The organism is Shewanella sp. 0m-8 (genome assembly GCF_052977265.1).
Genome location: NZ_JBRIMB010000031.1, coordinates 1 through 52355, shown reverse-complemented (window position 1 = coordinate 52355; position 52355 = coordinate 1). Strand labels below are relative to the sequence as shown.

The following is a 52355-nucleotide window of genomic DNA, read 5'->3' as shown; positions in this document are numbered from 1 at the left end:
CGCAGCCGTATCTACACCGGATAATTGGAGCACTCATTTAAGCCATAGTGGTTTGGTGTCTAACACGGAAATGCCCCAAAACGAGTTTCAGGCGACATGTCGCATAGATAAGTAACAAGCTAATTGAACTACTTTTACTAATCGATAGATGAGAATGACGGATTACTTTAGATTAATCATCAATATCAACGATCAAGGTTCTCTTTTTAAGCTCGTTTATCTTACAACACTCAGGTAGAGCAGCTTGGTGTGCAGAACGAAATTATAAAATGCTTGCTTGGGCATAAGCATAACTCTGAATCATTTGAACCATTTATTATCAGCACCTTTATATTATGCTGTAAATAAAATCGATACACCCGCCACTATGTATGTAAAAGTCACGCCAAAACACTCAAGCAGGTAAGTAACAAAATAATCACACCGTATTAAATTGGAGTGTGTTTTTAACGTAAGGTTACAAAGAAATACAAATGCCACAAAATAAAATGTTTGTTAAATACCTAATGGTATTGTAAATGATTTGTAAGGAATGATTTTATAGTGTAATCAAAAACCGTATATTCCCATGCTATTTCATGTTTGGTATATAATACTTACCTTCTAACCTCGTTCAAAGAATTTAGTGTGGTTCAAATATAAAGTCATCGAGTTAATTTAAAATATAATCTATTGACTTGAAATTTTTTTTATATAAAATTCTTGAAAATTAAATATAGGGATAGGAAGTAATAAACAATGAACGATAATATTCAACAAGCACGTCTACAAAACAATATGAAAAATCCAATTGTAGCCCTTATTCTAGGTTTTTTCATTCCGGGAGCAGGTCAAATGTATGCTGGGAGCGTAATGTGGGGAGTAATCAACCTTATTCTCATCATTATTTGTGCCATTACAATTGTGGCTTCACCAGTATCTTTCATTCTGTGGCTAGTTTCATTGTTCTTGGGATACAAAGGTACAAAACAATTCAATGATCGAGTTTTAGACAACGCAGAAGCAAAAGAAACCACAGTATAAAGTCCAATTTAAGCTTGAATATAGATCGTTCAAGCTTAAACTTGATATCACGTTTTTAGCATTTGTGCGTTGCGCTCTTTGCAGGGCATAAATCGCTTTTTGGACTTGGCCGATGGAATATCCATATTTATAGTTTATGGTATTGTAGTGGATTACTTAAACTGGCCACTAGCTTGTAGGTGAGCCCCGTACTTTGTTATCGCTGAAGTTATCTGAAATATGAAAGCTTTCAGTACTTCGTAAAGCGTTTTTGTCCAAAAAAAGCTTGGGATACTTAATGTAGTCCCCAGTTTTAATTGACCACAATATAGTCGAGAAATATTCACAAGCATGGAATTACATAGTTAGTGACATCCGTACGGTAAAAAATATGTTTAATCGTTCATCGATAAATCTGACCAGATAATTATATCTATTGAATTGACTACTCGTGAGCTTTCATATTTACCTTAGTATTTGTAAGTCATCTAAAGCTTAATAAATGTTCACACTTTCACTCTGAGTCTTCTCTACGGATTTGAATGGCTTAGATTAACTTCGTTGAAATTACAATCAGTATTTAATTTGTATCAGAAAATATATAATTTGAAGAGTAATCACTTGATAATTATGATGTTAGATCACAATATACGTTTTACTTTCTTTACTCTTTTTCTATTAATGCTAATTTACCTCTTTTTGTATATTGACGAGTGGAATTACCGTGTTAGATAGAATATCTTTTTACATCCCTTCTAAAAAATCATTTAAACATGCATTACCAACAGTAAAAGCATTAAATTTTTTATTGGTCTCATTGTTACTTTGTTTTATATTTTCGGGCTATTTACCTTTTGTAGCGATCTTTGGAGTCCCCCAAATTCCTTTCAATGAAAATGGTTCATTTCTTGATTACGCAATTATATTCCCACTAGTGATATTCGTTCTATTAGGGGCACCGATTAAATTAGTCAGATATTTTGCTATTGCGATTCCTGTATTTTTCTTAGTCACTAATTTTGAAACAGTGAAAGAAATATTCAACCTAGTAATAGAGTATGCACCAGAGGTTTTTAATTTTTCTAAAACTGATGCTGGCTCATATTTAGGTTCATTAACGTCATCAATGCTTACGTTGAAGTACGGGTTGTTTGTCTATTTAGCAGGGGTTGTTGGTTATGCGTTAGTTATTATCGGTTTTAGGTACCAAGAGAATGCCAGATTCTGGAGTGTATTATTCTTAAAGGATGACGCAACGCTTGTAAATCGTGCGACATTTGAAGTTGTAGAAGCTTGGTTGAAAGCAACAAGGATTGAAATCACTCTGTTTGTGACGGATCTTAAAAATAGTGATAGAGATGAAGCTAAAGAAAAGGTTAAAAATATATCTCCTAAAAACCTTACTATTTTAGCTCTATTTTTCGTTTCTGTGATTGCGCTGTTTTCTTATCTATTTAACGTTATATTTTTAAGTTCAAATATGGCTGAAGAAGATGTAAGGCAAGCAATTAAAGATGGTTACACTCAAGAGATTTGGGGTGTAAAAACGAGTGTAGACATTGATGCCTTATCTATTTCAAATTGTGAAAAAATCAGTGATAAGCCAATTGGTATTCAGTGTCATATTAAAGCTGAAATAACCGTACGCCTGAATAATGAAACGTTGAATATTGTAAGTGTTAATGAAATGGAATCATTTCAGTTGGAAAACGGTAGATGGGTTTATTACGATTAATTGCATGTTTCGGAGTAATCCGATCACCGATTCCGCGATAAACCGATCACCTGTTTCGGTTTAATCCGATCACTCATTCCGCGATAATCCGGCCATTTTAGGCCTAACTCCGGAATCCATGATCGGTTTATCGCGGATTCATTCTTTTTTCTCTTTTAAATCAATTAGTCGCTACCATTATTGGCATCAAATAATGCTACTGGAAGCGACAATGCCAAAAAAGAGAATAGTTATGACTAAAATCAACGAGGTTTTACGCCTCAAATTCGACTGCCAACTCTCCAATCGCAATATCGCTACCTGTGTCAAAATCGGCTGCTCTACCGTCTCTGAAATTCTCAGTCGCTTTAAGCTCAGCGAGCTAGGTTGGCCACTTCCTGATGGCACATCAGAGCTTCAGCTAACTCAGGCGCTGTATCAAGACAAGGGGCCATCACAGCATAAGGTGATGCCAGATTTCGCATTGTACTTCAAAGAGTTGAAACGAAAAGGCATGACCAAACGCCTACTGTGGGAAGAATACCACACGCAATACCAGGCTTGTGCCTATGGCTACACTCAATTTTGTGAGTACTACACTCGCTGGTTTAAGAAGCAGAAGCGCAGCATGCGTCAGCAACACATCGCGGGCGATAAGCTCTTCATCGATTACAGTGGTCCAACCGTTCCCATCGTTAATCCGGATACGGGGGAAGTGAGAGCAGCGCAGATCTTTGTAGCGACACTGGGAGCGTCTAATTACACCTATGTGGAGGCCAGTAGAAACCAGAAGCTTGAAAGCTGGTTGCAGGCTCACGTAAATGCCTTCGAGTTCTTCGGTGGCGTGCCGCACCTACTCGTACCTGATAATCTCAGATCGGCCGTTACCAAGCCCTGCCGCTACGAACCGACCTTAAACGATAGCTATCGTAAGCTCGCCAATCATTACTGCACGGCGGTGATGCCTGCTAGACCTTACAAACCCAAGGATAAAGCCAAGGCCGAAAATGCGGTGTTGATCGTCGAGCGTTGGATCTTAATGCGACTACGCCATCAGGTATTTCATACTTATGCAGAGTTGAATATCGTCATCGTTAAGTTGATGCATGAGCTTAATCAGCGTGAGATGCGGCAGATAGCCGCGAGCCGTCAGGCCTTATTTGAGATGTTGGATAAACCGGCGTTAAAGCCATTACCACTGCAACCCTATCTTTATACTGAAACCAAACGCGCCAAGGTCGGCCCTGACTATCACATCCAATATAAGAAGCACTATTACTCAGTACCACACCAGCTGGTAGGTGAACATGTTGAGCTGGAAGCATCCTCAAGACTGGTGAAGATCTATCATCAAGGCAACCTGGTTGCTCAGCATTCTAGTAGTGAAAAAGAGCACGGCCAAAGCACTATAGACATGCATATGCCAAGCAACCATCAGCATCAGAAATGGTCACCACAACGACTGCTTAGCTGGGCCAAAAGCATCGGTCCAGCTACCCGTGAGGTGGTTAATGCACAGCTGCAAAGCAAGGCACATCCAGAACAGGCATACCGCAGCTGCTTAGGCTTACTTAGCCTAAGCAGACATCATGGTGACAACCGTTTAGATCAGGCGTGTAAGGATGCGGTACTGGTCGACAAACCTTATCTAAAGTTCATCAAAAACCTGCTCAGTAACCACCGTGAAGGAAGACTCTCGAGCGATAGCACCAGCACGCCCAATATAGAGCACAGCAATGTTCGTGGCCCCAGCAGTTATCACTAGGAGAAAGGTTTATGGATCATCTTAATGAACAACTTAAAACATTACGTTTAGGCCATGCTGCACAGGCTTTAGAGCAACAACGAGAGCAGCTCTCGACTTACGCAGAGCTGAACTTCGAGGAGCGGTTAGGCTTGCTGCTGGAATGCGAGCTGTTAAATCGTGATCAAACCAAGATCCAACGTCTCAAACGACAAGCCAAGCTCCGGCTTAATGGGCAAGCTAGCCAACTGATTTATAAGGAAGGGCGTGGCTTAATGCGGGCTAAGATGAGTGAACTGCTGACAGGCAGCTACTTGCACAAACATCAAAACATCCTTATCACGGGGCCAACGGGAGCGGGAAAGACTTATGTCGCTTGTGCCATCGCAGAGCAAGCCTGCGAGCGACAGTACAGCGTCAGATACTACCGCCTAAGTCGACTCCTTGATGACTTAAGCTCAGGCAAGTTAGATGGTAGTTATCAGAAGCAGCTGCTGGCAATATCGAAGAAAGTGCTGCTGATAATTGATGACTGGGGCATGGAAAAACTGACCCAAGAGCAATCTAGTCATTTACTTGAAGTGCTGGAAGATAGATACCAAGAAAGCAGCACAATAGTGATAAGCCAACTGCCAGTAAAAGAGTGGTACAACATGATAGGTAACGCCACTATCGCCGATGCATTATTAGATCGCTTAATCCATAACGCCCACCGGATAGAGCTGGGTGGTGAATCGATGAGAAAACTGGCGCAATCCGATCACTTAGGGTAGAAATAGGGGTAAGAGAAAAAAGATGATTTAGGTGATCGGATTAAACCGAAATGAGTGATCGCAATAGCCGGAATACGCAGTGAACAGTGGAATAGTCAATTCATGTAGTTACCTGCCAATTATTTACCAACCTTGATAGTTTTCGAGTAGTCTCTTCAGAATGTCTTTCTGTGTATCATCGAGTAGCATGCACATGTCGCCAAACTGAGGGTAGCGAAAATCGCGAGCAAGCTCCTCCCGCTCATACTTGTTAGCAAGGTCTATCTTTGTGATTTCAAGCGACTCACTTTTAGCGGCAAGGCTCAGTGACATCATTAGGTCCGTCGTGTGTCGAGTGTTGTAGCAACTGGCCAAGGCGTAGCTCAAAAGCTTGTCAGCAGAGCCTTTGCTGTTAAATATGAGCTTTCTAATATCAATGTCGATTTCATAAATGTCTTGAACTTGGTTAAGGTTTTTTCGGTGTGGGGCGAGGGTGTAGCCACGCCCTAAATAAATCAGACAGTCTTTGACGGCATTTAAAAATTTAACTTGTATAGGGGAGTCTTCTCTCACTGGTAAGAGTCGATCAACTAGCATGCCTGTCAGGTCTTCTTCCGTATTCTTGATACCTGGGATCGAAACTCTTGCATATTTAGTTGTTCCTGCTTCAACCCACCAAAAGCCAGTGTAACTATCGTCACTAGAGTAAAGACCGAACTCAGTATGTTCAATTCCAAACGTTGACTTTGCAAGCTGCGGCAACGCTTCGTTGAAGCTTTGCACGTTATGGATACCATTACCCCAACAAATGCACTTCATGGCCTCTGTGTGGCTTAGGGATTGTTCCTTTTCAAGCTCACTTGCATTGATCTTTGCTTGCTTAACCGTTAAACCAGTTGGAAAAATGAGTACATTCTCAACTAAAGAAAATTTAGTTAAGTGGTGCGTATCTTCAAGTCGACCCTTAGCATAAGGGGACGTTACTGCAGTATTAATCTTGCTGTTCATAATAGGTTCCTGACACTTGCAATCATCACTTACAAATCGATTTAGGCAAGCGTAAAAGTCACTACCGCATATATAGTGATGACGGCAGAAGAGTTAATAAGTAAAAGTGTTTGTTGTTTTGGCTCAATAGAGCCACGGTCACTAACCGTCGTTATGTATGATTTGCCTTATAAACACCGATGCAAAATGCTATTGATGTCTGTCTATTAACCTAATTTTTATCCGTGTTACTTAACCTAGAGAAAGTCTAAAAAGCCCAAGAAAGCGAGCCTAATGGCTCGCGAGTTGTTGCTATAGACTGTCCTCTAATTTTTGTGCCCAATGTTGTTCAGCGATGTCGAAGTAAATTTCTGGTGGTAATCCAAAAATAGCTTCGAATTCATCATCAAATAAGCCGCAGAAGCTTTGTATTTCTTCTTTGAGCAGCAGTAACACCATGTACATATCCAAATCCTCCAGATACTGACTATCTAGCTCTGGATGTTCTTCTTGTATCGATTTACTGACGCTCATACCTAAAATCCTCCCAGCAGAATCTCTATGTTGATAGATGTATCGACTAAAGCTCAATTCGATATCATCGTCTTGTGTTACTTGGTGGCCTGCCAGTAACAAAATAGTGCTGTGGTCGCTCCAGGGCGACTTGGATTGCCTTTGATACTCTCTGATAAAAGGTGACTTCTTATCGCTCATAGTGGTTCCTAATTGACTAATGATTGGTCCTCATCAGTAGTTAGGATTGCCGCTTGCGAATTATTGAAGTGTTGGCGAAAAAAAGTTATTACCTGTTCTTGTTGTATTAGCGATATTTGCTTTTTGGTTAGATGTTTCCTTAGTGAGAACTCTAAGAAACTCACCTCAGTTTCCAATCTATATTGGTCTCGTTCAGCGTACCGCAACTCTTCTGTAAGGCTGTTCGATACCTCGTTAAGTAACCTAACCAGTGCGTTTAATTGGACTAAAAAACTCGCTTGCATCGCCTTTCTCCTATTGTCTTTGCTATTCAGGAGATAAGTAGGAAGTAGAAATGCGAATTTTAAGTAAGTACTGGATATGCGATGAAGAGCCATGGACTTTAGTCGCCATAGTAAGAGCATGAAGTTTTGGGGTTGTGTGGTATGCCTATTGCCGAATGCATGCCGCATAACTCTGAAGTTTAAATGAATAAGGCTATTACTGAACCGGCTAAGCGTTTTATGGTTGCTAACAATATGAGCTCTTTTATTTTTAGGACTTGTTGTGAATAGTTGTTGATTCGAAGCGGGTTGAAGGCAAAGGTGTTTTAACCACCGATTTAGTTTGGCAAGGAATTGCTCAACCACAGTGCCGCAAAGTTTTTCGCGTGACGGCCAAGCAGTCAAACTAACTAGAAATAGGCTGGGAACATTGGCATCGATATCTTTAAAAGTCTGCTTTAGCATTGAAAACAGCATACTGATGAGTTTCTGTAGCATTTGTCGTCTCTCATTTCTCATTGGATTGAAGTTGATGCGCGAATGGTGGCAGAGAAATTTATAAAAAATAAATCAGGGTTAAGCTGTAATTACGTATTCTTGTTGGAAATAAATAGTGGCGCTCACTTTAAGTGATGTAAAATATAGGCTTATGTCGTTTTTGTGTTTTTTCGCATATTTGAGTAAGAAAAAATAATTTTTCCTTGAAAATATTAAGCAAGCAGCTCTTGGTCCGTTAAGTAACGGTTTAGAATTTCCATTACTCACAACTTAATAGGAAGTAAAAGAGCGGGGGGGGGGGGATGAAATGCAGTGAAAAAGATCTAATATTTTCACTGCAAATAAGGTATCACTACATGTGGTCGATATAAGTGCTCACGAAGTGAATGAGGATGTGACTTTCTAGTGGATCATCAATCTCAGCACAAATTCCTTTTTGAACGTCGAAGTAGAGTTTTTGATACTCCTCATAAAAGTCCAGCTCATCCGAATCCTCTTCGGTCAGTTGTTGCTCGATGATCTTAGAAAGTAATGCTAGTGCGTTATTTAACTTCTTTTTTTTCTGCGCCAGAATTTGGTAGCTTATTTCTAAGCTGATTTCTTCGTTATCCAACTCTTCCATAGTGGGTTTTAGTTTGTTCATTTCAGTCTCCAATATAGTAAATGGTTAAACGTTAATCATATATAGGAGTGCAGGTGGGGAATTTGAAAGCTTTAGATTTTTACTGTTCGCTGAACTATTCGCTTCAACTCTAAGTAGTTGTTATTACTGGACTGTCGTAACTTACTCTGCTTTGTGTACATGGTTGCGTACATTTTTGTTGCTTAGCTGCTTCAGGCCTTTGTTGGCGGGGTGGTTTCATAATCGTGCCAGAAGAGGGTAGGTTGGTTATTTGCAGACATAAATTTAGTGGCTATCACAAACAATAATTGTGGTTATCATAGCACTGCCACACTTTAAATGTCTTCGTTTGCGGAGTCTAATGTACCTTATTAGCTTGAGTTTAAGCCTATTTGCTGACTGGATCGAAAAAGATAAGCGCAGTAGAATAGCGCTCCGTTTTTAGGGGGGGCAAGTTTAAAGCTCTTTTGACTCTGTCATACCCATTGAGCCCTAATGAAAGTTTTAATGTGGATCCTAATGTGAGTATTAGTACAAACTACTCATTTTCGATCGGTTTACTTGAACACGTCGGATTGCTTCGATGCATTCCTGAGATACTAAGGACATGCTTTGGCTCTCATTCGTGGGCTGATAGTGGGCAACTACAATCGGGGCCATGCCAAGTCGCTCTGCTTAACACTCATTTTGTGCGTGCTTTAGGGGGGGGGGGCTAGATAGAGACTGCTTCTTGACGCCGGGTGATCTTCGGTACTTTATACTAACTTGTTTTGGCCATTAGCCATTGAATTGGGCTCTACTTAGTGATGACGCTTTATCTTGCATCTTTATTAACAACTTGTTCAGACAAAACCTTATAGATTTCGCTGGCCTCAGCATTGAGGCCCCCCTTTTTTGGAGATTGATAAATGATTTACCGCTGCCCGTTATGTGAACAGGCTTTATCTAAAGATGATAAAACTTGGTATTGCGCCGCAAACCATAGGTTTGACTGCGCCAAAGAAGGTTATGTAAATCTGCTACCAGTGCAAAAGAAAAAGTCCAATGACCCTGGTGACAATAAAGAGATGATGTTTGCCAGACGTGAATTTCTGAACAAGGGGTATTATCAAGTTCTGAGCGATAAAGTGAACCTGCTCGCTAATGAATACTTAGAAGATGCACGTTTCGGTTTAGATATAGGTTGCGGCGAAGGCTACTACTCCAATCGTTTGGTAGAAAGCTTGCCGAGTGATTTCAGCCTTTATGGTGTCGATATCAGTAAATCAGCGCTTAAGTATGCCGCTAAGCGTTACCCCAATATTTCATTTAGTGTGGCAAGTGCATTTGATATGCCATTTCCTGATGATAGCTTTGACTTTATGCTACGTATTTACGCTCCATCATTGGATGTAGAGCTTAAACGAGTGATTAAATCTGGAGGTATCTTAATTACTGTTTGTGCTGGGCCTAGACACCATTTCGCACTTAAAGAGCTTATATACGATAATCCGAAAGAGCACACCGAGGAATCTTCTCAGATAGAAGGCTTCGAGTTAATCCATCAAGAGAGAATAGAGCAAGTACTAACGCTCGAGGATGCTGCCGATATTGGTCACTTTTTAAAAATGACACCTTATAACTGGAAGTTAACAGAAGAGCAAAAATTAGCGTTAGCTAAATCAGGCTTAAGTTGTGAGCTAGACTTTAAAGTTGAAGTCTTTAGAGCCTTGTAAATCAAAGGGTGTAGCTTGTTGCCTGTTTTTTAAACGGTTATTGGGGGTGGGATTCTAATTTGTTGGATGTGATTTTTTGATACATTTAGCAAGCTATAGAAATATAAGTAAAAACACCTTAAATAACGATGCGAATGAGTGTTGACATATGATGAGAATGGTTTATAGTGGTTGCAGCTTGAAGGTTAGGCTTATTTTTATGTGTTCAATACGACATGTTCGTCCTGTTAACATTAAGTAAACCGGCATTTTCCAGCTCTACTGCCGTTAAGGCTTTAATTTATATTTACAGGATTCAATATTATGTCTCAAGTTACTGGCGTTGTTAAGTGGTTCAACTCTGATAAAGGTTTCGGATTTATCGAGCAAGAGTCTGGTCCAGACGTATTCGTACACTTCCGCGCTATCAACTCTGACGGTTTCAAAACTCTTGACGAAGGTCAAAAAGTTCAGTTTACTGTTACTCAAGGTCAAAAAGGCCCACAAGCTGAGAACGTAACTGTAGTTTAAGTTACCAGCTTGATTAGCACTAGCTAATCACACAGAATTTTGAAGAGCCGTGGTTTACCACGGCTCTTTTTTCGTTTACGACTTTTGAAAATAAAATACTAAATATAAGCGTGATATAAGCCTCTCGTAGTTAACTTCTTGTTAGTAGCAAGCTATTCGCCTGTTCGTTAGTATCCAGCTCTGTGCTTCCCGTTTCTATCTAAACTTGTTAGCTTTGACATTATGCATTTATCCTAATCAGCAATCAGCAATCAGCAATCAGCAATCAGCAATCAAACAAATCAATCATTCTCGTGAAATAATACGCATACCTTGACGTTTACCTATGGCCTTGAATGCTGGTAAAGCTTTTAAGCTTCTAGACATCAGATGTTTGCTGTAAATAAAGTCGTTATAAAAAACTGGCGATAATCTCACTCGAAACATACGGATAGTCAAAAGTGCTTATAAAAAACGGCGCCTAATGGCACCGTTTAATAATAAGGTGAGTGATTGTGTCCACTAGGAGAATAGCTTCTCTTCTAACGTTCGACCTTTCAACAACGCTTTATATTGCCAGTTTCGCTGTTTAAATAGGGTTAACAACGCCATCTCAATTGCATAGGCTTCTTCGCTATTATGTTTGATGAGAAACTGGTTAGACTGACGCTCCTCTATGGAGCTGATATCCGCCAATCCCAATACCGCTTCTATAAGGGAGCTTGCCTCACATTGCTGCATCGTTAGTGTTAAATAATTTTCATGCTGAGACTCATTCATAGACACTGATTGGCTGAGTTGGCCTTGCTCAAGATAAAGTACTTGATCGCATAGTTTTTCAAGCTCATCCAAATTGTGTGAACTAATGACAAAAGTCATTCTATCTGATAGAGATTTAACTAGCTCACGGATTTTCTTCGCATTTGCAGGATCTAAACCCGCCGTAGGTTCGTCTAGTAAAACCAGCTCTGGTGAGCCTATCAGCGCTTGTGCAATAGACACACGCTTTGACATGCCATGGCTTAATGACTTGGGTTTTTGCTGGGCGCTATCGGCTAGATCAACTAAAGACAATACTCGTAGAGCTTCTGCTTTTGCCTGTTTTTTAGCATAACCTTGCAAGGTAGCAAACAACGTTAGCTGACTGATCACATCAAGATTTGGATCAAGCGCAGCATCTTGTGGTAGTGAGGCAATACGTCCAAGTAGCTCAGGACTACCAGGCTTGTGGCCTAATAATGTTACTTCTCCAGATGTTGGTGTGATATAGCCGCACAACAGACTAAATAGCGTGGTTTTACCTGCACCATTAGGGCCAACCAGTGCTATAGGCCTGCCTGCATCGAGTGTAATATCAACTTGCTTTAGCGCTTGTTTATTGCCGTAGGACTTAGATAGACCTTTGCAGTTAATTAAACTCATAGTGCGCTCCTATTGATATACATTTTGCCTAAAAATAACAGCACAACGGCTTGGATTAACGGCACTGGAGCATACATAAAGCTGCTAAGCCCTTGGGTATTTATTATTAACGAAATCTGCGAGCCAGGAAGAAGCCACTTTAATTCACTAATAATAGGTAAGTAGTTGTTGATAATCGCGATGCTAATAGACATAGCTGCCCAGACTAAGATGGCATAGATCGTTGCTTGGCGGGCAGAGCTCGCATAAAGAGACAGAATTGCCATTAATGCGGTGTAGGGCAGCAACACTATAATCAAATTAAGGGTAACGATGAGTCCTGAAAATAGCGCCGGTATGAGTAAACTCGGATCTCTGCTAATTGCGAATAAGATCGTCGCGATAACGGTTAAGGCTAGCAGCAAGCTTTGCAGTGCCATATGACCGAGAAAGCGGCCAAAGAATAGGCTGTCTCGACCCACCCTAAGGGTTAAAAATCGAAAGGTTCCTCGGGATTTATCTGTTGCAAACTGATCCGCGGATACAAAAATACTGAAAAGAGGGAAGATATAAAGCGCAGCAATCCAGTAGACGGCCATTTCGGCAACAGGCCATTTAAAGAGTTCACTGACTGCTTGTTGGCCAAAAATGCCTTCTATTAATCCTCTAAAATCTGGATTGATCAAAAAGCTTGATGCGCCACTAATGGGGTAGAGCAAGATCAGTAGCCAAACGAGGGCGAATGCGACAAGAGCGATTAATCCTCTAGGATTGAATAGCATCTTTTTGACTTCGAATTGTGCAAGTAAAAGCGTATTTCGAAGCATACTATTTTTTTGGGGGGCGTTTTGCAAACTAATCCCTTAATGTGAAGAGCGGTAGAAAGGGTCAGGTTAACACCTATTGATTAAATGGGTTAACCTTAACCTGGTAAATTAACATGATAGATAGTTAAGCTTTATCATTTATCCAGCAGTTGCTTGAGCTGTGCTTTTAACTCAATGACTTCTTGTTCAAGTATGTTAACTCTCGTTTCAAGCCCACTATTTTGTTGAATGATTGCATGATCTGCATTTTGAGATGGTTGAGAGTGTAATTCACTGTCATTGGCCTCAGTAAACAGTTGGCGGTAGCGAGCTTCACGCTTACCAGGCTCTTTAGCTAATAACATCACAAGAGGGGACTCTCGCCTTTGGAGTTCATTTAGCGTCGCTTCAACTTCGCTGACATCATGAAATTCGTGTAATCGATTACTTCGGGTTCTTAGTTCGCCTGGTGTTTGTGGCCCTCTGAGTAATAGAAGGCAGATAACTGCTAATTCAGAAGATTTAAGTTGTAGATCGCTAAACTCAGTATTACAAAAACGATGCTTGTATTTTACCACTCGACTGCCAAAACCTGATTGTTCTGAGATCAGCCTTTTTTTGGTGAGATTATCTAAGGTATTTTGTACTTCTGATTCACTGAGATCCAGAACCGGATCACGGCTGGTTTTTTGATTACAGCCAGAGGTTAAACTGTTGAGAGAAAGTGGGTATTGTTCTGGCGTGGTGATCTCTTTTTCGAGTAATACACCAATAATGCGCGCTTCGTGTGGAGTCAGCTCCATATTCACCTCTTAATAAAAAAGCATGACTTTGTTATAACAGAGCCATGCTTTAATGCAAAGAAGCTTTAATCGAGTTAACTACGCAATTGCTTTGTTTATAAGCAATATAGCGATTTAATTTATTCTTCTAGACGGATGCCATCTGGAGAAATAGTGATCTGTTTGTTTTTATATAGGCCACCGATACTCTTTTTAAAGGCTTTTTTACTCATCGATAGCTGAGAGTAAATAACTTCTGCGTCGGTCTTATCATTAAGTGGTAAGAAGCCGCCAGCTTGCTTGAGCTTGATCATGATAGTCACTGAATGCTTATCTAGCTCTTCTTTTGCTCCTTTTTGTAAAATCAGGTCGATTTTACCGTCGCTTCTCATGCGCTTAATGAAGCCTTTAAGCTTTTGGCCAAAGCTTAAGCGAGTATAAACCTCGTTCTTATACAGTACGCCCCAATGGGTGTTATTGATAATCGCTTTGTAGCCAAGATCGGTGCTGCCACCAATAATAAGGTTAACTTCTTCATCTTCGCGGAATGTTGGCTGAGTGAGGTCAAGAAATTTATCTACTTTTGCAGACGCAACAATTCGGTCATCAACATGGCTAGTATAGATATAAACGAGGTACGACTTTCCAACTTCAATCTCTCGATGTTGCTCACCAAAAGGTAATAATAAGTCTTTTTCTAAGCCCCAATCCAAAAACGTACCGTATGGGCCGTTTTCTTTTGCTTCCAAATAAGCAAATTGACCCACTTGAGCGTATGGGCGGCTCGTGGTCGCAATGATCATGTCTTCTGAGTCTAGATAGAGAAATACATTAACCATATCTCCGACTCGGCAATCCTTCGGCACAGCCTTACGAGGAAGCAGTACCTGGCCCATCTCTTTCGCGTCTAAATAGACACCAAAATCAACTTGTTTGACGACTTCGAGCTTACAGGTTTTACCTATCTGGATCATGATGTTCTCTACTTTAAAAACAGTAACGATTAATTTCAGCTGCGATTATAGTGGAAATTGTTTCAATATGCTTTAGCCCGTTGAAACTAATGCTCAATAGCTCGTATTTCACTGTAATGACAAAAGGGCATTTATCACGAATTAGGGAGGAAATGCTACGTAATGTTATCACCCTATTATAAGCTAATGATAATTTGGGGATTAATTACCACTAAATGCGCTTATGAGTCTTGCATTATCATGAGTCTCAAGGTTTAATTGCGCCGCAAAAATCAGTGGGAAAAGCGCTTCGTTCGTATTCTCATTAAAAAAGTGCCTTGCAATGGTTAGGCGATACTTGAAGTAACAAATAGATTTTTATGGATTAAGTTTTACATGCTAGTTTTAAAGGCATACATTTATTACTTCATAAGAATTTGAAGTGATCTCTACTTTTGAGAGATGGCTTGTTGTTAAGTAAGTTAATGCTCTTGCAGCTACGCGTTGTGTGGTCGTAGAGAGTTTACTTAAACAGTTTATACTTTATAGGTCGATCAGAATTTTACTGATTAAAATATTCGCAAGTTGATTGCAACCTTAGTATTCAGTCAACTTAATTGAGTTAAATACACAGGTTAGGACAAATATGAGCAATTGGTCTATTGATGATGCACGCGCAAGTTACAACGTAAATCACTGGAGCCAAGGATTATACGGCATTAGCGATGAGGGCGAGGTGACCGTTTCACCGGATCCAAGTCGTCCAGACTGTAAGATTGGTTTAAATGAAATGGCAAAAGATATGGTTAAGTCGGGCGTGGCTTTACCTGTTTTGGTGCGTTTCCCACAAATTTTACATCATAGAGTTAATAGTCTGTGTCAGGCATTTAATCAGGCTATTCAAAAGTATCAATATGAAAATGATTACTTGCTTGTTTATCCGATCAAAGTAAACCAACAGCAAACTGTTGTGGAAGAGATCCTGGCTAGCCAAGTGGCAAAAGAAGTGCCGCAGCTTGGCCTAGAGGCGGGCAGTAAGCCAGAGCTAATGGCTGTTTTGGCAATGGCACAAAAGGCAAGCTCTGTTATTATCTGTAACGGCTACAAAGATAAAGAGTACATTCGACTTGCGCTAATTGGCGAGAAGCTTGGCCACAAGGTGTACATTGTCCTTGAGAAGATGTCAGAGCTTAAAGTCGTACTTGAGCAAGCGAAAGAGTTAGGTGTAAGACCTCGCTTAGGCTTACGTGTACGTCTTGCATTCCAAGGCAAGGGCAAGTGGCAGGCCAGTGGCGGTGAGAAGTCTAAGTTTGGCCTAAGTGCTGCACAGGTATTGCAAGTGATCAATTCGCTTAAGCATGAAAATATGCTTGAGTCATTAGAGTTACTGCACTTCCACCTAGGTTCTCAAATTGCCAATATCCGTGATATTAGACAAGGCGTAAGTGAAGCGGGTCGTTTCTACTGCGAGTTGATGAAGCTTGGCGCTAGCGTTAAGTGTTTCGACGTCGGTGGCGGTCTTGCTGTTGATTATGATGGTACTCGAAGCCAAAGTAGTCATTCAATGAACTACGGCTTAACCGAGTACGCTAACAATATCGTTAGTGTGTTGACCGATATGTGTAAAGAGTACGAACAGCCAATGCCGAGAATTATCTCTGAGTCTGGTCGTTACTTAACTGCACACCATGCGGTATTGCTAACTGATGTGATCGGTACTGAAGCATATAAGCCTGAAGATATTCAACCGCCAGCGGAAGATGCACCTCAGTTATTGCACAACATGTGGCAGTCGTGGGTTGAAGTCAGTGGTAAAGCAGACCAGCGTGCTTTGATTGAAATTTTCCATGATTGCCAAAGCGATCTGACCGAAGTTCACTCTCTGTTTGCTGTTGGTCAGTTGGGATTAGCCGAGCGAGCATGGGCTGAGCAGGTTAATTTACGTGTTTGTTACGAACTTCAGGGCAGCATGAGCGCTAAGTATCGTTTCCATAGACCGATTATAGATGAGTTAAACGAAAAGCTAGCTGACAAGTTCTTTGTAAACTTCTCTTTGTTCCAGTCGCTTCCTGATGCATGGGGTATCGATCAGGTATTTCCTGTGATGCCTCTGTCTGGTTTAGATAAAAAGCCAGAAAGTCGCGCTGTTATGCTAGATATTACTTGTGACTCTGACGGGACCGTAGATCAGTACGTAGACGGTCAAGGTATTGAAACCACGCTACCCGTGCCTGCATGGACACAAGAGAGCCCATATTTAATCGGCTTCTTCTTGGTAGGCGCATATCAAGAGATTTTAGGTGATATGCATAACCTATTTGGTGATACAAACTCGGCGGTTGTTCGTTTGGACGAAGATGCCCGCACTAACGTTGAGTCGGTATTAGCTGGTGATACGGTTGCTGACGTACTGAGGTATGTGAACTTGGATGCGGTTTCATTTATGAGAACCTATGAAGAGTTAGTGAACAAGCATATTGCTGAAGATGAACGTGCCAATATTCTTGAAGAGCTGCAGTTAGGTCTTAAAGGTTACACTTACCTAGAAGATTTCTCTTAACCCAGAGATGAGCTGCGCGTAAGCTATGCCACAATGGTATAAATAGCTTGTTTGCTATAACCAGCTTTAAGTTCGCTTGAAGCTGGTTTTGTTTTTACGTCAGCATGCAAGGCGGCTGCTAGCCTTTATAAGTACGTTCATGACGTAGATGTAAGGTGTGTTCAGCGTTAAAAAATCGATATGGTTAGGAGCCCCGATAGGATGTTTTTTGAAGGTTCAGAAAAGAAAATAGAGCTACAAGTCAAGAGTAGTTCTGTGTCACTACGCTTTTTACCTCATTCATTTTGGCAGCAAGTATTAAGTTTTGCAGATGCCGAGATCCTGTCGAGCCTTTCAAATTCGCACTGCGATGCTTATGTATTAAGTGAGTCGAGCTTATTTGTTTGGGAGCAAAAATTGCTGCTAATCACCTGTGGTAATACACGCCTTATCGATGCCGTGATGTGTGTTATTGATAGGGTTGGGACCGAGCACATATCCGGATTAAGCTACCAACGTAAAAGTGAGTTTTTATCCCACTTACAAGCGACGCGCTTTGAAGACGACGTTGAACAGCTTAACGCAAAAATGGCAGGCACAGCTTATCGAGTTGGACATTTAGATAACCATCACCACTACCTGTATTGCAGCGAGAACGCGCAAAAAAGTGATGCGAGTTCGTGCTTGTTGATGTATCACATCAAGGGGGCGGTGGCTCAGTATCTACGTGGGGAAAGGCAGTCGGCGACAGAGATCCGCACCTTATTGGATCTTGAACGTTTGTTACCTCATTTTGAGTTTGACGATCACTTGTTTCAACCGTGTGGCTATTCAATCAATGGACTGTTTGAAGACAAGTTTCTGACCATACATATCACGCCTCAGGAGCGAAGCTCTTACGTGAGTATTGAAACTAACTTGAATTTTTTACACTATCCGTTCAATATTTTTGTTGAGATGTTAAATATATTGAACCCCAGCAGTTGGGACATCATTGGGATGAATATGCAGATAGACAACCTAGGCTTTCCTTCACATCGAAGGCTAGCGAGTTGTGATCTACAGTTAAATCAACTCAATGACTTTAATTATAATCACTATATTCAGTCTGATTGTGAGACGCTATTAGCTGAAGTATTGTGACTCTAGACACTTTATGGAGTATGTATGACCACTATTGCAGATAAGCCTGATTATTCGCTTTACTCAAATGCATTTGGTTACTTAAGACAGCCGTTAGACTTTAAACCGCTTGAAGGTGACGCAGATGTCGTAGTACTAGGCTTACCATTTGATATGGCGACTACTGGCCGCTCTGGCGGCCGTATGGGCCCTGGCGCTATTCGTAACGCTTCAGTGAACTTGGCGTGGGAAGAGACCCGTTGGCCTTATCAGTTTAAATTAAGTGACCACGTGAAAATCGTTGATGCCGGTGACTTAGTTTATAACTGTGGTGATTCAGCTGACTTTACCCAGCGTGTAGAAGATTTCGCGACCAAGATCCTAGAGGCAGATAAGGCGATGCTTAGCTTTGGTGGCGATCACTTTGTGACTCTGCCTCTACTACGTGCTCACTATAAGAAGCACGGTAAGATGGCACTATTGCATTTTGATGCGCATACCGACACATATAGTCAAGGTAGTAAGTATGATCACGGTACCATGTTCTATCATGCTCCAATTGAAGGCCTAATTGCTGCTGAAAACTCAATTCAAGTGGGTATTCGTACCGAGTACGATACGGCAAACCATCTTTTCAAGGTGATCGATGCTGCCGCCGCCAACGAAATGAGCGCAGATGAGATTGTTGCGCAAATTCGTGAGCGTGTTGGTGATATGCCGCTTTACGTGACTTTCGATATCGACTGTTTAGATCCTGCTTTTGCACCAGGCACTGGTACGCCGGTATGTGGAGGCCTGACAAGTGACAAAGCGATGAAGATTATTCGTGGTCTAAAAGGCATGAAGATTGTAGGTATGGATGTTGTAGAAGTGGCTCCTGCTTACGATAGCGCTGAAATCACCGCATTAGCGGGTGCTACTCTTGGTTTAGAGATGCTGCATGTTTGGGCTGAGTCTAACGGTAAAGTGAAGTAATTTTATCTAAGTCGCCTGTTACTAGGTGAGCACATTTCGCTAGAGTCTTTATCAAAAGGCTCCCGTAGAATGCTTAAGATTGTTATCATTAAAGAAGCGCTAAATTGAGCGCTTCTTTTTTTAGGTTCGATGAAAGGATTGATAAATGTCAGAACTTAGCGATATCAGACGCGAATACACATTAGGCGAGTTACATAGTGAAAATGTACCCAATGATCCTATGGACCTGTTTAACGCCTGGCTTGAAGTGGTTCGAGATTCACAAATTCAAGATCCTACAGCTATGTCTGTTGCCACTGTGGATGAGCATGGTCAGCCTTTTCAACGAATCGTATTACTCAAGCGTTTTGGTGATGATGGATTTGTTTTTTTCACTAATTTAGAGAGCCGTAAAGCGCAGCATATTGCCAATAATGCTCAAGTTAGTATCTTATTTCCGTGGCACAGTTTAGATAAGCAAGTTGCTATTACTGGCGTTGCAGAACCTCTGTCTACCACTGAGGTGCTTAAATACTTTATCAGCCGTCCTAAAGAGAGTCAGATAGCCGCTTGGGTTTCAAAGCAATCTAGCCCGATTAGCGCGAGAAAAGCACTAGAGACTAAATTCGCCGAGATGAAAGCAAAGTTCTCTAATGGTGATGTGCCTTTACCTAAATTTTGGGGAGGCTATCTCGTTCGCCCTAAAAGTATTGAATTCTGGCAGGGCGGAGAGCACCGGCTACATGACCGATTTATTTATACTAAAGTTGGTAATGACTGGGAACGAAGTCGTTTAGCGCCATAATTAAAAACATAAAAGCCGCATACTCTGCGGCTTTTGTATTTTTCGCTGTCGACTTCCGCATTAAACGACGTCGCAAGGCCATCGTCAATCCCTCATTTATTCGCCTTGAATTAGTTCGTCAAAAACACTCTTATATCGATTGGAATAGCACATCCTTTGGCTTTCAATGCGTTTGCCAAGAAGTACTCTTAGTTGATGATGTTCTTAATACTGAGTAGGGGCAGGAGTCAGGGCAGCACAGCTCGTTTTACATTGGTTACTCGTTTTTAGTCGTTAAGAAATTACGCTAGATAGGTGAACTTGCCCTAATATAAAGAGTGAAAATTAGCCAGTGTTGCAAAAAGTACTTTTTGTTTACCTTGAGCGTGCTAAATTAGCTGTAACTTAATATGGATGTAAATACCAATAATCATCTTAACGAGAGGGAAGGAATATGAAGAGTATTATCACTGGTTTACTATTATTGCCGTTATCATTTATTGCTTCAGCAGCGACATGGAATGTTGACAATGATGCTTCAAATGTGAATTTTATATCGATTAAAAAAGGCGATATAGGCGAGATCCATTATTTCGAGTCGATGGCCGGTACGCTCAATGATAAGGGAAAGTTCAGTTTATCGATTTCGTTAGCGAGTGTCGTGACCAATGTTGAGATCCGCGATGAGCGTATGGAGTCATTGTTATTTGAAGTGGATAAATATCCTAAGTTAACACTCTCTGCAAACATTGAGCCTAAACTTGTCAATGACATTCCAGTTGGTTCAATATTAATTACTAGCATAGATGCTGAAGTTGCATTACACGGTAAAAAGCAAACTATGGCGTTTACAGTGAGTATCGCTAAGTTATCAGACTCTAAGATCCTCGTGGCTAGCGTGATGCCGACTATAGTCAATGCTGAGAGCTTTGGCTTATCTTCAGGGGTTGATAAATTGCGAGAAATTGCAGGTTTATCAGCGATAAGTAAGGCTGTTCCAGTCTCCTTTATGCTTAGTCTTAGCAAGTAGTTGTAACGTCCTGATTGATTGCTTGGACACCTGATGATCCTGTGATAAATGAGTTCTATATAGCCTATCCTAATGTTAAAGCTATATTCGATTAAGCAAAATGTAAGGCCTGCATGCAATGCTACACTATTGCATGCAGGCCTTTTTATTTGCATGATTTTAGGTTTTCAGGGCTTGTCTAAAGGAGTTACAGCATTAACGTATTCAAAAACGTGTGCCGAGTCTTTATTAATTATATTCAGATGATTTTCAATTAGGTAAAAACTCAGATAATATTCTTACATAATTTAATAATAGGCTTGTTAAACGCTTTTCGTCATTGAAGCGTATAAGCAATGAACACATTTGATGTGTTTTAGGTTGAGTATGGTTACCGATAAAGACGGCTATATCCACTTGGTTCAGTATCTGACTGAACATTTAGGTATTTTTGAAAACTCGCAGCAACAAAGTGTTACCGAAGACACGGTAATGGAGCTTTTTGAAGAGCAACTGGCTGCACAAATTATTATGGTTTGTGGCCAAAATCCTTCTTTGACCTTTAGTCAAAGGAACATAGTGATCCGTGAGGTCGACTCAATTGTGTATGATCTTGAAGAAATATTAGCGAGGGTTTCTACTCATAAAGCAACTGCAGAGCAATCTGTGTTTATTACTGAATTCTCATGTCTTATTAAGAATTTATTTGATCAAGAAATAGCAAGTTTGATAGTGGCTTAACGCCAAAAATATTATATTTAGTTACAGTATTTTCGCTGTTCCAGCTTGTTGGCTTTTGCCTAAAGGCATAATGTAGCTGCAATGGTATAGGAGAGCGATATGCTGACCAAAGTTAAAAAGTCTATGAATAGGCAGTATTTGTTTGTTTATGCGTGTTTGTTCATATTCTGGCTTTTTCTAAGACTGTTCAGTGAGAATGCGTTTGATCTTGGTTGGGGATTTTTTCCTTTGGTGATCTCTTTGCCATTTGTGCCTTTTATTCTAGTGTGGTTAGCGGTGCAGTTTTATCGACACTTTAAGCTATTAAGAACACATATAAATCAAAAATGGCATTTTTGCCACTGTACCTGTACAACCGCATTGTTTAGTTTGTTTGTATTTAACGTTTTTTATTAAATGCTGGTAGTTTTTTATCAACTGATAGCGGCCTTTTAGTCGCCCAGTTGTAAGCGTTCATGCAGCTTAGCTATGTCATACAATTGCTATAGATAGTCTCAACCTCTTTATTCACTTCTAAATCTTGCTATCATAAACGCAAGATCATTTATGTTGTTTTTTTAACGAATTAAGGAATCACGATGCTTAAAAACGTAGGGTTGTGCTTATTGATCCTGACGTCATCATTGTCGGCGACAGCAAGCGAGAAAGCGGTGATAGGTTCAACCGCAAAGATGTCAGTTGCTTCTGGCCTTTCATATGTTGCCCGTATCGATACTGGGGCAGTTAACACGTCGCTACATGCCTACGATTTAAAGGTTGAGGGCGGTAGTGCTAAGAATATGAAAGATAACATTGGCAAAATGGTGTCTTTTACGACTGAAAATAATGCTGGCGAGAAGCAGCGTTTAAAAGCCAAAATCGTAAAAACCTCAACGGTGAGCAATTCTCAAGGTACAGAAACTCGTTATATGGTCGATTTAGATGTTGGCTATAAGGGCAAAGAGCGTAAGGTTAGGGTGAATTTAAGGGATCGTAGTCACATGGACTATAAGCTCTTAATCGGTCGTAACTGGCTTAAAGGTCGTTATGTTGTCGATGTATCAGAGAAAAAGCTGATAGGCCCAACGGCGGCGATTAGTGTTGTTGAGTCGGGATTAATGTTTAAGACACGCATAGACACAGGCGCGGTTGAGAATTCGCTGCATGCCTATGATATGAAAATTGATAATGAAGATCCTGACATGGAAAAAAATGTCGGCAAAGTCATTCACTTCATGACTGAAAATGAAAAGGGTGAGTCTCATTTAGTAAAGTCTCGCATTGTTGAAACTTCGCTGATCCGAAATGCTCAAGGCAGTGAGATCCGTTATATGGTTGAGCTCAAGATTGGCGAGCCGGGTCAAGAGTATAAAGTGAAGGTGAATTTAAGAGATAGAAGTAAGATGTCTTATAAGCTCTTAATCGGTCGTAACTGGCTACAAGGACATTATATCGTGGATGTATCGCGTTAAAAATACACTTTTTGATATAAAGAACTGAGCCGCACATTTTTGTGCGGCTTTTTTGATTTAGCTTAAAGACGCCACCGTTAACTGATAGGTTAATAACGTTTTGTAGTGCGGATCTTGCTCTAAACGCGTGACGTCAAGTTGGCCTCTAAACTCACTTTTCAGCCAAACTGATAGTGCTGATAGCGTGCCTTTGACTTCGTTATTCTTCAGTACTTGCTGTAAAGCGGCTAATTTAGTGTCATCGAAACCTTTACCATTATCATAAATACGCATTAGGACTTGATGCTGCTTTTTGCTTAGTTCTATCTTTATATGCTGCGTTTCTTTTCTTTGGGTAAACGCATCGATAATGGTATTGCTAATTGCGCGGTAAAAAATCAGAAGAAAATGCCAATGAACACCATCAACAATAAGTCGACTGTCGCTATCTACAGTGAGTTCAATATTGTTGGAAGCGAGTTTTGGTTGTAATAGGGCAACGATGTGCTCAAGCAGTAGGACTAAATCGATAGGCTTAGCGACATAGTCCTGGGCCGAAAACAGGTACTCCAAGTGCCTTAAGCGCACGGTTTGCTCTGCTAATTCTGAGTTAAAGTCTACGATAGGCAATTCGCCTTTCGCTAACTTGTAGGCATTTGCAGCTAAATCATCTTGCTTTCTAAAGATGGGTTTCACGATTGCGGCAACAAGAGAGGGGTATAATGCTTGATTCTCAATTTTAACCTTCTCAAAGCTAGCACTACGATTTGTTTCAAGTTTTACTTGTTCACTTTCACTGAGTAGCCGCTTATTAGTTAGCTCAAGCTGCTCAATAAAGCGGATATTATCGGTTGTTTCCCTTGTCAGTATTTCAAACTGCGCTTTTTTCTTAAGTTCAATCTCTTTAGTTGCACTGATATCGAAAGCGATGGTTCCGACCGAACTCACTTGTTGCTGTGCGTCCAGAATTGGAAACTTAGTCACAAGGTAAGTGTGCTGTTTTCCCTCCCTTGGGAACGTTTGCTCATAACTGAGTTCAAGTTTACTCTCGATAACCTTAAGATCGTTCTCATGGTTTATCTGCGCTATCTCTCTTGGCATGATAAGACGGTCTCTTACCCCAATGATATCTTCACGCTTACGTGACAATGTGCGGCAGAATTGATCATTGACTAGAGTAAATTCACCTTTGATATTGATAATGAAAATTAAGTTATGAGCGGAGTTAAGTACAGAGTTCAGTTGCTCTTTACTTTGTTTAAGTTCTGTTTGTGCTTGCTGCTGTACATCCAGTTGAAGCTCTAGAGCGAGGTTTGTTGCATCTAAGCTGGCTAACGCTATTTCTAACTGCCGAGTACGCGAGCTAAAGGCTTTGGCTAGCATACCTATTTCATCACTACGTGTACTTGCTTCAAGCTCAATTTTAGCGGCATTGCTGTCATTTAACGCTCGAACCATACGGCTAATTGGAGTGATAAAGAGTTTATTTTGCATGATGAAAAGTAGCATCAAGGCAATAATCTGTATGCTAACAAGATAAATACCAACAGAGCTTGCTAATGATTGGTTATTGTAGGCAATACTTGATATAGGGGTAACGAGCACTATTTTCCAATACGTACCAGGCATAAGGAAGATGGTCACTATGACCGGCTCTTTGAGCCTAGGATCACTATCTAAGCGCAGGCTGGCGACAAGTTTAACTTGCATGAGCTTGTTATTTGCATTTTGATTGATTAGCGCGATCAGCTTAGCACGCTCATGGCTAGGCACATTCGTGATATCTTTTTCAAGTAATTTGTCTTCGTAAGCTTTTGTTGCACTAGCGGTTTCAATGAAGTCGGCATCAATTGTTGCAATGATATTCTGTAATGAGGCAAATTCGGTGTAGGTTTTAGAAAATGTTGCAAAAGGCTGAAATAGTTCAGGATTCTTTATTGGAGTTCTATCATCGATATCGATATCTGGATAAGACAGTAAGCGGTTTTGTTGATCAAGAGCAAACACATAACCACCTTGGCTGGATATTGCCGTGGTGAAAAAATTATCAATGCTCGATAACGCGACATCAACAGTGGAGACGCCGATAAACTTATGCTCTGACCACATAGGTACCGAGGCCGTTATCATTGGGATTTCAGTGAAAGGGTCAATATAAGATTTTGACCAATAAGTCGTATCTGTCGGGTAATACTTAGCTGGAATATACCAGTTTTCGTTGTAATAGTGAGGGGGGGCATCGGCGTTATAGTCATTTACTTTAATCAGTTCATCAGCCAAATTACGTGCCCAAAAATAACTATTTTTTCGCTTATCTGTGTCAAAGGCGAATGGTTCAGGCCAAATGCCGCCCCCTAATATTACCTCTTGTTGTCCAGGTTGATTGAGCAGTGCGGGAATGGCCAGATCCAATTGATTAGGTTGCTGTTGATACAATTCACCAAGTGTTCCTATCGATACGGCAAGGTTTTCAATTCTGTTGGTTTTTTGCTGCAGTTTAGCCGCAATAGTTTTACCCAGATTAATACTCAGTGATTGTTGGTTGTCGATTAAACGGGCAGTTTCAATGGATTTTAGAAACCCTACGCTAGCGATAATAATCACGGCTGCAACAATGAGTTGAACCAACATTAATTTCATTGGCAAGCTTGAACGCCAATTGGTCAGTTTTATGGAGCTTGCACTCGTTTTGGCCATGTTTGTTATGTGCTCAGGTTAAGAGTATCCCCTTATTTAGTATCCGTACTGAAAAAGGAATGAAGCGTGGAAGTCCTATTGAACGTATTATATAAGCCTTGTTGTTTTATTGTAAAACAAACACGTTGTTCTATGTTTTTATTTTATTGCAAAAAATAAAAAAACAGCCTATTGGCTGCTTTTTATAACGTTAATACAGGCGCTATACTTTTAGACCAACGAGCAGTTTATCTAATTGCTCGGCTGTCGCATGCAGTTCATCACAGCCTGAAACGGATTGATTGGCTGATTGCTCCACATCATGAGACTGATTGCGAATATCCATTAGATTGGTTGCGATTTCATTAGCGACCGCTGATTGCTCTTCAGCAGATGTCGCAATTAAAACGCTCATCTCATAAACTTTAGCGCTGTGATGAGCAATCCCTTGTAGATCTTTGCCTGTGTCAAGTACGTGCTTCTTGCCGTCCTCAGCCTTCTCTACGGTACGACTCATTACCTGTTTTAAGTCGCGGGCACCTGACTGAAGCGCTTCAATCATGGTTTTAATTTCAACCGTTGCAGCCTGAGTTCGACCAGCCAGAGTTCTGACTTCATCGGCAACGACAGCAAAGCCACGCCCTTGCTCTCCGGCTCGGGCAGCCTCAATGGCTGCGTTCAATGCGAGTAAATTAGTTTGCTCGGAAATGGCATTAATGGTGGTGACGACCTCGTCAATTTTAGCTGCGTTTTCATTGAGGTTATTAACAGCATCAGAGGCATCTGCAATTTCATTTGATAAGCTGCCTATCGCGTCAACAGTGATGGCTATATCACGAGAACCTGCATCAACTTGCACATTGGCTTCTTGGGTTTCACTTGATGAAAGCTCAGCATTACGTGAAACTTCTATGACGGCTGCGGTCATCTGCTCCATTGCCGTTGCTAAGGAGTCAATATGCTGGCGTTGATTCATGGCTAGGGATTGCCCTTGTTCAGCCGTGTTTCTAAAGGCTTGCACGACATTACGGATCTGTGAGCTTGCACTTGTCATCTCATTAACAAGCTTATGTTGACGCTCAACTAAAGTATCAATGCTAATTGCAAGGATACTAAATTCATCTTTTACTTCAAAAAAGTTTAGTCGGCCGGTTAAATCCCCGTCAGCTGCTTTTTTAAGCGCCATAACATTGGTAAAAAGTGCCCCTCCAACGAAGCTGGAAATATAGTAACTGGTCAATAATATAATCGAAATTAATACCGCTACAGCGGCATAGGCGATATATTCATTATGGATGTTGTTACTTTGTTGGCTATACAAGGTGGTAATAAGGCCATTTGCGCTGACTGGGCTCACGCTTTCAATTCTATTGCCATCCACTCGCGTGTCACCACCACTTTCTGCGGTTGTTGCCAGTTGCGTTGGAGAGGTTTGCTGGAGACTAAGAGTGATATCACCAGTTATTGCATTTACAAAGTGGACTCGGTTTTCCTCTGGAATATATTGATAAGCCGCATCCAGTGCATTATTGAGTTTTTGGTTAAACTCTTGGGTTTGTGAAATTTGGCTATCGATTAGATTCTGTTTGTATTCACTATTAAGAAAAATAGCCAAGCCTACAAGCGTGATGATGGGAATGATTGCCAATAATGCGAATTTTGTTTTTAGTGTCATGTGGATAAGGTATTTATCAACCCAACGGAACTTAACTTCTTTCATAATGCTCTCTTTTTATTAATCGCCGACCTAGCTATTTATCGGAAGGTAAGGCCATTTCTTAACCCTTTTTTTTAGAATTGATAGTCTGTTGGCTGAATTTTGTTCGTTAGTGTTTTTAAACCGTTGAATACTAATGTTTCTAGTTTGTAGTCATTCTTACTAAAATTGTGTGCTAGTCATTAGCTTTATTGCAGGTGTTGTGACTTTTGGTGTGCATTTGGAGTTTGGCAGAGTTACTGGTGGATAAATGCTTGATGCATTTTAAGCTCATTTAGCAAATCCTTGTATAAGGACTAAACAAAATAGGCAGTTAGCACAGTAAAAGGTGAATTAGTCCTAGCCAAATGTGCCTGTCTAACGTAAAATTTTAGTCTTTTTCTATTTTCACTAAGAAAATACGTTTGCCCAAAAGTCGTAGGTCTAGCACTTACTTGCACTGGAAGAGATGATGTCACAGTTAACAGAGATCGTAGAACAGGCTTTAGCCGCCATCGAAGGAGCTACAGATTTAAAAGCTCTCGATGACCTCCGTGTCGATTACCTTGGTAAAAAAGGTCAAATCACCGACATGATGAAAATGATGGGGAAACTTCCTCCAGAAGAGAAGCCTGCTTTTGGTCAAGCAGTGAACCAAGCTAAGCAAGCGGTTCAGCAGCAGCTTTCTATTCGCATTGAAGGCCTTAAAGCGGCTGAACTTGAAGCGCAATTAAAAGCTGAAAGCATTGATGTCAGCCTTCCTGGTCGTCGCATTGAGAACGGTGGGCTGCACCCTGTAACTCGCACGATTGAGCGTATTGAAGCTTTCTTTGGTGAGCTAGGCTTTACGGTTAAAGACGGCCCAGAAATCGAAGATGACTTCCATAACTTCGATGCATTAAACATCTCTGAGCATCATCCTGCTCGTGCTGATCATGACACGTTCTACTTTAACCCTAAAGTGATGCTACGTACGCAAACTTCAGGCGTGCAGATCCGTACTATGGAGCATGAGAAGCCTCCTTTACGTATTATCTCTCCAGGACGAGTATATCGTAACGACTACGACCAAACTCATACTCCTATGTTCCATCAGGTTGAAGGTTTATTGGTTGCTGAGAACGTAAACTTCGCAGAACTGAAAGGAATTTTGCACGACTTCTTACGTAATTTCTTCGAAGAAGATTTAGAAGTGCGTTTCCGTCCATCTTACTTTCCGTTCACTGAGCCTTCTGCTGAAGTTGACGTAATGGGTAAGAATGGTAAGTGGTTAGAAGTATTAGGTTGCGGCATGGTACATCCAAACGTACTGCGCAGCGTTGGTATCGATCCTGAGAAATACTCGGGCTTTGCATTCGGTATGGGCGTTGAACGTCTTTCAATGTTGCGTTATGGCGTTAATGACTTACGTTCATTTTTTGAAAACGACCTACGCTTCCTGAAGCAATTTAAATAAACGGAGCTGTAATAGCATGAAATTTAGCGAATCTTGGCTTCGTGAGTGGGTTAACCCAAGTGTTAACCGCGACGAATTATCACACCAAATTACCATGGCCGGTCTTGAAGTGGACGGCATTGAGCCTGTAGCGGCAGATTTTAGCGGTGTTGTTGTTGGTGAAGTGGTTGAGTGCGGTCAGCACCCAGATGCTGACAAACTACGTGTAACTAAAATCAATGTTGGCGGCGAAGAGCTAATCGACATCGTGTGCGGTGCATCAAACTGCCGTTTAGGGCTTAAAGTTGCAGTTGCTATGGTTGGCGCTGTGCTACCTGGCGATTTCAAAATCAAAAAAGCTAAGCTACGTGGCCAACCATCATTTGGTATGTTGTGCTCATTTGGCGAGCTTGGCGTTGATATCGAAAGCGATGGCATCATTGAGTTGCCACTAGATGCACCTGTTGGCCAAGACGTACGTGAATACTTAGATCTAAACGATGCTGTCATCGATGTAGACTTAACGGCTAACCGCGCAGACTGTTTAGGTATGGCTGGTCTTGCTCGTGAAGTTGGCGTGTTAAACCGTCAATCGGTTACAGAACCGACTTGGGATGCGGTTGAAGCGACAGTTGCTGATGAAGTGAGCATTGACGTACAAGAGCCACAAGAGTGTGGACGTTACCTAGGCCGCGTTATCAAAAACGTTAACGTTAAAGCTGAAACGCCACTATGGATGCAAGAAAAGCTGCGTCGTAGTGGTATTCGCTCTATCGACCCGATCGTTGATATCACTAACTATGTATTAGTTGAGTTCGGTCAGCCAATGCACGCATTTGACTTAGCTAAGTTAGATGGCGGCATTCAAGTTCGTAAGCCTAAAGGCGAAGAGAAGCTGACACTACTTGATGGCAATGAAATTACTATTCCTGAAGGTATGTTGATTATTGCTGACCAGGCTAAGCCATTAGCACTTGCTGGTGTATTTGGTGGTGAGCAATCAGGTGTTACCACTGAAACTACCGACATTCTTTTAGAATGCGCATTCTTTGCTCCTTTAGCTATTTTAGGTAAAGCCCGTAAGATTGGTTTGCATACTGATGCATCGCACCGTTTTGAGCGTGGTGTTGACCCACAGCTGCAACAAAAAGTCATGGACCGTGCTAGCCGTCTAGTGCTAGACATCTGTGGTGGCGAAGCAGGCCCAGTTGTTGAAGCTAAGTCTGAAGAGAATCTGCCAAAACCTGCACATATCGTATTGCGTCGAAGCAAACTAGATAAGACTTTAGGTCATCATATTGAAGATGCTGAAGTCAAAGAAATTCTAGAGCGCTTAGGCTTTAATGTTGAAGTGAGTGAAGGGCAGTGGAATGTAATCACAGCCACTTACCGTTTCGATATGGCGATTGAAGAAGACTTGATTGAAGAAGTTGCCCGTATTTACGGTTACAACAATATTCCAAATATTGCGCCTGTTGCGCAATTAAGCATGTCTGATCATAAAGAGTCTGATATCAGTCTTAAGCGTGTTCGTAGCATGTTGGTTGCCCGTGGTTTTCAAGAAGCGGTAACATACAGCTTCGTCGACCCTAAGCAGCAAGAGTTGCTCCACCCTGGTGCAGAGGCGATGATTTTACCGAACCCAATTTCGGTTGAAATGTCAGCAATGCGTCTGTCTATGTTCACCGGTCTTTTGACTGCGGTTGGTTACAACCAAAGCCGTCAACAAAACCGTGTAAGACTGTTCGAAACAGGTTTGCGTTTTGTACCAAATGAAACTGCAGAGTCAGGTGTGTCACAACAACCTATGCTTGCAGCGGTTATTGCCGGCAACCAAAATGACGAACATTGGACAATGGAGTCAAAAACGGTTGATTTCTTTGACCTTAAAGGCGATCTAGAAGCTGTCATCGGTTTGACTGTTGCAGACACTGAATTTAGTTTCAGATCTGCAAGCCATCCAGCGCTTCACCCAGGGCAATGTGCTGAAATCTTAAGAGATGATCGCGTAATTGGCATTATAGGCACGGTTCACCCAAGCCTAGAAAAGCCATTTGGCCTTAACGGAAAGACAATTATTTTCGAACTAGAATTAGACGCGTTATTGCATGCTAATTTGCCGCTAGCCCAGACTGTATCTAAGTTTCCAGCTAACCGCCGTGATATCGCTATCGTCCTCGATGACGCTATTGCAGCCGATGATGTTGTAAAATTGATAAGAAAAGTTGGCGAAAATCAGTTGGTTGGCATAAACTTGTTCGATGTATACCGAGGTAAAGGTGTAGAGGAAGGCAAAAAGAGCCTTGCAATAGCACTCTTATTACAAGACAACACTCGTACACTTGAAGAAAAAGAAATCGCAGAGATGGTTGACGTCGTGGTTTCTGCTCTGAAAGACGAGTTCAACGCATCGTTGAGGGACTAAAAGTATGGCACTTACCAAAGCCGAAATGGCAGAACATCTTTTTGAAACGCTAGGTATCAACAAGAGAGTAGCGAAAGAGATGGTAGAGACGTTTTTCGAAGAAATTCGTCAAGCTCTTGAAAGTGGTGAGCAGGTCAAGCTATCTGGCTTTGGCAACTTTGACCTGAGGGACAAGAATCAAAGACCGGGAAGGAACCCAAAAACGGGAGAAGATATCCCAATTTCGGCACGTCGCGTAGTGACGTTCCGTCCAGGACAGAAGCTTAAAAGCCGCGTCGAAGAGGCTAACGCGAAGAAGTAATTGCTTTAGCGTTATAATGAAGAGGCCACTCAATCGAGTGGCTTTTTCTGTTATTCATTTGCAGTAGAGGTTTAATTCCTTGTCTAGAAAGCCAAAATATTTTGATCGACGTTTTAGCTTTAGCCTGTTACACCCTAAATATTGGCTAACCTGGGTCGCGATTTTAGTGTTGTTAATATTTGGTCTTATGCCTGCCTGGCTCAGAGATCCCATTGCACGCACACTTGCCAGACTAGTGATGAAAATTGCTAAGAAGCCGATTAATGTGGCAAGGGCGAATCTAACGACCTGCTTTCCTGAAAAATCCCATGATGAGATTGAAGCGTTAATAAAAGATAACGTGGAAAATTTTGTGATGATTTTACTTGCGCAATCCGAGTTGTTAGCGAAATCTCGCGCGAATATGAGACGCCGTGTACAACTTCATGGATTTGAACATGTAGAAAAAGCACGTGCTGCAGGTCAGCCTGTGATTTTTATCATGCCGCATGTGTGGGGTATTGAGTATGCAGGACTTAGGCTCAATCTTGAACTGCCTATGGTTTCGATGGCAAAAGCCCATAAAAATGGATTATTTAACTGGTTCAATAATCGTATGAGAAGCTCCCAAGGCGGCAATATCTACATGCGTGAAGCAGGGATCAGAGCTTTGCTGACAGAGCTAAAGCGAGACAATAGTTTTTTTTATCTACCCGATGAAGATCTTGGTCGTGAGAAGAGTGTCTTTGCGCCATTTTTGGGGACGACTAAAGCAACCTTGCCAGTAGTGGGGCGTTTAGCTCAGGCGGGGAACGCTCAAGTCATGCCGGTAAAGATTGGTTATGATCAACACAAGCGTCATTTTGATCTAACGGTTATGCCTGCCATTGATCCCGATACCATGCAAGGTAAAGAAAATGAGGCGATCGCCTTAAATAAGGCGGTTGAGCAAGTTATTTTAGCGTACCCTGAGCAATATATGTGGTTCCTTAAGGTGCTAAAAACCCGCCCCGAAGGCGAAGCATCGATCTATAATTAATCTGGTTGCTAAAAATAGCGCTGCAATTGTTATTAACCATGGCTACACAAAAAAGCCGCAATGGATATTGCGGCTTTCTATATCTAGCGCTTAGCTTTATAGCTAGCGTTTAAGGGCAGTGTTTGATTGGCTGAGCTACTTATTCATTACGCGCTTGCATACATCTACCCATTTTTGCGCTAAATAAAGCAATTAACCAGCACTTAACCAGCACTATAGCAGAGCGGATAACTAAACGATTAGCTGATATTCATCGCGTAAAATATCAATGATCTCTTGTTTAGGTGTGTCGCTGATATGTAGCTTCTTACCAATCACTTTCTCAGCAATTCCAACATAAGTGTTAGAGATATCCATCATGACAGATTCTGGTAGTTTATTATCTTTCGCTAGCGCAAAGCGCTCTTCCATGCGGTTCTTGTTGAGTAAGATATCAGCGTCTGGGAAGTGGTTAAGTAGCCACTGTCTGAAACCTTCTTTTGATTGCTCGATAATTTTGCCATCACGGTGAGCTGCACCATCCCAAATACGCGAGCTATCAGGCGTGCCGACCTCATCCATATAGATAAGTTTTTCATTACCAGCAGCATCGTTTACGTAGCCAAATTCAAATTTGGTATCAACAAAGATCTGATCATGCTCAGCGAGTGCGTCACTGATGACATCAAAGCCTTCTTTAAGCAGCTTCTCGTAAAGATCAACGTCTGCAAGCTTACTAAAGTTGAAACCTTGAACATGACGTTCAATATCGCTACGAGATACATTCACGTCATCAGCTTCAGGTACGCCTTCTAGGCCCGTTAATACACCTTTTGTCGACGGGGTGATTAATAGCTCAGGTAGCTTTTGATCTTTCTCTAAGCCTTCAGGGATAGTGATGCCACAAAACTCGCGCTCACCTTTAGTGTATGAACGCCACATAGAACCCGTAATGTATTGGCGTGCAATCGCTTCAATCATCACCGGACGTGCTTTTTGCACAATCCACACCAATGGGTGAGGGATGTCTAAGATGTGACTATCAGCAAGGCCTTTATCTTTAAAAAGTTTAAACCAATGATTTGAGATAGCATTTAGTGCCGTTCCTTTTCCTGGAACGCCATCTAAACCGTTCTCACCTTGCCATACGCAATCAAATGCTGAGATGCGATCGCTAATGACCATAATGGCTAGTGGTGCATCGGCAGGTACATCGTAACCTTTATCTTTAATTAACCGTGCGCTATCTTCCTCGGTTAACCAGTAAACACTGCGGACCTTACCTGAGTGAACAGGTTTGTTGGTACGAATTGGGAGGTTGTCATTTACGACTAAAACTTTATCTGCAAGATTCATAGGGCACACTTTTATTATTGAGAAGCTTAATTTTAGTGGCGCAGATTGTATCAGAAGTTACCTATTGCAACACCCTAGCAATAACGGATTTACTCTTTGTAAAAACAGTGTTTTCTATTGCGCAAAATCAGCAAGAATAAGATTGCAAAATTGAAGCAATGCGCTACTTTTGGTTTTAAATACCGATTGATTATCTTTTAAGTCGTCAATCCTTTTTATGATAATGCTTGCCCGTCAATTAAGCGTTTCATTGTTTCAGAGTGCAGTTATAAGCTCGTTTCATCTTTGCTGAAGAGTAAATTTATCAGCAGGAATAGCCGTGGCTAAACAGGAAATAAAATGGCCGCAGAGACTGCGACCATTTCCTACTCGTTAAGGCGGAGGTTATTTTTCTACTTTGCCTTATTGTGACGTTTCATCAAATTGAGATTGATGTCTTGCATGCTTAACTCTTGATCTTCAAGTAGCACTAACAAGTGATAGATCAGATCAGAGGCTTCATCAATCAATTCCGGTTTGTCATGGGTTGCAGCGGCTAATGCCGTTTCTAACCCCTCTTCTCCGACTTTTTGCGCGATACGTTTAGTGCCACGCTCAAACAGGTGAGCGGTGTAGCTTGACTCTGGGTCTTGGCCTTTACGTGATGCGATTAAGCCTGACAAGTTGTCGATAAAACTGTGGGCGTTACCGTCTTTCCAGCAACTCTCTGTGCCCTTATGGCAGGTCGGTCCGTTGGGAATAACTTGCACGAGTAAACTGTCATCGTCACAGTCTTTATCAATCGATACTAAGTCGAGGGTGTTGCCTGAGGTTTCGCCCTTAGTCCAGAGTCTTTGTTTACTGCGGCTGAAAAAGGTGACTTTTCCTGTCGATAAGGTTTGATCTAATGCAGCCTTATCCATATAACCGAGCATTAAGACTTTGGCTGTGAGGTGATTTTGCACTATCGCCGGAATTAAGCCGTCGGTTTTCTCCCAGTCCAATTGACTCAGTAAGTCGCTACCCAGTGGGTTTTGGTTAAAATTAGTCATGTTACATCCTTAATGTGAGTCAACGTCTAACTTATCTAAATGCGTACAGCAATTTGCTGGCTGTTGAGATAACGTTTTAGGGCCTGTATATCTATGATCCCTTTATGGAACACACTTGCGGCTAATGCCGCATCCACGTTTGCCTGGCTAAACACCTCTTTAAAATGCGCCATAGTGCCAGCGCCACCCGATGCAATTAACGGTACATCGCAGATAGCGCGGATCATCGACAATTGCTTAATGTCATAACCTTGTCTGACGCCATCTTGATTCATGACATTGAGTACGATTTCGCCGCAGCCCTGATTTTGCACTTCTTCAACCCAATCTTGTGTAAACCACTGAGTGTCTTTAGTTGCCGCTTCATCGCCAGTAAATTGCTTAACCATGTAGCTGTCGCTATTGGCGTCATAATAGGAATCGATACCTATCACGATACACTGACGTCCAAACTCATCTTGCAGTCTGGCAATCAAGCTTGGGTCTGTTAATGCTGGTGAGTTAATTGAAATTTTGTCGGCGCCAAAGGCCAGCTTTTCTCGTGCTTGCTCTATGGTTCTTATCCCACCGGCAACACAAAAAGGAATATCAATTTTTTCGGCGACTCGACTTATCCATGACTTATCAATGACTCTATCGTGAGCGCTGGCCGCGATGTCATAGAAGACTAATTCATCAGCACCTTCTTCAGCGTAGCGCTTAGCGAGCGGCACAATATCGCCTACAATTTCATGGTTTCTAAATTGAACCCCTTTAACCACTTTGCCCTCTTTGACATCAAGGCAGGGGACTATGCGTTTGGCCAACATGCAATCGCCTCCTGGACGGTGAATTGGTTGATAAGTAGGGCTTTACCAATAATAATGCCATTGGCACCGCTGTCTTTTACTGCATTGACATCGGCTAATGTCGCGATGCCTCCAGAAGCTTGCCATTGGATCCCTGGGTAAGTAGCGGCAATCTCACGGTAAAGCTCGGTATTAGCGCCTTGCAGTGTGCCATCACGGCTAATGTCAGTGACTAATGCATGCTTAAGGCCAACAGCTTTAAACTCTTCTACCAGCGACTCCAAGCTCTTACCACCGCCACTTTGCCATCCCGATACGGCCACTATTTTTTCGCCTTGCTCATTGATATTGACATCGAGTGCGAGACAAATGGCTTCATTACCATATTTTTCAAACCAGCTTTTTACAAGCTCAGGCTCTTTTACGGCCAATGAACCGATAACCACACGGCTTACACCAATTTCCAGTAGTTCATTTAGCTGGGCTTCAGTGCGAATACCACCGCCAACCTGGATCGGAGTGTCTAGGTGATTAACTAATTCTGAAATTAATGGCGTTTGACGCTTAGTTGGCTCTTTTGCTCCGGTTAAATCGACGATATGCAGTAAGTTAGCCCCTTGAGCCTGATAAGATTTAAGTTGATCTAATGGACTTAAATTAAAGGTTGTTTGCTGCTCGTAATCACCTTGATAGAGGCGAACAACTTGGCCGTCGATAAGATCGATTGCTGGAATAATCATTACAGTGCCTCCGGTTCATTATTTAGGTTAATCGTTAGCTTATTAGCGGGTTCATTGCCAGCTTGGCAAAAGGTATCTCTATTCATGTTGAGGAAGTTTGCCAGTATCTTAGCGCCGACCTCTGCACTTTTTTCTGGATGAAATTGCAGTCCAATAAAATTATCTTTTGCAATGGCAGCGCTAAAGTACTCACCATGCTGGGCAGTTGCAATGGTGAAGTCGCTAACGGGGGCGCGGTAGCTGTGGACGAAATATACGAAGCTACCGGCAGTCACTCCCTCGAAAATAGGGTGGTTTGAAGGCGTAATTTGATTCCAGCCCATATGCGGTAGCGGTAAGCCTTGAGTATTAAGCAGGTCGATATCGGTTGGAATGATATTAAGACATTGGCAGTCATCGCTTTGTGTGCCGCGCTCTTTTGAAGCACGTGTCAGCATCTGCATACCTAAGCACACGCCGAGTAATGGCTGGGTGAGCGAGGGGATAACCTCGAGTAAACCTTTGTCATTTAGCGCCGTCATTGCAGCCCTTGCAGTACCTACACCGGGTAAAATAACGCGTTCAGCCGAGTTAATCAGCTCAATATCATCGCTTACAAACAGGCACTCTCGCTCTGTATCAGTCATTAAACGCTCAAAAGCGTAGCGGACCGAGCTTAAATTGGCGCAACCGGTATCGATAATAACGGTATTACCTTTGATGCCGTTTTTGTTATCTAGATTGACTTGGCTCATAACACACCTTTACTTGAGGGCAGCGTGTCTCCTTCAACTGCCACAGCTTGTCTTAGGGTACGACCTAACACCTTGTATAAGCTTTCAACTTTGTGGTGGTCGTTATTGCCCTGGGTACTGATGTGTAAAGTACAGCGCAGACCATCGGCAAAGGAGCGGAAGAAGTGCGGCACCATCTCAGTTGACATTTGGCCAACAAGTTCACGGTCAAAGTCGCCGCGATACTTGATAAATGGACGCCCCGATAGATCTAACAAACACTCAGCACTGGCTTCATCCATAGGAATCGCTTGCTCAAAAACGCTACTGATTTGTGCATTGCCAAAGCGGGCTATGCCGCGTTTGTCACCTAGAGCTTGACGCAGGGCATCACCGATTGCCAGTGCGGTATCTTCAATGCTGTGGTGATCATCTATCTCCAAATCACCATCAACCTTGACATCCATTTTAAAGTTGCCGTGGGTTGAGATCTGCTCAAGCATATGGTCGAAAAAGCCAATACCTGTGTTAATTTCGCTTTTATCATTTGAATCTAAATCGACAGTGACGCGAATATCGGTTTCTTTAGTGGTACGAGTGACTGTGGCGCTACGGTTCTTATTTAAAAGCTTATCGGCAATGGCGTTCCAGTTAAGATTTTCTGGGTGATATTGCAAACCTAATATGCCCATCGAGTCGGCAAGACCTAAGTCAGTTTCACGATCTCCTATGACAGCGGACTGGGTAAAATCAATTTTCCCAGAGGTGAGATAGTCTTTAACTAAGCCAAGCTTAGGTTTACGACAGCTACAGTTCTCATCATTAAAGTGAGGGCAGATAAGTACATCATCAAACAGCACGCCTTGGCTGTTTAAGATCTGCATCATCATATTTTGCGGTGCATCGAAATCATCTCTTGGGAACGAAGGCGTGCCCAGACCATCTTGGTTACTGACCATAACTAATCGATAACCGGCGTTTTGCAGTTTCAGTAGAGCAGGGATCACATTAGGCTCAAAAACGAGTTTGGCTAAGCTATCGACTTGCTTATCTGTAACTGGTTCTTCGATGAGCGTACCATCACGGTCGATAAATAAAATTTTCTGCTTCATAGCGGTTATACCTTTCAGATTCTGGCTTTACTGAGTTTAAACAAATCGGAACGCATTGAACATTCATTCAAATCTCAGCCAAGCTATTGTTATTCTTTTTAAATATCAGCGCACTGTATATTTTTATTGTTGAAATAGTTGGATCAGATAGTCCGTTTGTTCCTGGTTTGTAAAGCTAAAACGAATCGCCTTACTAAGGCGGGGATCGTTGTAACTTCTGGCAATCACGCCAGCAGATATTAACTTTTGCTGCACTAGCGCTTTGTCCTCAAACTCTGCGAGTACATAGTTACCATGTGCTTTGATAACCTTAGCGCCATAGCCGCTCAATGCGTCCGCCAGTCTTAACCCTTGTTGCTTCATCAGACCCACTTGCTGCTGCATTGTTTCAAGGCCTTTTGTGTTGAGGGCTTTGATGGCAAGTTCGCTTACGGGAAGCGGCACGGGATAAGGGGCGATTACACGCATGCAGATTTCGATAATGTCAGGGTTTGCCAACAAAAAACCACAGCGTGCGCCAGCTAAGGCAAAGGCTTTTGATAAGGTGCGAAGCACCACTAGGTTTGCACAGCTATCGACTAAATCGGCGACACTGTATTCGGGACTAAATTCAATGTATGCCTCATCGATAACCACTATGGCTTCAGGGTAAGCGTTAATGATCTCAATGATTTTGTTTCTTGCGATGACACTGCCAGTGGGGTTATTGGGATTACAGATAAACACCAATTTTGCGCCACTGACACTGGAGATAGAGTCACTTGGCAGCTGAAAATCATCAGTTAAAGACAGCGCTTTTACCCCAACATTAAAGGTCTTGGCACTGATGGCATACATTCCATACGTAGGGCCAAAGGTTGCGATACTATCTAGACCTGGTACACAAAAGGCTCGAATTAACAGCTCAATCGCTTCGTCGGCGCCGCGACTAGTGATAATACTGTTCTCATTGACACCACTATATTGGCTATATGCGCTGATTAATGCAGGTGGCTGGCATTCTGGGTAACGGTTAAGGCCCATAAGCTCACTATTGTTAAAGGGGGACTCATTGGCATTGATCCAGATATCCCCTTGGCCGCCAATACGCCTTGCTGACTGATAAACCTGTAACGCTAACAGTTCTGGTCGAGCGAGGCGCTCGGCTAAATTTAGCTTGCTTGATGTTGTCATAAGGCCTCCGTAACTGAGCTATTGCTAGCTAACGCTTCATTACCTGCGTTAGCATCAAGGCTGGCCATTCGAACTGCAATTGCATTTTTGTGTGCATCAAGCTGCTCAGCTTCGGCAAGGATCATTACGCTATTGCTTAAGGCTCTAAGTCCTATTGCTGATAACTCTTGCACAGTGAATCGACGGCTAAAATCTGCAAGTGATAAGCTCGACACCGTTTTACTGTAACCGTAGGTCGGCAAGACGTGATTCGTGCCGCTGGCATAATCACCCACAGATTCAGGCGTATACGCCCCTAAAAATACAGAGCCCGCTGCTCGAATATTGGCTAGCACTTCTCGTGGCTGCTGAGTTTGAATGATTAAGTGCTCAGGTCCGTATTGATTAGAAACTGCCGCTGCGATGGTCATATCGTTAACGATAATAGTGCGGCTGCTTTTAAGGGCTTGATTGGCAATATCAGCACGTGGCAGCTGCGCCAGTTGCTTTGCTAAGGCTTGATTAACCTGCTTAGCTAACACGTTGCAATCGGTGACTAACATAACTTGTGAGTCAGCGCCGTGCTCGGCTTGTGATAACAGGTCTGCGGCAACAAACTCTGGATTAGCCTCAGTATCGGCAATGATGAGCACTTCTGATGGGCCGGCAGGCATATCGATGCTCACTGTGCAGCGGTTATCTTGACTAACGGAGCGTTTAGCTTCAGTCACAAATCGGTTACCTGGGCCAAAAATCTTATCGACTTGAGGTACAGAACCAGTGCCAAATGCAAGTGCAGCAATAGCTTGGGCGCCGCCAACTTGATAGATCTCTTCAATACCACATTCTTTTGCCGCATAAATGATGGCATCATTAATTGGTGGAGGGCTTACGAGAACCCGCTTATTACAACCGGCAATTTTAGCGGGTAGGGCTAACATCAGTACGGTTGAAATAAGTGGCGCCGTGCCTCCTGGAATATACAGGCCAACGCGCTCTATCGGCTCAGAGCGGAGTTCGCAGCGGATCCCTGCTTGAGTTTCTAGATCGATGTGTGGCTGGAGCTGTGCCTTGTGAAAAGTCTCAATGTTGGCCTTTGCTTGAGCAATTGCTTGCTTTACCTCACTAGAAACCTTGGCGCAGCTCTGCTCAACTTGGGCGCTCGACAACCTTAAGTTATCGATATTGACCCCATCAAATTTTTGATTAAATTCAAATAACGCCTTATCGCCATCAGCGACGACGGCATTAATGATATCTGCCACACTTTGCTCAAGACTGTTATCACCTATTAGTGGTGAGCGCTCAAGCGTGTTAGCTTGAGCTTGAGAGTCGAGAGATTGCCAATTGAGGATCTGCATGACTCTACCCCATCATTTTTTCAATAGGCATAACAAGAATTGAGCTGGCGCCCAGCTGCGTTAATTGCTCCATAGTGTCCCAGAACAAGTCTTCAGTGCTAACGGCGTGGATAGCCACTCGGTTAGTATCGTCGTTGAGTGGCAAAACAGTCGGGTTTTCTGCGCCAGGAAGCAGTGCAACAATCTGCTCTAACGTTTCCGTTGGTGCGTGTAGTAAGATGTATTTACTCTCTTTGGCACGTACAACGCCATTAATTCGAGACAGTATTTTGTTTATTAGTGCTTGTTTATCATCAGGTTGCGATTGGGTTGATTGAATGATGCAGGCCATAGAACGGTAGATGACTTCCGTTTCATATAATCCATTTGCTTCAAGTGTTGCCCCTGTTGACACTAAGTCACAAATACCGTCTGATAAACCTGCACGTGGTGCAACTTCAACAGAACCCTTCAACATGCAGTCACGATAATTAATGCCTTTCTTTTGCATGTAGCGGCGTAGCAAGTTGGGGTAAGAGGTCGCAATGCGAAGCCCTTCTAATGAGCTTGCATCTTGGTAACTAAATTCAGTTGGCACGGCCAATGATAGGCGGCAAGCACCAAAGTCAAGTTCACGTAATTTGATGCATTCAGCTGGTTTGCCTAGGCTTTGGCGTTCGATCTGTTCTTCTTCCAGCACATTTTCGCCAATAATACCTAAGTCCACCACACCGTCCATGACAAGGCCTGGAATATCGTCATCACGTACACGTAATAGGTCGATTGGCATGTTGTCTGAGTGGGCGATTAGACGTTGTTCGTTGACATTAAATTTAACGCCACAGCTTTTAAGTAACTTCTGTGACTCTTTTGATAAGCGGCCAGATTTCTGGATGGCGATACGTAATCTTGTTGACTCTGACATGAGATACTTCCTATTAGTTAATTTAAAAATCTTATAAAACAATCTGTTAAGAAAAAAACAAAAAACCCTTGGAATTCCTTCCAAGGGTTTTGATATTTTTAAATCAACCGCCGGAAGGAAAATAGTCCATCGGCAGTGAGCTTCCGAAGGCTACCGCATATGGTGATGATGATGCATAGTGTTCAAAAGCTGTGTCATATTCGTTTCTCTCAATCTGTTTCTGTGGGCCAAGTGGCCTGTCATGATCCAACGCTTGCTGCTGTGCTAAGCCATTGATGAATCATTTCGTGTTGTTGGTATTTAAATTAATCAGTTTTTAAAATGATTGCAACCTCTTATTTAAGCAGTTGAGTAAACTTCATCTAAATGTCATTATTTTTCATTTTTGGTTGCCTAAAGTCGATTTATACCGACATTTGAGAGTCTTGTGTTCTCAACTGAGAACAATTAACCGCACATGCGGGAGTGGCTTTTGTTAAGGCCGCTAGAGCGCATTTGTCCTGAACTTGCTCTCAGTCCGCCAACAAAAGCTAATCTTGTATATTTATTTAAGATAAACTGCCATGCATTTTTATATGCCCGTATCACATATTGAAGCTAATAACTGAATCTGGTAACCGAAGTCGATCACTGAGTCTTTCTCTGCACTCGCTTAAAAGGGAGTAACTATTCCTAATCTAAGCGCCTAGAATAGAGCTCACACAAGGCCTGTGAAACGCGCATTTCAAGTCACTTGGGTATATGCATCATCAACATTTTTATTAAAGGTTTAATGACTCTTGAGCAGTAAACTCATACAGCAAGTCGCTGCTGCATTTTCAAATGATGGCGTACTGGCACATTCAATTAAGGGTTTTAGCTGCCGTGATGTGCAGGTGACTATGGCCAAGGCGGTGACTGAATCTATCAGTAGTTGCAATAACTTGGTGGTGGAAGCTGGGACGGGGGTGGGGAAGACTTTTGCTTACCTAATTCCTGCTTTATTGAGTGGCAAGCAAGTTATTGTCAGTACAGGCAGTAAAAATTTACAAGAGCAGCTATTTTACAAAGACCTTCCTGCATTATTATCCATGCTTAAGCTCACGCCTAAGGTTGCGCTGCTAAAGGGGCGTAATAACTACCTGTGCCAACACCTAATGGAAAAAGAGCTATCGGGAGCCAGCTCGATGGACACACAAGTATTAGATGACTTGCTGCGTATAAATCAGTGGGCAGGGCAGACTACTGACGGCGATATTGGAGGGTTAACCTCGGTTACGGAGAATTCTCAGGCTTTACCGCTGATCGTTAGCGCAAAAGAGACCTGTATTGGTCAACGCTGTGATCACTATGATGACTGTTTCACTCGCAAAGCCCGTAATAGAGCCATGGATGCACGGATCATTGTGGTTAATCATCACCTTTTTCTAGCCGACAGAATTTTAAAAGAGACTGGTTTTGCCGAATTACTGCCAGATTCTGATGTGGTTATTTTTGATGAAGCGCACCTATTGCCTGATATTGCTGTCACTTATTTTGGTCAGCAATGCTCTACACGACAGCTCATAGCGCTATTTGATAACTTGATTGAGATTTATAGACTCGAACTAAGAGATGCTAAACAGATAGAGTTGTTAAGTGCACGATGTTCATCAATGTTAAATGAGTGGCATCAAATACTGTTTAATATTGGCGAGTCTGACTGGCGTCGACTATTGGCCAATAAAGACTTATCAGTCCTTTCATGGGGGCTGCTCAAAGAGATTAAGGTATTACAACAGCTATTATTAGGCCATGTTGGTCGCAGCAATAATCTAGATGATCAAATAGAAAAGCTTGAGGTTTTAGCCAATAAACTAGAGCTGTTTTTCTTATGTGAGAACAATCAAGCCGCTTATAGTATCGACTTCGGCCATCGTTATTTGGTACTGCGCATTGCGCCAATAGACGTTGCTAAAGAGTGTCGTAAACTGTTTGATTCTAATGTGGCGTGGATATTTACCTCGGCAACATTACAAATCAACCGTGATTTAAGCTTGTTCACCCGACAACTAGGCTTACGTCAATGCCAAGAGATGTTACTGGAAAGCCCATTTGATTATCAAAATAATGCGCTTTTTTGTGTGCCAAGACATTTAGCGAGTGTCAATAATCATCAAGTGGCATTAAATCAATTTGTTGATGTTTGCGTAAAAGCGGTGAATGCTGCTAAAGGGCGCACCTTTATTTTATTTACCAGTCATAGAATGCTTAATTTGGTGGCACCTGCACTTCAACGGCGCGTCGCTTATCCACTTCTTGTGCAAGGGCAGGCGAATAAGCAAAGCCTGCTTAAAAAATACCGCCAACTTGGTAATGCTGTATTACTCGGTACTGGCGCTTTTTGGGAAGGGGTCGATGTTCGTGGTCGACTGTTAAGTTGCGTCATCATCGATAAATTGCCATTTGTGTCACCCGATGACAATCTGTTTCGCGCGCGTAGCGAAAGTGTTGAGCGTGAGGGAAAAGATGCGTTTAGCGAGATCTCACTGCCGCAAGCGGTGATCAGCCTAAATCAAGGGGTAGGTCGGTTAATTCGAGATGAAAAAGATAAAGGCGTACTCATTTTATGCGACAACCGTATCGTCAATAAACCCTACGGACAGGCATTTTTAAATTCGTTACCGCCAATGTCTCGAACTCGTGATTTAGACAAGGCGACAGACTTCTTAGCGAAGATTAAGTAGCGTAAATTAAGTGATAAGTAAAATAACAAAATAAATACTGGTGAGTAAGATAAGGGCTAATAAGCAGCGGCGCCTGTAAAGTAAACCTTCAGAGTTCAGTAAGCTTGGAAACAATAAAAAGTTTAATGGGTTAAACAGGGTCTTATAGCTGATGATTGCGACGCCTGGGTTTCGTCCTCGATACAACATTTTGGAAAAGTAATAGAGGAAGCGAAAAAGTAGCACTGGAAAGCTAATATAGATGAGCAGGGTGAGTGTTAGCTCTGTAGTCATTTCAAGTTCTGCTAACGTCAACATTAAACCTTTTTGCCAAGCTTCCTCTAAACTGTTTGAAAACCATAGCAACATGAAAACTGTCATTAGCATAGAGAACACGATAAATAGCAAGGAGTAACGAAGTAGCCTAAACCAATCGATTCTGATTTGTTGCATCCTCCCCCCTTGATTAGGACTTCAAAGCAAGCTTAAATTGAGTGCTTTAGAGTGAGTATAGTCACTGATATGTACTAAATTTATGTATAGTCACTTAATTTATAGCCACTTATAAATTTAGGACAAACCACGATTTTTGTATCTATTTAACCTCATTTTATTGGGCTATGACTTGAGTGTGTCTGGATTACATCACACTCAGTAGTTCCGATCGTAAGTTGACGCTATTACTTAAGTCGCTATTTGCCTGTGGATCACTCATGAGGCCTGCAAAAGGCAAGTATTTTAACTATAAGACTTAATGCCATAGCGTGACTTAGGGTATAATCATAAAAACAGTCTATTTACTCGGTTAAGTACTGAAAGTCTAATCGGTTAAGCATTAAACTCCCGGCTTTTAAGGTGCACGTGGCCGATATTACCGCTTAAATAGTCTCCTAACATATACTGTCGTCGCCCAGTTTTTAATCGGCGGTAGTTGATTTAAATAACAAGTTTGGTAAGTAATTAATGACAGATAAATCTAACGATGCGACGCCGTTGAGCATTTTAGCACTCGATACTTGTACTGAGTCGTGTTCAGCAGCAGTTAGCCATAAAGGTGCAACGTACAGCGAGCAAGCCGATGCACCACGTGAACATAGTCAACGTTTGTTGCCTATGGTTAAGGCTGTTTTGTCTGAGGCAAACTTAGCACTGAAAGATGTCGACCTGATTGCTTATGGCAGAGGTCCAGGTAGCTTTACTGGCATTCGTATTTGTACCAGCATTACTCAAGGTTTGGCTCTTGGCCAAGAGTTGCCTGTTATCGGTATTTCTACATTAGCGGCTATGGCTCAATCAGCTATTGAGCAAGGCGCGAGTCAAGTTCTCGCTGCAATAGATGCTCGTATGGGAGAGGTTTACTGGGGCCAATATATTGCAGTCGATGGGTTAGCGACGTTAGTAAACGAAGAAGTGGTTAGTGCACCAGAAGCTATAGTGCTAAGTTTAGATTTAACTTTGCCTGTTATTGCTTGTGGTACTGGTTTTGACGCTTATCCGCAAATACTTGAATTGACTACGAATATGAGAATTTGTGAAAAGGCTAAGTTTCCTGAAGCTAAGTATATGCTAGCACTTGCTCAAGATGGAGTGAGTAAGGGCCATAGCACTTCGGTCGATGAGTTAACGCCGGTTTATCTTCGTGATACAGTAACCTGGCAAAAACTGCCGGGTAGAGAGTAATTTAAGACCGTACTCCAGCATTTTTTACGGACTGTAATCGCGGACTAGATATTTGTGAACTGGATATTTGCAGGCTAATATTCGCGAAAGGTATTAGTGCTCTGATATTAAGGTCTACGATAAAGCGAATGTATTAAGGACGATTTGATGCAGATTAATTCAAGCCCGCTTGCAACAACTCAAGCTGCAATTAATACAACAAGTAGGGGGGAAGTTAACAAGTCTGTTGCTTCAAACCTAACCAGTGCTTCAAATCATATTAGTGCTTTGGTTTCTGGCGGCGTTGAGCCGTCTCAGACAACCAAAGCGCCGCAATCGTTCGTGACTCATGATTACCAAGAAGATGAGTTTGCGTTACAGTCAAGGTTAGGTGCTCATGTTGAGTATGAGGATCATACGGGTGGACATCGCGGCGCGGTGGCTGAGTATTTAGTTAATCAACATGCTGCTAAGCGAGAAGAGATTAAGCAGATGGTGGGTATAGATACCTATGCATAAACCTCAATCCAATTCTCAACCTGGTGCTCAACACAATACGGCATCAGCCTCGCAATACAGTAATCACATATCATCTTCAGGAGTTCCGGGGCGGACCCGATTCTTAATTGAACTCTTCATTGCTTTTATGGTAACGAGATTGCCTTTTGTAAGCGTACCTTTCAAATGGTTAGAAAGTTATTTTCATGAACTCTCACATGGGTTAGCAACCATCGTTTCTGGTGGTGTTGTTAGCCATATCGAACTCTTTCCCAATGGTGCAGGTTTGTGTTTTAGCCAGGGAGGGTGGCCAATCCTAATCGGCTTTTCTGGTTACTTTGGTGCGGCTCTTTGGGGCTACTTGATCTTTATGTTTGCCACCTGGGCAAAAGGGATCCGCTTGAGTTTCGCACTACTTGGCGGCGTAGTGGTATTAACGATTATACTCTGGGCTCGGGATCTATTGACCGTGGCGATTTTAGCAAGCTTAGCAGTGCTATTTTTGTTGCCTTTAAAGCTTAAACAAAATCGTTTCTTAGCCAGTGGTCTGCGCGTGATGGCATTGATGATTATCTTAAATGCATTGGCGAGCCCGATGGTGTTGTTAGGGCTTGACGGCCAAGGCGATGCAAATATGCTCGCGGGAGAAAGTTGGTTGCCAGCTTGGTTTTGGGTATTCGGTTGGTTAGCAACGAGTGCCTTCATGCTATATTTATGTTGGCGTAGAGTCGATGCTGCGGCCTCGCGTTTGACTAAGATAACGTGATCGTTAAACTCGCCAGTTAACGCCATATTTGGCACCTTATTTTGTTTTAGTTAAATTATAAAATGTAAATCTCTGTTTATATGGGTTGGTTTTTTGTTAACCGACTGCTAGGTTGATGCCTGTCATCTTAGGGAGAATTACAATGAAAAAGAAAATCTTAGCAGCAAGCGTTTTGCTTGCAAGCACATGTAGCTTATCATTATTTAGCACAGCTGCAATTGCCCTTGAACACGAAAATAATGGGCTAGAAGCTGCCGTTAACAGTGATTTTAGGCCTGCTCAAAACACCGCTCGCGATGAGTATCGTCACCCAGAGCAAACCCTTTCTTTCTTTGATATCAAATCATCCGACACGGTTATTGAACTTTGGCCCGGTGGTGGTTGGTATGCTGAAATTCTCGCGCCATATTTAGCCAATGAAGGCCAATATATAGCGGGGAATTTTGATACACACCCTGAAGATGAGAAGGCGCGTAACGGCTATCGTCCTAAAGCGGGTAAGAGATTTGAGCAGTGGCTCGAAGATAATAGCGCCAAGCTAGGTAGTGCCAGTATCGTCACCTTTGATCCACCTGCTTACTATAAAATGGGGGCTGACAATAGCGTCGATGTGGTGCTCACTTTCAGAAACTTGCATAACTGGGCGATGAAAGGTTATCTCGAACCTGTATTTGACTCCGCTTATAAAGTGCTAAAACCAGGTGGAATATTTGGTATTGTTGAGCATAGAGCTAATCCTGGAATGGATGTGAAAACGGGCTATATGGAACAAGCTGAGGTGATTAAACTTGCTGAAAAAGCGGGGTTCACTTTTGTCGCAAGCTCAGAGGTCAATGCCAATGCAAAAGATACTAAGGATTACCCTAAAGGCGTTTGGACACTTCCTCCAAGACTTGCCCTTGATGAGCAAGACAAAGAAAAGTATCTCGCTATTGGTGAAAGCGATAGAATGACGCTGAAATTTATCAAAAAGTAAGAGTCTACATGCGCTTGGCCTGCGAACCCGATAATGAAATAACCTTGGTGCTACCCCATATCACGCTAGCTGGACGATTGTGGGGAGTACCAGATAAGCCCGTTATTTTAGCGTTACATGGCTGGTTAGATAATGCCAATAGCTTTGAGCCCTTGAGTCAATATTTAACGGATTATCAAATCTTAGCCATTGATTGGCCTGGGCACGGCGCATCGCAGCATCGACCTGGTCGCTATCCTCTGCATTGGGTCGATTACCTCTATGATTTAGATGTCTTGCTTGAAACACTCCCTTTAACGTTGAAACCACATGCTATTTTAGGCCATTCTTTAGGCGGTATTATTGCGTCGGCTTATACTGCAGCATTTCCTGATGAAGTCAGTAATTTGCTGTTAATTGAAGCGCTCTCACCGTTATACGAAGGGGAGGGGAAATCAAAAAAACGCTTACAAAATAGCTTTGCAGATCATCGACGCTATCTTGCTAATTTGGCTAAACCTGCAAAGAGTCATCGAGATATCGCACTTGCTGCACATGCACGGCACAAATTTACGGCACTAGACCTGCAATGGTGCGAATTATTGACTCAGCGCAATATGCAAAACCTTGATTCTGGGGTATGCTGGCGCAGTGATCCTCGCTTAAAATTAGATTCCCCTTTAAGACTGACTTATCCTCAAGTCGATGCCTTAATGCAAGCCCATAAAGTCAATACGCTATTAATTTCAGGTAACCGAGGTTTCCCTCAGTTACGAGAAGCGATCCCAATGGCGAATCGCTGGTTTAATCAATTACAAACCATAGAGCTGGAGGGTGATCATCACCTTCATATGGGCAATGCTGAAAAGGTGTCAACAGCGATTAGTGCTTTCTTAAATAGATAAGCAAAAAAAGGGGCTAGGTTTTTTGTTTCGTTTATGTGATGATAATCAAAATTTAAACGCTCGTATGATTTACGGGCGTGCCCAATAAATATAAAGAATAGACAGTGTTTTAGCTTGCTTATTGGCAAGCTGCTAACGACCATAGCGGTATAGTTCTTACCGCTGGTGGAGATATTAGGAGATTTTTGTGGACCAACTTTGGATTAATAATCTACCAGATGACGTACCTTCTGAAATTGATATAGAACAATATGCATCGCTTGTCGATCTGTTCGAAACTTCAGTGGCTAAATATGCGGATCAACCAGCGTTTGTGAATATGGGCGCGACCCTGACTTACCGTAAACTGGAAGAGCGAAGCCGAGCTTTTGCTGCCTATCTCCAAAACGAGTTAAAGCTGAATAAAGGCGACCGTGTCGCAATTATGATGCCTAACCTTTTACAATATCCTATCGCATTGTTTGGTATTTTACGTGCGGGCATGGTGGTGGTGAACGTTAACCCACTGTATACCCCACGTGAACTTAAGCATCAACTGACAGACTCTGGCGCTAAAGCCATCGTTGTGGTGTCAAACTTTGCACATACTTTAGAAAAAGTGGTTGATGATACACCTGTAGAGAGCGTTATTTTAACGGGTCTTGGCGATCTATTAAGTGCTCCTAAGCGTACCGTGGTTAACTTTGTCGTTAAGTACATTAAGAAAATGGTACCTAAGTATCATTTACCACATGCAATTTCTATGCGTAAGGCTTTGTCTAAAGGTCGACGTATGCAGTACGTGAAGCCTGTTGTTAAAAGAGAAGATTTAGCCTTTTTACAGTATACCGGTGGAACGACCGGGGTATCTAAAGGTGCTATGTTGAGCCACAGCAATGTCGTCAGTAACCTTTTGCAAGCTGATGCAGCTTATGGGCCTATGCTTGATCAAGGTAAAGAGTTCGTCGTTACTGCATTGCCGCTGTATCATATTTTTGCGTTAACAGTTAACTGTTTACTGTTTATCCATAAAGGCGCTAATAATTTACTTATCACTAATCCTAGAGATCTTCCTGCTTTCATAGCAGAGTTACAGAAGCATCCGTTTACGGTGTTAACTGGGGTTAATACGCTGTTTAATGCGTTAGTTAATAACGAAGATTTCGGTAAGTTGAATTTCTCAGATCTTAAGTTGTCGATTGGTGGCGGAATGGCTGTTCAGCGTGCTGTTGCCGATAAATGGCAGGGTTTAACTAAAACCCGCTTGCTAGAAGGCTATGGTTTGACTGAGGCGGCGCCACTTGTGACATGTTGTCCGTATAACCTTGATGGTTATAACGGCTCTATTGGCTTTCCTGTGGCTAATACCGATGTGCAAGTTCGTGATGATGACGGTAAGGTACTTGCTCAAGGCGAGACTGGCGAGTTGTTTGCTAAAGGACCACAGGTGATGGTGGGTTATTGGCTGCGCCCTGAAGAAACGAGTCAAGTTATCGATAAAGATGGCTATTTAGCGACTGGTGATATTGGCTATATGGATGAACAAGGTTACTTCTTTATTGTCGACCGTAAGAAAGACATGATCTTGGTCTCTGGCTTCAACGTTTTCCCAAATGAAGTTGAAGAAGTGGTAGCCTTACATCCTAAAGTGATTGAAGTTGCAGCCGTTGGTGTCCCTCATGAGGTATCTGGCGAGTTGGTTAAGGTATTTGTTGTCGCAAATGACAAATCTTTGACCAAAGAAGCAGTAATCAAGCACTGTCGTGTGCATTTGACGGGCTATAAAATTCCTAAGCTGGTAGAATTTAGAGATGAACTGCCTAAAACCAACGTAGGTAAAATCTTACGTAGGGAATTGAGAGATGAGGTTAAGCAAGCTTAACTTTATTAGTCATTAAGTGGTGATTGCCACTTTTGATTAAATTTAAAGCCGGCGATTGCCGGCTTTTGCATATTTATGGAGTAGACAACTTTGTTAGCGTTTCAATATATTGAAGATGATGCCAGTTTAGCGGCCCTTGTAGAGCAATACCAAGAAGCTGATTTATTGGTGCTAGACACAGAATTTGTTCGTACTCGCACCTACTATGCAAGACTAGGTCTGATCCAGGCTTATGACGGTAAGACGCTTGCATTGATTGATCCATTAGCCATCAGCAATCTTGACTTGTTTTGGCAATTGCTTAATAAAGAAAGTAGCGTAAAACTACTGCATTCTTGCAGTGAAGACTTAGAAGTCTTCGCGCGTTATGGTCAATGCCAGCCAACAAACTTGTTTGATAGTCAAATCGCCGCCGGTTTAGCGGGGATGGGGCATGGATTAGGGTATGCCAAGCTTGTTGAGCAAACCTTAGACGTGAGTCTAGATAAAGGTGAGTCACGCACCGATTGGTTAAAGCGACCGCTGACAGAAGCTCAGTTAAACTATGCTGCTAACGACGTGTATTACCTGTATAAACTGTATGCTCAATTAGTTGATAAGCTTGAAGAGCAAGGCAGGCTTGACTGGGTGTACGAAGAGGGCATTCGTATGACTCTGGGGCGTTTGGATATGCCGGACCCTGAACTTGCTTATTTAAAAGTTAAAAATGCCTTCCAGCTGACATCGAATCAACTTGCCATTTTACGAGATCTAGCCAAGTGGCGCCTACAGCGTGCTTTGCAAAAAGATCTGGCACTGGGTTTTGTTGTCAAAGATCACGCATTAATCGCATTGGCAAAGAAACAGCCTAAAACGAGTAATGACCTCTATAAGCTGACAGAGCTGACCGAGCAAGAGAAGCGTATTCATGGTAGAGAGCTTATTAAGCTGATTGCCAATGTAAACTATGATAACCCACCTAAGCCTTTAGATGTGATTGCACTTAAAACGGGTTACAAAGTGGCATTTAAGAGCATCAAAAACTGTATTACAGAGCAGGCAGAAGCGAACGCTATTCCGATTGAACTGCTTGGCTCTAAAAAGTATATCCATGAATATTTGGAGTGGATATGGGCTAATAAGAAAGGTGATAAACCGCTTATTCTTACTGGTTGGAGAGAAGCGATTGTTGCAGAGGCTTTAGCCGCGCTGAAATTGTAGCTGCTCAGGTTTTAAATACCAATAAAAATGCCCGCATATGCGGTAATGCCGATCATTTAGCAGTTTATTGATCGGTTGACCGATCTTTATAAGATGGCAAAATCCGAGTGTTTTTAAAC

The 52355-nt window shown here is 42.2% G+C and carries 44 protein-coding genes; 25 read left to right on the top strand and 19 right to left on the bottom strand.

The annotated features are described in order from the left end of the window. Window positions 1-738: 738 nt before the first annotated feature. From ACVBIO_RS14495 to istB, 4 genes are all read left to right on the top strand, one after another. Complete coding sequence (locus ACVBIO_RS14495) at window positions 739-1023, top strand: hypothetical protein (protein WP_447172890.1); 285 nt, start codon at window positions 739-741, stop codon at window positions 1021-1023. 703 nt (window positions 1024-1726) lie between these two features. Next, window positions 1727-2737, top strand: a complete 1011-nt coding sequence (locus tag ACVBIO_RS14490) for a hypothetical protein (RefSeq protein ID WP_447172889.1) — start codon at window positions 1727-1729, stop codon at window positions 2735-2737. 211 nt (window positions 2738-2948) lie between these two features. Further along, window positions 2949-4481, top strand: coding sequence for an IS21 family transposase (gene istA, locus ACVBIO_RS14485; RefSeq protein ID WP_447172888.1), 1533 nt, complete (start codon window positions 2949-2951; stop codon window positions 4479-4481). Window positions 4482-4492: 11 nt separating this feature from the next. Next, a complete protein-coding gene (gene istB, locus ACVBIO_RS14480; protein WP_447172887.1) occupies window positions 4493-5233 on the top strand; it encodes an IS21-like element helper ATPase IstB in 741 nt (246 codons plus the stop codon). 123 nt (window positions 5234-5356) lie between these two features. Here the strand turns inward: istB and ACVBIO_RS14475 are convergent, their stop codons facing one another. The 3 genes from ACVBIO_RS14475 to ACVBIO_RS14465 form a co-directional block, all read right to left on the bottom strand. Then, window positions 5357-6220, bottom strand: coding sequence for a hypothetical protein (locus ACVBIO_RS14475; RefSeq protein ID WP_447172886.1), 864 nt, complete (start codon window positions 6218-6220; stop codon window positions 5357-5359). A 291-nt stretch (window positions 6221-6511) separates the two neighbouring features. Then, window positions 6512-6913: a hypothetical protein gene (locus tag ACVBIO_RS14470; RefSeq protein WP_447172885.1), complete on the bottom strand. Its 402-nt coding sequence runs from the start codon at window positions 6911-6913 to the stop codon at window positions 6512-6514. A gap of 1113 nt (window positions 6914-8026) precedes the next feature. Then, the gene (locus ACVBIO_RS14465) at window positions 8027-8317 is read right to left on the bottom strand and encodes a hypothetical protein (protein WP_447172884.1); all 291 of its coding nucleotides are present in this window, start codon (window positions 8315-8317) and stop codon (window positions 8027-8029) included. 887 nt (window positions 8318-9204) lie between these two features. Here ACVBIO_RS14465 and rlmA point away from each other — a divergent pair. Both rlmA and ACVBIO_RS14455 read left to right on the top strand, forming a co-directional pair. Further along, window positions 9205-10011 carry a 23S rRNA (guanine(745)-N(1))-methyltransferase gene (gene rlmA / locus ACVBIO_RS14460; protein WP_447159944.1) on the top strand — a complete coding sequence of 269 codons (807 nt, stop codon included), beginning with the start codon at window positions 9205-9207 and terminating at the stop codon, window positions 10009-10011. A 303-nt stretch (window positions 10012-10314) separates the two neighbouring features. Further along, window positions 10315-10521, top strand: a complete 207-nt coding sequence (locus ACVBIO_RS14455) for a cold-shock protein (protein WP_012155714.1) — start codon at window positions 10315-10317, stop codon at window positions 10519-10521. 501 nt (window positions 10522-11022) lie between these two features. On the opposite strand, the gene ACVBIO_RS14450 is transcribed toward ACVBIO_RS14455, so the two are convergent. From ACVBIO_RS14450 to ACVBIO_RS14435, 4 genes are all read right to left on the bottom strand, one after another. Beyond that, complete coding sequence (locus tag ACVBIO_RS14450; protein WP_447170371.1) at window positions 11023-11922, bottom strand: ABC transporter ATP-binding protein; 900 nt, start codon at window positions 11920-11922, stop codon at window positions 11023-11025. Beyond that, window positions 11919-12728 carry an ABC transporter permease gene (locus tag ACVBIO_RS14445; protein ID WP_447172891.1) on the bottom strand — a complete coding sequence of 270 codons (810 nt, stop codon included), beginning with the start codon at window positions 12726-12728 and terminating at the stop codon, window positions 11919-11921. Before ACVBIO_RS14445 ends, ACVBIO_RS14450 begins: the two co-directional genes overlap by 4 nt. Before the next feature lie 134 nt (window positions 12729-12862). Continuing rightward, a complete protein-coding gene (locus tag ACVBIO_RS14440; protein ID WP_447159942.1) occupies window positions 12863-13510 on the bottom strand; it encodes a YceH family protein in 648 nt (215 codons plus the stop codon). A gap of 119 nt (window positions 13511-13629) precedes the next feature. Next, on the bottom strand, window positions 13630-14463 hold the full coding sequence (locus tag ACVBIO_RS14435) for a CvfB family protein (RefSeq protein ID WP_447159941.1): 834 nt from the start codon (window positions 14461-14463) through the stop codon (window positions 13630-13632). 625 nt (window positions 14464-15088) lie between these two features. On the opposite strand from ACVBIO_RS14435, the gene speA reads away from it, so the two are divergent. The 7 genes from speA to ACVBIO_RS14400 all read left to right on the top strand — a co-directional run bounded on the left by speA (window position 15089) and on the right by ACVBIO_RS14400 (window position 23042). Further along, window positions 15089-17002, top strand: a complete 1914-nt coding sequence (gene speA, locus ACVBIO_RS14430) for a biosynthetic arginine decarboxylase (RefSeq protein ID WP_447159940.1) — start codon at window positions 15089-15091, stop codon at window positions 17000-17002. A gap of 201 nt (window positions 17003-17203) precedes the next feature. Next, window positions 17204-18124, top strand: coding sequence for an adenosylmethionine decarboxylase (locus ACVBIO_RS14425; RefSeq protein WP_447164053.1), 921 nt, complete (start codon window positions 17204-17206; stop codon window positions 18122-18124). 24 nt (window positions 18125-18148) lie between these two features. Beyond that, entirely contained in the window at window positions 18149-19078 is a 930-nt protein-coding gene (gene speB, locus ACVBIO_RS14420) for an agmatinase (protein WP_447159938.1), read from the top strand. Between the two features lie 145 nt (window positions 19079-19223). Continuing rightward, on the top strand, window positions 19224-19862 hold the full coding sequence (gene pdxH, locus ACVBIO_RS14415; protein ID WP_447159937.1) for a pyridoxamine 5'-phosphate oxidase: 639 nt from the start codon (window positions 19224-19226) through the stop codon (window positions 19860-19862). A 433-nt stretch (window positions 19863-20295) separates the two neighbouring features. After that, complete coding sequence (locus ACVBIO_RS14410; RefSeq protein WP_447159936.1) at window positions 20296-20871, top strand: YceI family protein; 576 nt, start codon at window positions 20296-20298, stop codon at window positions 20869-20871. Between the two features lie 366 nt (window positions 20872-21237). Then, entirely contained in the window at window positions 21238-21591 is a 354-nt protein-coding gene (locus ACVBIO_RS14405) for a DUF3802 family protein (RefSeq protein ID WP_447159935.1), read from the top strand. Window positions 21592-22169: 578 nt separating this feature from the next. Continuing rightward, window positions 22170-23042, top strand: a complete 873-nt coding sequence (locus ACVBIO_RS14400; protein WP_447159934.1) for a putative ATP-dependent zinc protease — start codon at window positions 22170-22172, stop codon at window positions 23040-23042. A 57-nt stretch (window positions 23043-23099) separates the two neighbouring features. Here the strand turns inward: ACVBIO_RS14400 and ACVBIO_RS14395 are convergent, their stop codons facing one another. Continuing rightward, window positions 23100-25661 (bottom strand): PDC sensor domain-containing protein, encoded by a 2562-nt coding sequence (locus ACVBIO_RS14395; RefSeq protein WP_447164054.1) that lies wholly within the window; start codon window positions 25659-25661, stop codon window positions 23100-23102. A 259-nt stretch (window positions 25662-25920) separates the two neighbouring features. Beyond that, window positions 25921-27417 carry a methyl-accepting chemotaxis protein gene (locus ACVBIO_RS14390; protein ID WP_447172883.1) on the bottom strand — a complete coding sequence of 499 codons (1497 nt, stop codon included), beginning with the start codon at window positions 27415-27417 and terminating at the stop codon, window positions 25921-25923. A gap of 448 nt (window positions 27418-27865) precedes the next feature. Here ACVBIO_RS14390 and pheS point away from each other — a divergent pair, with 448 nt between their 5' ends. From pheS to lpxM, 4 genes are all read left to right on the top strand, one after another. Continuing rightward, entirely contained in the window at window positions 27866-28849 is a 984-nt protein-coding gene (pheS, locus tag ACVBIO_RS14385) for a phenylalanine--tRNA ligase subunit alpha (protein WP_447172882.1), read from the top strand. Between the two features lie 16 nt (window positions 28850-28865). Then, the gene (pheT, locus tag ACVBIO_RS14380) at window positions 28866-31253 is read left to right on the top strand and encodes a phenylalanine--tRNA ligase subunit beta (protein WP_447172881.1); all 2388 of its coding nucleotides are present in this window, start codon (window positions 28866-28868) and stop codon (window positions 31251-31253) included. A gap of 4 nt (window positions 31254-31257) precedes the next feature. Beyond that, window positions 31258-31554: an integration host factor subunit alpha gene (gene ihfA / locus ACVBIO_RS14375; RefSeq protein ID WP_012142935.1), complete on the top strand. Its 297-nt coding sequence runs from the start codon at window positions 31258-31260 to the stop codon at window positions 31552-31554. A gap of 79 nt (window positions 31555-31633) precedes the next feature. Beyond that, the gene (gene lpxM, locus ACVBIO_RS14370) at window positions 31634-32572 is read left to right on the top strand and encodes a lauroyl-Kdo(2)-lipid IV(A) myristoyltransferase (protein WP_447159929.1); all 939 of its coding nucleotides are present in this window, start codon (window positions 31634-31636) and stop codon (window positions 32570-32572) included. A 231-nt stretch (window positions 32573-32803) separates the two neighbouring features. Here the strand turns inward: lpxM and ACVBIO_RS14365 are convergent, their stop codons facing one another. From ACVBIO_RS14365 to hisG, 9 genes are all read right to left on the bottom strand, one after another. Beyond that, on the bottom strand, window positions 32804-33907 hold the full coding sequence (locus ACVBIO_RS14365) for a phosphoribosylaminoimidazolesuccinocarboxamide synthase (RefSeq protein ID WP_447159928.1): 1104 nt from the start codon (window positions 33905-33907) through the stop codon (window positions 32804-32806). A 392-nt stretch (window positions 33908-34299) separates the two neighbouring features. Next, window positions 34300-34938: a bifunctional phosphoribosyl-AMP cyclohydrolase/phosphoribosyl-ATP diphosphatase HisIE gene (hisIE, locus tag ACVBIO_RS14360; RefSeq protein ID WP_447164057.1), complete on the bottom strand. Its 639-nt coding sequence runs from the start codon at window positions 34936-34938 to the stop codon at window positions 34300-34302. Between the two features lie 35 nt (window positions 34939-34973). Continuing rightward, window positions 34974-35747 carry an imidazole glycerol phosphate synthase subunit HisF gene (gene hisF / locus ACVBIO_RS14355; RefSeq protein ID WP_447172880.1) on the bottom strand — a complete coding sequence of 258 codons (774 nt, stop codon included), beginning with the start codon at window positions 35745-35747 and terminating at the stop codon, window positions 34974-34976. Beyond that, complete coding sequence (gene hisA, locus ACVBIO_RS14350) at window positions 35729-36466, bottom strand: 1-(5-phosphoribosyl)-5-[(5-phosphoribosylamino)methylideneamino]imidazole-4-carboxamide isomerase (RefSeq protein ID WP_447172879.1); 738 nt, start codon at window positions 36464-36466, stop codon at window positions 35729-35731. Before hisA ends, hisF begins: the two co-directional genes overlap by 19 nt. After that, window positions 36466-37200, bottom strand: a complete 735-nt coding sequence (gene hisH, locus ACVBIO_RS14345; RefSeq protein ID WP_447172878.1) for an imidazole glycerol phosphate synthase subunit HisH — start codon at window positions 37198-37200, stop codon at window positions 36466-36468. The genes hisA and hisH overlap by 1 nt, the downstream gene beginning before the upstream one ends. Beyond that, complete coding sequence (gene hisB / locus ACVBIO_RS14340) at window positions 37197-38291, bottom strand: bifunctional histidinol-phosphatase/imidazoleglycerol-phosphate dehydratase HisB (protein ID WP_447159923.1); 1095 nt, start codon at window positions 38289-38291, stop codon at window positions 37197-37199. Before hisB ends, hisH begins: the two co-directional genes overlap by 4 nt. 123 nt (window positions 38292-38414) lie before the next feature. Beyond that, entirely contained in the window at window positions 38415-39464 is a 1050-nt protein-coding gene (hisC, locus tag ACVBIO_RS14335; protein WP_447172877.1) for a histidinol-phosphate transaminase, read from the bottom strand. Next, entirely contained in the window at window positions 39461-40804 is a 1344-nt protein-coding gene (gene hisD / locus ACVBIO_RS14330) for a histidinol dehydrogenase (RefSeq protein ID WP_447172876.1), read from the bottom strand. Before hisD ends, hisC begins: the two co-directional genes overlap by 4 nt. Before the next feature lie 4 nt (window positions 40805-40808). Next, entirely contained in the window at window positions 40809-41708 is a 900-nt protein-coding gene (hisG, locus tag ACVBIO_RS14325; protein WP_447159920.1) for an ATP phosphoribosyltransferase, read from the bottom strand. Window positions 41709-42487: 779 nt separating this feature from the next. Here hisG and ACVBIO_RS14320 point away from each other — a divergent pair. Then, on the top strand, window positions 42488-44413 hold the full coding sequence (locus ACVBIO_RS14320) for an ATP-dependent DNA helicase (RefSeq protein ID WP_447172875.1): 1926 nt from the start codon (window positions 42488-42490) through the stop codon (window positions 44411-44413). Between the two features lie 6 nt (window positions 44414-44419). On the opposite strand, the gene ACVBIO_RS14315 is transcribed toward ACVBIO_RS14320, so the two are convergent. Then, window positions 44420-44845 carry a hypothetical protein gene (locus ACVBIO_RS14315; protein ID WP_447164062.1) on the bottom strand — a complete coding sequence of 142 codons (426 nt, stop codon included), beginning with the start codon at window positions 44843-44845 and terminating at the stop codon, window positions 44420-44422. A gap of 510 nt (window positions 44846-45355) precedes the next feature. Between ACVBIO_RS14315 and tsaB the strand changes: the two genes are divergently transcribed. The 7 genes from tsaB (at window position 45356) to rnd (ending at window position 52236) form a co-directional block, all read left to right on the top strand. Next, the gene (gene tsaB, locus ACVBIO_RS14310) at window positions 45356-46072 is read left to right on the top strand and encodes a tRNA (adenosine(37)-N6)-threonylcarbamoyltransferase complex dimerization subunit type 1 TsaB (protein WP_447172874.1); all 717 of its coding nucleotides are present in this window, start codon (window positions 45356-45358) and stop codon (window positions 46070-46072) included. Between the two features lie 147 nt (window positions 46073-46219). Beyond that, window positions 46220-46570 (top strand): hypothetical protein, encoded by a 351-nt coding sequence (locus tag ACVBIO_RS14305; RefSeq protein WP_447172873.1) that lies wholly within the window; start codon window positions 46220-46222, stop codon window positions 46568-46570. Further along, window positions 46563-47315, top strand: a complete 753-nt coding sequence (locus tag ACVBIO_RS14300; RefSeq protein ID WP_447159915.1) for a M50 family metallopeptidase — start codon at window positions 46563-46565, stop codon at window positions 47313-47315. Before ACVBIO_RS14305 ends, ACVBIO_RS14300 begins: the two co-directional genes overlap by 8 nt. Before the next feature lie 142 nt (window positions 47316-47457). Beyond that, window positions 47458-48291 (top strand): class I SAM-dependent methyltransferase, encoded by an 834-nt coding sequence (locus ACVBIO_RS14295; protein WP_447172872.1) that lies wholly within the window; start codon window positions 47458-47460, stop codon window positions 48289-48291. 8 nt (window positions 48292-48299) lie between these two features. Beyond that, window positions 48300-49175, top strand: a complete 876-nt coding sequence (locus ACVBIO_RS14290) for an alpha/beta fold hydrolase (RefSeq protein WP_447172871.1) — start codon at window positions 48300-48302, stop codon at window positions 49173-49175. A 187-nt stretch (window positions 49176-49362) separates the two neighbouring features. Further along, window positions 49363-51036 (top strand): long-chain-fatty-acid--CoA ligase FadD, encoded by a 1674-nt coding sequence (fadD, locus tag ACVBIO_RS14285; protein ID WP_447172870.1) that lies wholly within the window; start codon window positions 49363-49365, stop codon window positions 51034-51036. A gap of 90 nt (window positions 51037-51126) precedes the next feature. Beyond that, window positions 51127-52236 (top strand): ribonuclease D, encoded by a 1110-nt coding sequence (rnd, locus tag ACVBIO_RS14280; protein WP_447172869.1) that lies wholly within the window; start codon window positions 51127-51129, stop codon window positions 52234-52236. Window positions 52237-52355 lie beyond the last annotated feature (119 nt).

Bases quoted from the DNA above. Each gene is read 5' to 3' on its own strand.
- ACVBIO_RS14495 (WP_447172890.1), top strand. From the start codon at position 739: ATGAACGATAATATTCAACAAGCACGTCTACAAAACAATATGAAAAAT.
- ACVBIO_RS14450 (WP_447170371.1), bottom strand. From the start codon at position 11,922: ATGAGTTTAATTAACTGCAAAGGTCTATCTAAGTCCTACGGCAATAAA.
- ACVBIO_RS14305 (WP_447172873.1), top strand. From the start codon at position 46,220: ATGCAGATTAATTCAAGCCCGCTTGCAACAACTCAAGCTGCAATTAAT.
- hisIE (WP_447164057.1), bottom strand. From the start codon at position 34,938: ATGACTAATTTTAACCAAAACCCACTGGGTAGCGACTTACTGAGTCAA.
- hisD (WP_447172876.1), bottom strand. From the start codon at position 40,804: ATGCAGATCCTCAATTGGCAATCTCTCGACTCTCAAGCTCAAGCTAAC.
- ACVBIO_RS14400 (WP_447159934.1), top strand. From the start codon at position 22,170: ATGCTTAAAAACGTAGGGTTGTGCTTATTGATCCTGACGTCATCATTG.
- ACVBIO_RS14470 (WP_447172885.1), bottom strand. From the start codon at position 6,913: ATGAGCGATAAGAAGTCACCTTTTATCAGAGAGTATCAAAGGCAATCC.
- rlmA (WP_447159944.1), top strand. From the start codon at position 9,205: ATGATTTACCGCTGCCCGTTATGTGAACAGGCTTTATCTAAAGATGAT.
- tsaB (WP_447172874.1), top strand. From the start codon at position 45,356: ATGACAGATAAATCTAACGATGCGACGCCGTTGAGCATTTTAGCACTC.
- istB (WP_447172887.1), top strand. From the start codon at position 4,493: ATGGATCATCTTAATGAACAACTTAAAACATTACGTTTAGGCCATGCT.
- hisC (WP_447172877.1), bottom strand. From the start codon at position 39,464: ATGACAACATCAAGCAAGCTAAATTTAGCCGAGCGCCTCGCTCGACCA.
- ACVBIO_RS14445 (WP_447172891.1), bottom strand. From the start codon at position 12,728: ATGCTTCGAAATACGCTTTTACTTGCACAATTCGAAGTCAAAAAGATG.
- hisA (WP_447172879.1), bottom strand. From the start codon at position 36,466: ATGATTATTCCAGCAATCGATCTTATCGACGGCCAAGTTGTTCGCCTC.
- ACVBIO_RS14475 (WP_447172886.1), bottom strand. From the start codon at position 6,220: ATGAACAGCAAGATTAATACTGCAGTAACGTCCCCTTATGCTAAGGGT.
- pheS (WP_447172882.1), top strand. From the start codon at position 27,866: ATGTCACAGTTAACAGAGATCGTAGAACAGGCTTTAGCCGCCATCGAA.
- istA (WP_447172888.1), top strand. From the start codon at position 2,949: ATGCCAAAAAAGAGAATAGTTATGACTAAAATCAACGAGGTTTTACGC.
- pheT (WP_447172881.1), top strand. From the start codon at position 28,866: ATGAAATTTAGCGAATCTTGGCTTCGTGAGTGGGTTAACCCAAGTGTT.
- hisG (WP_447159920.1), bottom strand. From the start codon at position 41,708: ATGTCAGAGTCAACAAGATTACGTATCGCCATCCAGAAATCTGGCCGC.
- ACVBIO_RS14365 (WP_447159928.1), bottom strand. From the start codon at position 33,907: ATGAATCTTGCAGATAAAGTTTTAGTCGTAAATGACAACCTCCCAATT.
- ACVBIO_RS14455 (WP_012155714.1), top strand. From the start codon at position 10,315: ATGTCTCAAGTTACTGGCGTTGTTAAGTGGTTCAACTCTGATAAAGGT.
- ihfA (WP_012142935.1), top strand. From the start codon at position 31,258: ATGGCACTTACCAAAGCCGAAATGGCAGAACATCTTTTTGAAACGCTA.
- ACVBIO_RS14405 (WP_447159935.1), top strand. From the start codon at position 21,238: ATGGTTACCGATAAAGACGGCTATATCCACTTGGTTCAGTATCTGACT.
- ACVBIO_RS14395 (WP_447164054.1), bottom strand. From the start codon at position 25,661: ATGAAATTAATGTTGGTTCAACTCATTGTTGCAGCCGTGATTATTATC.
- ACVBIO_RS14440 (WP_447159942.1), bottom strand. From the start codon at position 13,510: ATGGAGCTGACTCCACACGAAGCGCGCATTATTGGTGTATTACTCGAA.
- ACVBIO_RS14295 (WP_447172872.1), top strand. From the start codon at position 47,458: ATGAAAAAGAAAATCTTAGCAGCAAGCGTTTTGCTTGCAAGCACATGT.
- hisH (WP_447172878.1), bottom strand. From the start codon at position 37,200: ATGAGCCAAGTCAATCTAGATAACAAAAACGGCATCAAAGGTAATACC.
- ACVBIO_RS14435 (WP_447159941.1), bottom strand. From the start codon at position 14,463: ATGATCCAGATAGGTAAAACCTGTAAGCTCGAAGTCGTCAAACAAGTT.
- ACVBIO_RS14290 (WP_447172871.1), top strand. From the start codon at position 48,300: ATGCGCTTGGCCTGCGAACCCGATAATGAAATAACCTTGGTGCTACCC.
- ACVBIO_RS14300 (WP_447159915.1), top strand. From the start codon at position 46,563: ATGCATAAACCTCAATCCAATTCTCAACCTGGTGCTCAACACAATACG.
- ACVBIO_RS14390 (WP_447172883.1), bottom strand. From the start codon at position 27,417: ATGAAAGAAGTTAAGTTCCGTTGGGTTGATAAATACCTTATCCACATG.
- speA (WP_447159940.1), top strand. From the start codon at position 15,089: ATGAGCAATTGGTCTATTGATGATGCACGCGCAAGTTACAACGTAAAT.
- ACVBIO_RS14315 (WP_447164062.1), bottom strand. From the start codon at position 44,845: ATGCAACAAATCAGAATCGATTGGTTTAGGCTACTTCGTTACTCCTTG.
- hisB (WP_447159923.1), bottom strand. From the start codon at position 38,291: ATGAAGCAGAAAATTTTATTTATCGACCGTGATGGTACGCTCATCGAA.
- ACVBIO_RS14465 (WP_447172884.1), bottom strand. From the start codon at position 8,317: ATGAACAAACTAAAACCCACTATGGAAGAGTTGGATAACGAAGAAATC.
- pdxH (WP_447159937.1), top strand. From the start codon at position 19,224: ATGTCAGAACTTAGCGATATCAGACGCGAATACACATTAGGCGAGTTA.
- hisF (WP_447172880.1), bottom strand. From the start codon at position 35,747: ATGTTGGCCAAACGCATAGTCCCCTGCCTTGATGTCAAAGAGGGCAAA.
- ACVBIO_RS14410 (WP_447159936.1), top strand. From the start codon at position 20,296: ATGAAGAGTATTATCACTGGTTTACTATTATTGCCGTTATCATTTATT.
- ACVBIO_RS14425 (WP_447164053.1), top strand. From the start codon at position 17,204: ATGTTTTTTGAAGGTTCAGAAAAGAAAATAGAGCTACAAGTCAAGAGT.
- speB (WP_447159938.1), top strand. From the start codon at position 18,149: ATGACCACTATTGCAGATAAGCCTGATTATTCGCTTTACTCAAATGCA.